Here is a 46,656-nt window from a genome sequence, read left to right as displayed (position 1 = left end):
ATAGGGAGTCCCCCTCACCCCGGCCCTCTCCCCGGAGGGGAGAGGGGGAATTCGCCGCTACCGCCGCCGGCCTCGCCGCCGCGAGGATCGTCGCGATCGCGCCGGCCTCGCGGGAGTCCGCCAGTTCCTCCAGGCTCAGGCCCAGCTTGCGGCGCCAGTTGGGGTATTGGTCCACGGTGCCGGGCAGGTTCACCTGCTCCCGCTCCGCGGTCAGGTCGTCCAACTGGGCGATGGCGATGGTGGAATTCGTGCGGGCAAGGAAGGCGTGCACGGCGTGGCTGAGCGAGTCCTCGTAGGGGCTGTCGGCACCGAAGCTCGCGGGCAGGGGCAGGTTGGCGGCGGTCAGCGCTTCCAACAGGCGGCTGCGCTCCGTCCGGCGGCGGTCGCGTTGGCGGTCCGCCTCGCCCTCGGCGGGGTAGAGGCCCTTCTGCTCCTTCAGTTCGATGTCGTGCCCCTCCCACCAGCCGCGCAGCGTGGCGAGGTCGTGGCTGCCCACGGTGGCGAGCGCCATGTAGGGATAGTCGTCGGGGCCGACGAAGCCGCCGTCGGCGGTCCATTCGAAGAACACCACGCGGTAGCTCAGGACGCCGGCCTCCTCCATGCGTTCGCGGAAGCCTTCGGGCACGGTGCCCAGATCTTCCCCGACGACGAGGCAACGGTTGCGCTGGCTTTCCAGGGCCAGAATCCCGAGGAGGTCGTCCATCGGGTAGGCGACATACGCCCCTTCGGACGGCGGGTGCCCCTCCGGGATCCAGTAGACGTGCTGGAGCGCCATGGCGTGGTCGATGCGCAACGCGCCGGAGTGGCGCATGTTGGCGCGCACCAGCTCGATGAAGCGGGCGTAGCCCTCCTCCCGCAGGGCGTGCGGGTGGAAGGGCGGCAGGCCCCAGTCCTGGCCGGCGGGGTTGAACAGGTCGGGCGGGGCGCCGACATGGGCGGCGGATACGACCACATGGGGCGCCGCCCAGGTCTCCGCCCCCGCGCTGTCCGCTCCGACGGCAAGGTCGCGGTAGAAGCCGACGGCCATGCCGCGCTCCCGCGTGCGTTCCGTCGCGGCCTTCAGCTGCGCGTCGGCCACCCATTGCAGCCAGACGAAGAAGTCGATGCGCTCCCGGTGCTCCTCCGTGAAGCGGCGCACGGCGTCGGAGGCGGGGTCGCGGAACTCCGCAGGCCACCGGCGCCAGTCGGGCTTGCCGACCTCGGCGAAATGCTCGCGGAGCGCCTGGAAGGTGCAGAAGCGCTCCAGCGCTTCCCCCATTTCGACGCGGTAGGCGGAGAAGGCGGTCCAGCGGTCGGCGCCGCTGTGCTCCTGGAACTGGGCGAACAGCCGCTCCAGAATCGGCAGCTTCAGCGCCGCCACCGCCGCGTAATCGACCAGCGGGGCCGCATCGGCCGCCTGCACGGCCTTGGTGAAGTCCTCCGACGCGACCCGCGCGCGGGCCTCCTCGCAGGCCATCAGCTCCGGCACGGCCATCACGTCGATGTAGAGCGGGTTCAGGAACAGCCGGCTGGCGGGGGAGTAGGGGCTGGCCTGCTCCGGCTGGTCGAGGAACAGGGCGTGCAGCGGGTTCAGCCCGACGATGCCCGCCCCGCGCGCCGCCGCCATGTCGGCCACGCTGATCAGGTCGCCGAAGTCGCCGATGCCCCAGTCCCCCGCGCAGCGCAGGGAGAAGAGCTGCACCGACAGCCCCCAGATGCGCTCCCCCATCTGGAGCGGCACCGGCAGATGGCAGCGGTCGGGCGCGGCGATCACCGTCGTCTCCGCCCGCAGCCCGTCGCTTTCCAGCAGCAGCCGGTGGTAACCGGGTGCCGGAGCGTCGCCGAGGCCGAGGCGGCGCACCTCCACGCACCGCCCGTCCAGCATCGCCTTGCGGATCAGCGGCAGGTCGCCGAACAGGGCGGCGTCGGTGCGCACCTCCCCGCTTTCCAGGGCGAGCGTCCAGCGAAGCTCGCCGCTGCCCTCCGGCAGGGTGACGGGCACGGTGAAGGTCGGGCGGTCGATGCGCTGGACCACCACCGGCGGCAGGGGCCGCGACAGCTCCGCCCGGTCGAGGTCGGACAGGGCGCGCGTGGCGGCGTCCTCGTCCGGGGCATCCACCTCCATGACCTTCAGCAGGGCGCGCACGGTGTCCTCCGACGCCCGCACCGTCTCGCCGGCCGCGTTGGTGTAGCTCGTCTCGACGCCCATGCGCTCGGCAAGGCGGTCGAGCGTCGTGGTCTCCTCGATGGACCAGACGACCGACCATGCGCCCAGCGCGCCGTCGCGGATGCCCTCGCCCTCCGTCCACAGGACGCGGCCGGGCGGGTCGCTCATGCCCGGCACATGGGTGTCGGACAGGTTGGCACGCAGGTGCAGGCGGCTGCCGTCGCCGAGGCGCCAGCACACCCGCACCCCGCGCCCGCCGATCACCTCATGGGTGGCGGCGCCGCCCGGCGCGCCCTCCAGCCGAGGCGCGATCTCCGTCCGGCGAAGCGCCAGGATGCGGCGGTACCAGTCCAGCCATTCGGCGTGGCCAGGCTTGTCGCGGTTCTCCCAGTCCAGCTTGGCGGACAGGTAGGTCGCCATGCCCGTGGGGTCGGGGATGCGGTCGCGGACGGCGGGGTCATGGAATTCGGGGAACTTGGCGAACTCCTCCCGGCGGCCGTTGCGGACGGCCTCGGCCAGCTCGTCCCCGAAGTCGCAGAAGAAGGGGAAGGGTTGGTCCGACGCCCATTCCTCGCCCATGAACAGCATCGGGATGCCCGGCCCCAGCAGGGTGAGCGCGGCCGCCGCCCGTACGGCCTTCGGCTTGGCGACGCGCGTGATGCGGTCGCCGAAGGCGCGGTTGCCGATCTGGTCATGGTTCTGGATGAAGTTGACGAAGGCTGTGGTCGGCAGATGCGCCGAAGGCTCCCCGCGTGCCCCGCCGCCCCGGTAGGAGGAGGCGTGGCCCTGGAAGGCGAAGCCCTCCGCCAGGGCGCGGGCCAGCTTCACCGCGTCGCCCGCGTAGTCGGCGTAATAGCCGCTGGCCTCGCCCGACGCCATGCTGTGCAGGCAATGGTGCAGGTCGTCGTTCCACTGCGCGGTGTGCCAGCGCGGGTCGCCCTCCGGGTGGCGGTCCAGCAGGTGGGCCTCGTTCTCGTCATTCTCCAGGACGAGGTGGACCAGCCGCTTGCCGCGCACCAGATCGTGCACCCGCTCGGCCAGCTCCTGAAGGAACAGCCGGTCACTGTCGTCGATGATGGCGTGGACCGCGTCGAAGCGCAGCCCGTCCATGTGGAACTCTTCGATCCAGTAGAGCGTGTTGTGGATGAAGTAGTCGCGCACCGTGGCATTGCGCGGCCCGTCCACGTTGATGGCGTCGCCCCAGGGCGTCTTGTGCCGGTCGGTGAAGAAGGCGCCGGCGTAGGCGTTGAGGTAATTCCCCTCCGGCCCGAAGTGGTTGTAGACCACGTCCAGGAAGACCATCAGCCCCTTGGCGTGGGCGGCGTCGATCAGCGCCTTCAGATCCTCCGGCCGGCCATAGGCGGCGTCGGGCGCGAAGGGCAGCACCCCGTCGTAGCCCCAGTTCCGGTTGCCGGGGAAGTCGGCCACCGGCATCAGCTCGATGGCCGTGACGCCCAGCTCCACCAGATAATCCAGCCGGTCGATGGCGGCCCGGAAGGTGCCGTCGGGGGTGAAGGTGCCCACGTGCAGCTCGTACAGCACCGTCTCGTGCCAGGGGCGCCCGGCCCAGCCCTCGTCCGTCCAGCGGAAGGTGGTGGGGTCGATCACCTCGCTCGGCCCGTGCACGTCCTCCGGCTGGTGGCGGGAGGCGGGGTCGGGCACCTTGGCGCCGTTCTCCAGCTCGAACAGGTAGCGGGTGCCGGGCTGGGCCTGGGCGGTGGTCCATTCGAACCAGCCGTCGCCCCGTCGCCCCATGGGCAGGATCCCCTGCGTGTCCTCCAGCCGCAGGGTGACGTGCTCGGCACTCGGCGCCCACAGGGCGAAGCGGACGGAGCCGTCGGGCAGAACCTGTGCGCCGAAGGGCATGGCGTGGGCGCGCGCGGTCCCGGTGCGGGTGCCGCCAGGGGAAGCCTGTCCGACCGGGCCGGACACTCGGTCGGCCACGTCCGGCCCGGCGTCGGCGCCCAGGATGCCGATGACGCCGGCCAGCGGGATCGCCACCCAGTCCGGCCGGTTCGCCAGCTCGTACCCGATCTCGTAGAAGGCCTTTTCCAGCAGGAAGAGTTTCAAAAGCTGCGAGGCGATGTTCGGATCGCCGGGATAGCCCGGACAATCCCCGATGCCCTCCCGATAGCCGGCGACGAAAGCCGAGGACGCCTCCCCCTCCCACCAGGCGAGCCAGGACTCGCGGGCGGAACGCGCGGTTTCGTCCAAATCGTCCGGCAAGGCGTTGCGCGCGGTCGCGGCGGCGTAGGCGACGGAGCGCAGCATGCCCGCCACGTCGCGCAGGATGCAGTGCTTGGCCCGCCGCTCGGCCAGCGGGCGCATGGGCTCGCCCTCGAAATCGACGATGTAGACGTCGTCCTTGGCGGCCAGAACCTGACCCAGGTGATAGTCGCCGTGCAGGCGCATGGCGCACAGGTCGGCCGACGCCGGGGTCAGCGCCGCAATCTGCTGCATCACCGTTTCCTCGCTGCGGGTCAGCGAGGCGCCGTAGACGGCGATGGCCTCGTCCAGCGTCGGCAGCGCGTCCCGCAACTGGCCCAGCACGCGGCGGGCCAGGGCCCGCACGCCCTCGGCCCAGTCGGACAGGTGGTCGGCGGTCACCGGCTCCGGCGTGAAGGCCGCGTCGTCGCTGGGGGTGGCGAGCGCCCGGTGCAGTTCCGCCGTGCGGCGGCCGAGCCGGCGCATGAAGGCCATCAGCGCGATGTCGTCGGCTTGGTCGTCGAAGCGCCGGACGCGCTCGACCAGTCGGCCGGTGACGTGGCTCCAGGCGTCCTCGCAGTCGGGGATCAGGGCTTGCAGGACGCACAGCGCGGCCGTCTGGCCATCCCCGGACCTTTCCACCCAGCCCAGCAGCGGCGGCGTGTTGCGGAAGTTCGCGACCTCCGTCAGGAAGCGGCTGACCTCCAGTTCCGGATGGATGCCGGGCTCCAGCTTGCGCAGGCCCTTCAGGATGGCCGTGTCGCCGACGCGGATGGAGGTGTTGGACTGCTCCACCCCCGCCCAGCGCAACGGCGCGCCGCTGTCCAGCGCCGTTTCAAAGTCGGCGAAGGCGCGACTGCGGCCGAAGCGCAGGCCGCCGCTCTGGGTGCCGTCCTTTTGGGTGCCGCCCTTGCGGATGCTGTCCAGCAGGGCGCGCACCACCTCCTCGTCGCCGTAGCCATCGCGCAGACTGCCCGCCCAGGGAAGCTCGTCGGGGCCGGCGATGGTGAAGGGGTCGTCCGGGTCGGTCCGCCCACTGCGGTCGAGGACGAGGGGAAGCTGGTAAAGCTGCGGCTCCCGCCCCGGAGGCTCCACCCGCAGCAGGCAGAGCTGGGCGGACCCGGACGCCAGCGGCAGGGGCAGGGCGTCGACGATGCGGACACCGGGGATGCCGGCGTCCTTCGCGGCGTACCAGCGCCGGCCGGCGAGGAAGCCCGGCAGCAGGTCGTCCTGCAGCAGGGACAAGGCCTCGCCCTCGATCGGGCCGGGAAAGGCTTTTTGTTTCGGCGCGGTCGGCAAGACACGTCTCCGGTGTTGAGCGGCTCGGCTTCGCACAACAACGGTGGAGACGCGGTGTTCCTCTCGCCCGTCCTCTTGGGATTAGCCGTCCGACAGGCGCGGGTGGTGCGGTAAACGCCCCAGGCGCCCAATCCGTTCCGCCAACTGCAACGCCTCGACCACATCGTCCAGACGCCCGCACTGCATCAGCGTGTGGGCGTGGGTGTTCAGCGCGGCCACCACCGCGCGCTCGTCGGTCACGCCGTCGGCGGGCTGGCCGTTGCGGTCCAGGATGACGGCGCCCAGCGCGGCCAGAGCCTCCGCCGACAGGTTGACGGCCTCCAGCACGGCGTCGTCATCCTCCTCGGCGGCGTTCAGCACGGGCTCCAGAAGCTCGGCGAGCAGACGGGGATTCATGAGCGTGCTCCTGACGGCGGGCGCGCCTAGTGGCGTCCTTCCTGTGAAACACCCGAGAGGGCTCCGAGTGCCGCTTCGGCCAGACGGGCGTGCGCGGCGGCGGTCGGGTGGACGCTGTCCCAGAACAGGAAGCGGTCCGGGTCGCGGCATCCGTTCGCAAGGCAGGGATCGGTCACGTTCGCGAATCCCGCCGCCGCCGGGTCGGCCAGCACCTCCTGCAACAGTGCCCAGACGTCCAGACGGTGCAGGCGGATGTGCAGGCGCTGCTCCACGTCGTCCAGGCTGCGCGCCAGCACCTGATTGTAGCCGACCGACACCATGGTGGCGATCTGCGCGGCACCGGGGCCGTATTGGCGGATGGCCGGCACGCGGCCGAGATCCGGCAGGTTGGGCACCAGGAACTCCCGCGCGCCGGCCTTGGCGAGGTCGGCGACGATGATGCCCAGCGTGCCCGCCGCCCCGGCCAGCGCCCCCCACGGATCCGGCGCCCCGACCGCCGCGCGCAGGTCGTTGCCGCCGCCGTAGACGACGTAGAGCGCGTCCGGGTCGGCCTTCCGGCGGGTCCGGCTGAGATAGGTGTCCACCTGGTTGCGCAGGCTGGGGGCGCGCAGGCTGGTCGGCCCGGCGCTGCCGACGGTGCGCGCGCCGCCGACGGCATAGTTGGTCCCGCCGGCGGAAGAGGCGGTCAGGCGCGTCCCCAGCCGTTCGGCCAGACGCTCCACCCAGACCGGGCCGTTGGAGAAGCGGCCCATCCCGGCGTTGCCGGTGTCCGACAGGCTGTCGCCGAAGACGACGAGGCCGCTGACCGGCGCTGCTGAAGATGGAGAAGACAAAAACGACATGACGAGCAATCCCGCGATGACGAATCCGGCGCGAACAGTCATGACCGGAACACTTTCTGCGATGCGCGCCCAGTATTCCGCCAACCGGGGATCGGCGGGATTTGCTGGCGCGAGGGCTCTCCAAATAGGAATGCCTCGCAGGGCGGGCAAGCCGCCGCGTCGTCAACTGCACGGGAGGTAGAAGAGAGGGCTTACGCCTCCAGCACGGATTCGACCTCGGACAGGTCGCTCAGGCGGCGGGCCAGCTTGTCCGTGCACTGGATTTCCAGGATGCCGAAGCCCGCGTTGGGGGCGATCGCGTGCAGGTCGCCGGCCATGCCGTTCTGGCTGGCGAAGCGCTTGACGCGCTCGACCATGGCGTCGCGCTCCGGCCGGCCGGGGCGCAGGCCGGGCAGGGGACGGGTGAACAGCAGCTTGTAGCGTTTGAACATGGCGTGCGCCATGGCGGGTCCCGGCGATGATGGACGGTCCGCCCGGATGTGGCACGTCCACCCCGGCGGGCGCAAGCCCTCCCGTGTTCCTTCAAGACATCATGGCAAGCCGCCATGGCAAACCGTCATGGAACTCTTTGCGGCCCTTTGAGTTTCCTGGGTATGCCGCAACGCAGCATGAGCTTTCCGTGATGCGGCATAAGCTGCACGAGGAGAGAGACCATGACCATCGCGCAACTGATCCAGGCGGCGCCGGCCAAGGCGAACGAGCTGTTCGTCAAGCTTGCCGAAACCTCCTCGCGCGCCGTGAAGACGCGCGAGCGGCTGCTGGCCGAGCTTCGGGACGAGATCGACCTTCAGATCCGCCTTGAGCAGGAACGGCTGTTCCCGGCGCTCCGCCGCCACAAGGAATTGAAGGATCTCGTCACCGACGCCGCCGCCGACACCAGGCAGGCCCGCGCCCTGCTGGACGAACTGGAGGCCATGCCCAAGGACGACGATGCCTTTGCCGACAAGGTCGTCGAACTGCGCCGCGTGTTCCAGCAGCACATCCGCGACGAACGCAAGGAACTGCTGCCCGCCATCCGCAAGGTGCTGAGCGACGAGGAAGCCCAAGCCGTGGCCGACCGCATCGACGCCCGCCGGTCGGAGATCGAGGAGGAACGGAACCGGGAGCCCGAGCCGGAACAGCCGCCACAGCAGAAGCCGGCGGCCAAGGCCGAACCCGAAGGCCCCACGACCCGTCAGGCGAGCGCTGCCATCGCCCAGGCGGCCGGCCGCGCGGTCGAACAGGCCCCGCGTGTCGCGGAAAAGGCGACGGAGAGCGCCGCGCAGGTGGCAGCGGCTTTCGCCCGCACTGGTGCCCGGAAGACGGCCGAGACGGCGGTTGAAACCGCGGTCGAAACGGGCAGCCAATCCGCGCGGCAGGCCTTCGGTACGGCCCGTTCGCTGGCGACCCCGCTGGCGACTCCGATGATCGACGGTTTTGAAACGCTGGCCTTGATCCCCGGCGTCGCCGCATCGGCCACGACGGAGGCCAGCCGCGTCTGGGCCGACTGGTTCGACCGGACGGTGCGGCTGGGTCTTCACGGCGCGCAGGATCTTGCCCGGACGCCCACGTTGATCCATGCGGCGGAACTGCACCGCCATCTGATGGGCGAATCGATGCGGGCGTGGTTCGACACCAGTTCCCGCCTGATGACCATCGCCCTGCACGCCTCCCGCGACATGCTGGCCCCCATCGAACGCCAGACGCAACGCATGAAGGACGCGGACCGGTCGCGGTGATGCCGCGCCCTCTCTCCCCCGGTCGTGGGGGAGAGAGGGCCGGGCTCACGCGGCCTTCTGCGGCTGCGCCATCTGCGAGCGGACGTGGTCGCAGGCTTGGTTGACCTCGCGGGTGAAGGTATCGTAATCGACCTGAAGGCCGTTCAGATAGGTGCTCCAGCCCGCGCAGGTCTTGGCGTAGTGAACGGCGGCTTCAATCTCGGCGTCAGTCGCGCCGAACAGCTTGGCGAGCGCCGTGTGATAGAAGGTGCAGTAACGGCACTTCGTCACGGCGGCGATGCCGAGCCCGATCAGCTCCCGGTATTTCTGGGGAACCGGCCCGTCATCGACCTGGATGGTCTTGAACAGGCGCCATTCCGCTTCGATCGTGGTGTCGGGAAGTTCCTTGAAGAAGCTGGGGACGAGCCCGAAAACCTGCTCGATCTCCCGATAGACGCTCTGGCGATCCATGTGTCCCTCCCTCTGGTCGAGGCGAGGGCATGCCAACCCATGCGGGAGGCACGTCCACGTCGATGTTCGCCAGTATGCGCCGTGCCGCCTGCAAAAGAAGCGTGAATTCGTATACTCATCTCTTCGCGTCGGAGTCTTGCCCTCCTTTGGAATAGGACTGGCCGGCGCTGGTCAGGACTGCAACAGGGTCGGCAGAAGGCTGCACGCGCTGAAGAACAGGGCGGCGCTCATGAACTTCCAATAGGCGACGTTGCGATACCAGGCGAGGTCGTCGGGCTGCACGCGGCTCGCGCGCTGGACGGCGGTCACGGCGTTGGCATTCAGGATCCTCATCACGCGATCTCCTTCACAGATCCAAGCGCGAGGTTACCCCTGCAACGATGGGTGCGCCGTGAGCGAGGTCAAAACCCCGCACCGCTCGCCGTGACAAAGTCGGGGCCGGAAATAAGGGAGTAGGGGGCACACGGACGGGGCCCGGCGCAGTTACTGGTTCAGAAGCGATGGAGATGCGCCATGCAGGAACAGCTCCGCACCGCGGGTCCCGTCCCGCACACGCCCCACAAGCCGCTTTACCGGCACCTGTATTTCCAGGTCCTCTGCGCGATCGTCATCGGCATCGCGCTGGGCTACTTCGACCCCGGGCTGGCGCAGCGCATGAAGCCGTTCGGCGACGGATTCGTGAAGCTGATCAAGATGATGATCGCGCCCATCATCTTCTGCACGGTCGTGCACGGCATCGCCAGCATGGACGACATGAAGGCGGTCGGGCGCGTCGGCGTGAAGGCGCTGGTCTATTTCGAGGCGCTGACCACCGCGGCGCTCGTCATCGGGCTGGTCATCGTCAACCTGTGGAAGCCCGGCGTCGGCATGAACGTCGACCCCTCCACGCTCGACACCAAGGCGATCCAGACCTACACCCAGGCGGCGGAGAAGACGGGCGGGGTCGACTACGTCCTGCACATCATCCCGGACACGGTCGTCGGCGCCTTCGCCGAAGGCGAAATCCTCCAGGTGCTGCTGTTCGCCGTGCTGTTCGCCTTCGGCATCCATTTCCTGGGCGAGCGCGGCCGGCCGCTGCTGCATGTGATCGACCTGACCTCGGCGGCGCTGTTCAAGGTCGTGGGCATCATCATGCGGGTGGCGCCGCTGGGCGCCTTCGGCGCGATGGCCTTCACCATCGGCAAGTACGGGCTGGGCACGCTGCTGTCGCTGGGCAAGCTGATGGCCGGCTTCTACGCCACCTGCCTGCTGTTCGTCTTCGTGGTGCTGGGGACCGTCGCGTGGCTGACCGGGTTCAGCATCTTCCGCTTCATCCGCTACATCAAGGAGGAGCTGCTGATCGTGCTCGGCACCTCCTCGTCGGAATCGGTGCTGCCACGGATGATGGCGAAGCTGGAGAATCTCGGCTGCGACAAGTCGGTGGTCGGGCTGGTCATTCCCACCGGCTACTCCTTCAACCTGGACGGCACCTGCATCTACCTGACCATGGCCGCCATCTTCCTGGCGCAGGCGACCAACACGCCGCTGACGCTGGGGCATCAATTGGGGATCATCGCGGTGCTGCTGCTGACCTCCAAGGGGGCGGCGGGCGTGACGGGCAGCGGCTTCATCGTCCTGGCCGCCACGCTGGCGTCCGTCGGCACCATCCCCGTCGCCAGCATCGCACTGATCCTGGGCGTGGACCGCTTCATGTCGGAAGCCCGCGCGCTGACCAATCTGGTGGGCAACGGGGTGGCGACCATCGTCGTGGCGAAGTGGGAAAACGCCCTGGACGTGCAGCGGATGCGCAGCCACCTGGACCATGAGACGGAGGAGGAAGCCGACACCCCCGAAGACGCCATGGCCGAGCGGGAGGCCCGCTGATCCGGTCCTCTTACCCGGCGTTTTTGTCGGGTAAGCCATTCGATCATTGCAAAGCTTACGCTTTTGTCGCCACCGGGATGACGCTGGTAGATTGGAGACTGAACATTCGATAACCAACAAAATCGAGGGGAAGCGCTTCATGAAGCGTCGTTCGTTCCTGACCACCGCCGGCGTCGGCGTGGCCGCCAGCACGCTGGCCGCGCCCGCCATCGCCCAGTCGGCCCCGGAAATCCGGTGGCGCCTGGCCTCCAGCTTCCCCAAGAGCCTGGACACCATCTATGGCGCCGCCGACGTGATCGCCCGGCGCGTGGCCGCGATCACCGACAACAAGTTCCAGATTCGCCCCTTCGCGGCGGGTGAACTCGTCCCCGGCCTGCAGGTGCTGGACGCCGTGCAGAACGGCACCGTGGAGTGCGGCCACACCGCCAGCTACTACTATGTCGGCAAGGATCCGACCTTCACCTTCGACGCGACGGTGCCGTTCGGCCTGAACGCCCGCCAGCAGAACGCCTGGATCTTCCAGGGCGGCGGCATGGAGCTGCTGCGCGACTTCTTCAAGGACTACAACGTCGTCAACTTCCCCGCCGGCAACACCGGCGTGCAGATGGGCGGCTGGTTCCGCAAGGAGATCAAGACCGTCGACGACCTGAAGGGCCTGAAGTTCCGCATCGGCGGCTTCGCCGGGCAGGTGCTGACCAAGCTGGGCGTGGTGCCGCAGCAGATCGCCGGCGGCGACATCTACCCCTCGCTGGAAAAGGGCACCATCGACGCGGCGGAGTGGATCGGCCCCTACGACGACGAGAAGCTGGGCTTCAACAAGGTCGCCAAGTACTACTATTACCCCGGCTGGTGGGAAGGCGGGCTGAACGTCTCGCTCTACGTCAACCAGCAGCAGTGGGACCAGCTGCCCAAGCCCTATCAGGCGGCGCTGGAGGCGGCCTGCCACGAGGCGCTCACCATCATGAACGCCAAGTACGACGCGGAGAACCCGGCGGCCCTGCGCCGTCTGGTGGCGGGCGGCGCCCTGTTGAAGCCCTTCCCGCGCGAGGTGATGGAGGCCTGCTACAAGGCTGCCTACGAGCTGTACGACGAGACGGCGAAGACCAACCCGAAGTTCGCCAAGATGTACGAGCCCTGGAAGAAGTTCCGCGACGACGAATACCTGTGGTTCCGCGTCGGCGAGAACAGCTTCGACAACTTCGCCTTCACCGCCGGGCAGCGGCGCGGCTGACGGTCCGGTGCGGCGCCCCGGCGCCGCACCGTCCTTCTTACATGGTTACGGCGTGGTCGTGCGGGCCTCGGCCGTTACCTTCTGGGACAGGCGCTTCAGTTCCAGCGACGCGCGGTCGGCGATGCGTTGGGCGCTGACCAGCGCGTCGGTCAGGTCGCCGACGTCGGGCGCGATTTCCCCGGCCGCGTCGGACATCTCGTCCAGCGCCTTCACCGCGGTGTCGATCAAGCGGATGACCAGCCCCGCGGGGCCGTCGGCGTTGTCGTACCCAGCCATTCCCACATCTCGATTGCGCAAGCTTCCCGAACGACACCCCGGGAAGTGTCCAGTCCTGCCCGGAAAAGTGCAAGGTGCTTTGTTGCGCCGCACAACAAGAAGGGTGGCCGATGCCTACGCCGGGTCGCCGTCGGTCGGGCCGTCATCGAAGCCGTATTCGACAAGCTCTTCGAAGCTGCGGGGCTGGACGATGTCGGCGATGGTTCCCAGGATGTCCGCCACCTGCGTGTAGAAGAACTGCATCTGTCGCAGCCGGTCGTTGCCACGCTGGCCCAGCACCGCCGCGCCATGCGCGCGGGCGCGGCCGTCCAGATCGTCGTATTCGGTTTTCCAGTGGATGGCCCAATCGGCCCAATCCCTGGGATCCCAGATCTTTGTTTTTTCAAGGGCATAGACGCGCACCCGGTCGAGAAAGGCGTCGCCCTTCATCTGGCTGGTCCGCCAAATCTCGCTGAGTTCGAACATGCAATGGGGCGAGCGCAGATACTTGTCGCTGAGGATGACGAAGACGCGGTCGCCCTCGCCGATCCGCCGCATGAAGCTGGAGATGCTGTCGCCCAGGCCCAGCACCTCCTTGTCACGCAGGATCACATGGCCGCACGCCGCGGCGGCGGCGCAAAGGTCGTCCACGATCTTTTCCCGCTTCCGGCCTTCGGGCGTTTTGTCGCCCCAGGCGTAGGACACGTACCATTCCGGTTCCTTCGGCTTTTCCTGGCCGAAAGTCATGGTTTGAGACTCCTTCATGCTGTGGGCCGTGCTGCTGCGCTCCACCGCCTCGGGCCGCAGGCCGAAGCGGGCTTGCGCGGATTCCACCAGTTTCACCAGCCGGTCCAACTGCTCCGCCGCCTGTCCCCGCTGGGTCCGGATGCGGATCTCGCCCCGCCACGGCCCGCTCATCGTCTGCTCGATCATCACCCGGCTGCCGCTGGTCGTCTCCGACCCGCACAGGCCGCCCTGCCAATAGAGGGCGTCCGCACCGGCCATCTCGCCCACCTCCGCCATGATCGCCCGGATCAGTCCGCCATGCAGCATCGGATAGCGGAACACCGCCGTCTCGCCCGCCCGGTCGTCGTCCCATCGCCCGGCAATCCCGCCGGAGACGGCGGCGCGGTTCGGCAGCAGGTCGGGCGCGATGTATTCCTCCACCCTGTCCGTGCCGTCCTCGAAGGTCCGGTGCCGGAAACAGATGCCGCAGGACCGCATCATGCTGATGAACAGGGTCTGGTCGTCCTGGCTGTAGTCCCGCCAGACCAGCCGCCCGAGCAGCGGGAGGGTGAAGCGGCCGTTCGCGCGGCGGATCTCCGTCAGCGCGCCGCGGTCACGCTCGAACACGGCGTAGATCGCTTCCAGCGCCCAATCCTGGTCGAGCACGATATGGTCGTGGAACAAGCCCGGCCGGTGAAACACCGTGCCCTCGGCGTCCAGATAGGTCAGCAGATGTCGGGGGGAGGACACGCCCCCTTCCTCCGCGCAGATGGCCTCGAACGCGGCCATGGACAGCAGGCGGTGGCGGCGTTGGTCGCGGGGCAGGGCCATGTCGTCCTCCCGCATCTTTTCCAGCCGCTGCTGCACTTTCAGGCGGCCGATGCCGACCAGAGGCTGCCCGATGCGTTCCGGCGCGCGCAGCCACGTCGCGGCGTCCCCCAGCGCTTCCTTCAGCGCCTCCCGCCCTCGGCCGGTCATGGCGCTGACGTTCAGTGGTTTGCAATAGGGCAGATCGTCCAGCAACACGTCCGGGACCGGCGGGCGCCGGGCGTCGTGCTCCGGCCGGTCGCATTTGCTCTGCACGACCAGCACCGGGCTGGCGGGGTGGCCTTGGTGGCGCGCCACGTCGATCCAATAGGCCAGGGGCTGATTGCGGAACTCCAGCCCGCCATAGCTGTGGGTTTCCTGCCGTTCGGTCTCCTCGGCCCAGACCACCGCCAGAATGGCCGGGCTGTTCAGGAAAAGGGCATGGGCGCCGTGGTAAATGTCTTGACCACCAAAATCCCAGATGCGAAGCCGCACCTCCCTCTCGCCCGGCAGGAGCGCCTCGCCGATTTGAATGCCATGGGTGGAATTCCAGACCGGGTCGAATTCTTGCCCGGCCAGCCAGCGCGCGATCTGCGTCTTTCCCGCGCATCCGTTGCCAAGCAGCAGGAGCTTGACGCCCGGCACCACCGCCGCACCCGCCCCGAGATCGGCGAAATGAGCCCGGATCCGGTCCAGGCAGTTGTCGGCAATGTTTGTCGAGAGCACTCCGGTCGGCGGTATTCCGGCCACCGCGCCCAGGTGCAGCACCAGTGTGGTGAGCGAGGGATGGTTCAGCAGATCCGCTGGCAAGGATCGCAACCGACAACCCGAGCAGTCGATGTGCTGGAGTCCAGTGATGCTGGCGAGCGGCGCGAGGTCGCTGACCTGGGTGCCCGAGCAGTCGATGTGCTGGAGCCCAGTGATGCCGGCGAGTGGTGCGAGGTCGCTGACCTGGGTGCGCGAGCAGTCGATGTGCTGGAGCCCAGTGATGCTGGCGAGCGGTGCGAGGTCGCTGACCTGGGTGCGCGAGCAGTCGATGTGCTGGAGCCCAGTGATGCTGGCGAGCGGCGCGAGGTCGCTGACCTGGGTGCCCCAGCAGTCGATGTGCTGGAGCCCAGTGATGCTGGCGAGCGGTGCGAGGTCGTTGACCCGGGTGCCCGAGCAGAAGATGTTCTGGAGCCCAGTGATGCCGGCGAGCGGCGCGAGGTCGCTGACCTGGGTGCCCGAGCAGTCGATGTGCTGGAGCCCAGTGACGCTGGCGAGCGGTGCGAGGTCGCTGACCTGGGTGCCCGAGCAGTCGATGTGCTGGAGCCCAGTGATGCTGGCGAGCGGTGCGAGGTCGTTGACCCGGGTGCCCGAGCAGTTGATGTTCTGGAGCCCAGTGATGCTGGCGAGCGGCGCGAGGTCGCTGACCTGGGTGTGCGAGCAGAAGATGTTCTGGAGCCCAGTGATGCTGGCGAGCGGCGCGAGGTCGTTGACCCGGGTGCCCGAGCAGAAGATGTTCTGGAGCCCAGTGATGCCGGCGAGCGGCGCGAGGTCGCTGACCCGGGTAGCCGAGCAGTTGATGTGCTGGAGCCCAGTGACGCTGGCGAGCGGCGCGAGGTCGTTGACCCGGGTGCCCGAGCAGTAGATGTTCTGGAGCCCAGTGACGCTGGCGAGCGGTGCGAGGTCGCTGACCTGGGTGTGCGAGCAGTCGATGTGCTGGAGCCCAGTGACGCTGGCGAGCGGTGCGAGGTCGCTGACCCGGGTGTGCGAGCAGTCGATGTGCTGGAGCCCAGTGATGCTGGCGAGCGGCGCGAGATCGCTGACCTGGGTGCCCGAGCAGTCGATGTGCTGGAGCCCAGTGATGCTGGCGAGCGGCGCGAGGTCGTTGACCCGGGTGCCCGAGCAGTAGATGTGCTGGAGCCCAGTGACGCTGGCGAGCGGCGCGAGGTCGCTGACCCGGGTGCCCGAGCAGTCGATGTGCTGGAGCCCATTGACGCTGGCGAGCGGTGCGAGGTCGTTGACCTCGGTATCCGAGCAGTCAAGGTGTTGAAGAGATCTCAAGAATTGGATCGGTTCAAGGTTGCTGAGGTCAGTTCCTTTTACCAATAGGGTCTTGAGCAGGGGCAGTGACGCCAACTCCCCACATTGCGCATCGACGCGGCTGGCTCTCCAATAATCTCCCCAATACTCACCCCATCCAAGATTGAGCACCCGGAGGTGCTTCAGGTCGAACAGGGCCTCGGGGATCGTTTCAAGTCCAAGCTCGCTCAGATCGAGCGTGCCTGTGCGCCGTTCGGCCTCCTCGGCAATGCGCTGAAGCGCGATTTCCATAGGAGAAGAGATTCCGGACTGCGCAGCGGCCATTGCGTTCACCAAGGGAAAGGCTGACGCAATCATCTATATGGAGCGGGAAAGGCGATGTAAATCACCGCGCGCATCGCCGGCAGCGTCCTCTTCGAACCGTTGCCGGGCGTCGTGTCGTGGCGGCCGGGCATAGCGGATTCCGGTCTCCGCAAAACCACAGGCGGCAGAATGGCGACGGGTTTGGCCGACGCCATTGCCTCAGATCACGGCCCGCATGTCGAACAGCCACAGTTCAGGCAGGGCCGAGGTGTTCCCGCAGGCGTTGCCGGACCAACGCTTCAGGGGAGCATCCGCTGTTGGGTCTTGGCACGCGGCCGGCCGGTGGGCAGTATGAACCCAACGCGTCCGAAGCAACGAGGCTTACCCACCATGTCGCAACCGTCGCAACCGTTCCATGTGATTGTCGCCGAAGATGACGCGGTCGTGGCGGTGACCGTCGCCGAAGCGCTGGAGGCTCTCGGCTATCGCGTGACGATCGGACGCAACGGGTTCGACGCCATCAAGATCGATCAGGCCGATCCCGCTGATGTCCTCATCACGGACATCCGGATGCCGCATGTGGACGGAACGACCCTGATCAGCCGCATGCGGGAGCTGCGTCCCGAACTGCCGATCCTGGTGACGTCCGGCTGCACCGAGCAGCTGCCCGAGGAAGAGCCGGGACAGCTTGCCGTCGTCCCGAAGCCCTTCACCGAAGACGCGATCATCCGGAACGTGAAGGCCCTGCTGGGAGTCCAGTAGGGCTCGGACGACGCGGTCCCCGTTTCCCCGGACCGCGCCGATCAGCTGTGGATCCCGGGCGCTTCCTGCCCGGTGCGCGCCACATACTCCGTGTAGCCGCCGCCATACTGGTGAATGCCCTCCGGCGTCAGCTCCAGCACCCGGTTGGACAGCTTCGCCAGGAAATGGCGGTCGTGCGACACGAACAGCATGGTGCCCTCGTAGGCGTCCAGCGCCGTGATGAGCATTTGCTTGGTGTCGAGGTCGAGGTGGTTGGTCGGCTCGTCGAGCACCAGGAAGTTCGGCGGGTTGAACAGCATGGTCGCCATCACGAGCCGGGCCTTTTCGCCACCGGACAGGACGCGGCACTTCTTTTCCACGTCGTCGCCGGAGAATCCGAAGCAGCCGGCCAGCGCGCGGAGCGATCCCTGACTGGCATGCGGGAAGGATGCCTCCAGCGATTCGAACACCGTCTTCTCGCCGTCGAGAAGTTCCATCGCGTGCTGGGAGAAATAGCCCATCCGGACGCTGCCTCCGACGGCGACGGTCCCGGCGTCCGGTTCGGCGGCACCGGCCACCAGCTTCAGCAGCGTCGACTTGCCGGCCCCGTTGACGCCCATGACGCACCAGCGCTCTTTCCGGCGGATGGTGAGGTCGAGCCCCTGATAGATGGTCCGGCTGCCATAGCCCTTGTGGACGTTTTTCAGGACCGCCACATCCTCGCCCGAGCGCGGGGCCGGCGGAAAGTCGAACGTCACCAGCTGGCGGCGCTTCGGCGGCTCGAACCGCTCGATCTTGTCCAGCTTCTTCACCCGGCTTTGAACCTGACTGGCGTGCGAGGCCCGGGCCTTGAAGCGCTCGATGAACTTCAGTTCCTTCGCCAGCATGGCCTGCTGGCGTTCGTATTGCGCCTGCTGCTGCTTCTCGTTCAACGCCCGCTGCTGCTCGTAGAAGGCGTAATCGCCGGAGTAGCTGGTCAGCGATCCTCCGTCGATCTCGATGATCTTCGTGACGATGCGGTTCATGAACTCGCGGTCGTGCGAGGTCATCAGAAGGGCGCCCTCAAAGCCCTTCAGGAATCCCTCCAGCCAGATCAGGCTTTCGATGTCCAGATGGTTGCTCGGCTCGTCGAGGAGCATGACGTCGGGCCGCATGAGCAGGATGCGGGCGAGCGCCACGCGCATCTTCCAGCCGCCGGACAGAGCCCCCACGTCCTTGTCCATCATCTCCTGGCTGAAGCTGAGCCCGGCGAGCACTTCCCGCGCCCGCCCCTCCAGCTCGTAGCCGCCCAGCTCCTCGAAGCGGGCCTGCACCTCGCCATAGCGCTCGATGATCGAATCCATGTCGTCGGCGCGGTCGGGATCGGCCATGGCCGCTTCGAGGCTCGCCAACTCCGCCGCCACGGTGCTGACCGGGCCAGCTCCGTTCATGACTTCCGCGACCGCCGATCGGCCGGACATTTCGCCGACGTCCTGGTTGAAATAGCCGATCGAAACCTGCTTCTCGATCGCCACCTGACCAGTGTCCGGCAAATCCTCGCCGGTGATCATCCGGAACAGTGTCGTCTTGCCCGCGCCGTTGGGACCAACGAGACCGATCTTTTCGCCCCTGTTCAGTGCCGCGGAAGCTTCCAGAAAAAGAATTCGGTGGCCATTCTGCTTGCTGACGTTATCGAAGCGAATCATGTGCGACTGGGTTCCCGTGGCGTTGCGGGCTCCTTATGCCACAGGATGGGCGATGTGATGGAGTCCTGATCGACAGGCCGGCGAAAAGCTTTCTCCCGCACCGGATTGCACAGGGCGTTGCGGCTCCCGCGGGCAGGCTCTTGTGGGCAAAAAGCGGTCGGCCGCATCCCGGCCGACCGCTGCCGCAGACACACGGACAAAGACGTGATCGGTTACTGCGGTGCCGGATAAACCGTTGAGGGGTTGGTCAGCGTGTCGGTTCGCGTCCGCGATCCTTTCCCGCTGTTGCCCATATGGTTGATCCCGGCCGAACCTCCCGCTGTGGGCGACTGGTCCAGCCGTGCACCGGAGCTGCCCGACATCCGACGCTGCGACCCGGTGTCCAACGCCGCCAGCGTATCGCGGTCAGGCCGGCCCGTCGCGGTCAAGCCGTGCGCCTGCTGGTACTCCCGCAAAGCGCGCTGGGTGCTCGGCCCCCACTTCCCATCGACCCTGACATCATAACCGGCACTGTTCAGAGCACGTTGGACGTGCTGGACCTCGGTTCGGCTCATCGTTGAGGAGCGGGCGTCGGCCGCGCCCGCCGCCAGCACCATTCCAACAGCCAACATCACGGCCGACACATTCCGCAGTCGCATGTCATCCTCCCAAAAGCTCTTTCAGGGATGACCGCCTTCCCGAAGGACATGACGATCTCCTCTAGTGAGTTATGTGGATGGTCGGATATGGCAGCGGCTCTCCTTCGGCGTACCCTATGTGCGTTGATCACACCACGACGTTGCATCCGCCAAGCCGAGACCTGCTCGTCCGATCGACGGCCATTCCCGCTCAGTCATACGCGGTCCGAAAAATTCGGACCGCTGCGTTCACACGCCACGCAGGCTTCGGCCCTTGCGGGCCGCGGCCACCGTCGTGGCCGATACCATGTTCGAAAGGTCAGAACTTTTCGAACATGGTATCAGCACCCGGCATATGCCGGGCGAGCGCGGCCTCAAGGAGGCGGGGCGTGACCGGCTTCTGGAGAAGCCCAAGGCCGTGTGACGTGGCATCGTTCTGTGGTTCCGGGCCGATTTCGCCGGTCACGATGATTCCGGGAACGTCGCGTCCGCACATCTCACGGACGCGCACGACAACGTCCGTCCCGACCTTTCCCGCACGCAGGCGGTAGTCGACGATCAGGATGTCGGGCCGCAGTCCTGTCTCCTTCAGGTGTTCCAGCGCCCGATCCGCCGACTCCGCAGCCACAACGTCGAAATCCCATTCGCGGAGAATGGTCTCAAGAGCCATCAGCACGATCTTGTCGTCGTCCACCACAACCGCGAGCCTCCGGTGCTGGCCATGGACCGGAGCCGGCTCCGCCGGAGCGGGAGGAAGCGCCCCTGTTTCCGCCGCTACGTCCGCCGGCACCGCGAGTGGCACGGCGATGCTGAACACCGAACCACCGGTCGGACGGGAGTGAACGTCAACGGGGTGATCCAGAAGCTTCGACAGACGCCGCACAATGGCAAGTCCCAGCCCCAGCCCCTGGCTGCGATCCCGCTCGGAGTTTCCGACCTGGTGGAACTCGTCGAAGATGCGGCCGAGTTGGTCCATCGGTATGCCACAGCCGGTGTCCTGGACCTCGATCAGCAGGCGGTCCGCCTGGACGATGCCGTCGATCAAAATCCGGCCGCGCTCCGTGTAGCGGATGGCGTTCTCGACCAGATTGCGCAGCATGCGGCCGAGCAGCACGCGGTCGCTGCAGACCGTCGCGTCGCATGGCGTGACCTGCCATTCCAGCCCTTTGCCGCGCGCGATCGGCGCGTAGGCATCGTCCAGCGGTTCCAGCACCTCCGACGCGCGGAACACTTCGAACTGCGGCGCCACAATGCCAGCGTCGAGTTGGGAGATGTCGAGCAGGCTGTCGAGCAACTCCTTCAGGACATCGAGGCCATGCTGCAAGCTGTCCAGCCGGTCCCGCCCGGTCGTACCCACCAGATGCGGCCGAAGCGCCTCGGCGAACAGGAGAATCGATTGCAGAGGCTGGCGCAGGTCGTGGCTGGCCGCCGCCAGGAAGCGGCTCTTCGACCGGTCAGCCTCTTCCGCCGCCTCCTTGGCGCGGTGAATGTCGTGGATGTCCACCGCACCGCCGAACCAGGCGACGATGTGATCCTCCTGGCGGATGGGGTGGGTGCGGCTGAGGTGCCATCGGTAGGCCCCGTCCGCTCGCCGCAAACGCAACTCGTACTCGTGCGGCTCGCCCGCGGCAATGGCGTGTGCGCGCACTCGCTGGATGCGCGCGACATCGTCCGGATGAAGGTCGTTCATGCGCGTGGCCTCGGTCGTCTCGCGGCCGGTGTAGGTGCGGAAAGCCGCGTTGACGAACTCCAGGGTGCCGTCGGGCCGGTTCACCCACATCTTCTGCGGCGCGCTCTCGACGAGGGCGCGGTACCGGGCCTCGCTGGCCTGGAGCGCGGCGGCGGTGGCCTGTTTGGCGCGCGTCTGGGCGTCGAGATCCTCGGCCATGCGGTCGAATGCCCGACCCAGCAAGCCCAACTCGGAGCCGTCGTCCGGCAGGCGGGCGCGCGCGGAGAGGTCGCCCGCGCGCCAGCGCCGGGTTGCGGCGACCAGCGCCTCCACCGGCCGGTGGACGTAATGTTTGGTGAGCAGGAACACCGCGACCACGCTGAGCAGGAGCGCGGCCAGGGTCGACAGAAGGGAGCGTTGCAGCGCCTCGTCGCTGCCGGCCATGGCGGCTTCGCGGTCGATGCCGATCGCCACGAAGATGTGGCGAACGCCGGCGGCGAGCGGCACATAGGCGAACACCCGCTCGGTCCCGTCGATGCCGGACAGTTCGGCGGTGCCGACCGCGCCCGCGTCGAGCAGTGGGCGAAAGCGGTCGGGGAGCACGGTACCGATCACGCCGGGCATCTCCGGCGCGCGGGCGAGGACGACGCCGTTGCTGTCGGCTACGAGCACTGCGGCATTGGGCGGAAGCGGGTGGTCGGCAAGATAGCTTGCGAGCCATCCCAGATCGATCAGCACGGTGACGACGCCGACCAGCGAACCGTCGTCCTGGCGGATGGGCAGACCGAACGGCATCGCAGGCACGTCGCTCGGCCGTCGCCGGATGAACTCGCCGACGGTGAAGGTGCCGCTCTCCAGCGCCGCCTGGACGTGCGCCCGATCGGCGATCGTCAACCCCGCCAGAGCCGTGTCCGTGGAGCAAAGAATGACGCCGTCCCGGCTTGCGAGATTGATCGTCAGATAGTGCGGGATCCGCCGACGCGTCCGCTCCAGAAGTTCCTGGCATTGGACCGCATCGAGATCCCGTGCGGCCCGTGTCTCGGCCAGCAACGAGAGCATTTGCCGGACACCCTCCACCAGCCGCTGCTGCTCGCCGCCAAGCAGGCCAAGGAGCTGCAAGGCCGTGCCGCGGATTTCCTCCTCGCGGTCGCGGCGGAAGTCGAACTGATTCCAAACCTCCAGGGCGGCGATCGGTGCGAGGGCGAGCAGAACGAGCAGGAGCAGGCGGACCAGAATGCTCATGGACGCCCACCCTTCGCGCCGATGTTCCGGCGCTTGCCACCGTGCCCGCGCTTCGCTGCCCCGTTCCGAGACTGTTGGGCCCGAGGCTGTTGGGCCGCTGCTTTGGCAACCATGTTCTTGTCCCGGATGGATCAAGAACAAGAGCAACACAGACCGTGCTGCATGGTTACGCTTGCGACGACGAGGCAGACCGGAACAGGCGCGGCGGGCTTGTGGATCAGCTTAGGATTTGGGTGCCGGTCGGCGTGGCGAAGGATGGAACGAGCGCGTCGTCATGGATCGTTGCGGCCGTGGGCCACACGAAACCAATGCTCCGCGTGCTGACGGCAATTCTCGGCTTCGATGGAATCGCCGGACCGCTCGGCATCGCTGGCACGGGCAAGCCATTGAGCGTGCTTTTGTTCGGCCGAACCGTTCACCTTCGAGCGCGCTCGCGCCGGAGTCCCCTGCGGGGCTTGCTGTTGGGCCGCTTTGCCGAACCGCGGCTGCCGACGGGCCCGACCGTTCGCCGGGTTGTCAAAAGGCATGGAATATCGTCCTCGGGTGGTCTGCGGGCCACGATCAGGAGAGAGGAATTGCTCTCTGAAGCTTATTCCCGGCGCTCTTGCGTCGCGCCGGAGAAGGCCCGAAAAGCTTCGGCGACATCATTCATGACTTGCGGGAAGAACGCAACACGGCCGACAAGCAGACCGTCGTTGATCGGTGTGGGCTGGGGCAAAACGCGAGGCGTCGGGGGCGATTTGCCGGTATCCCGTTCGTCCGCACGCGGAGGCTCATAGAAATGGAGCGCGAGTTGCCCATCAGGTTCGGCGGCGTAGGGGCGCCCGGGCACGGTCCGGCGCTCCGCACCGGGAAGAACATACTGGTCGCCTTGCGCGGTCCGTTCCATCAGCGGCATCCAAGACACCCCCGTCGCCAATCACAGTCCCGCCCAACCTAACAGATTTCGGCCGATCCGCCGTGGGAATTCTGGTGGGAATTCTGGTGGGAATTCTCTGTCAGCCTTCGAACGAAGGGACCTCCTGCCGTTTCCCGGTGCTCGCGTCTTCCGCCGGGGGCGCCCATAGCGTCCTCCTGAAGGAGTTCTCGCCACAGGTACCGCCCAGGCGGAAGCGACCAACAACCGGCGCGTGGTTTGCCTGAGCCAGCCCTGAATGGCCCAGTCAGCGGTTCATGCGGGCCAGCACACGATCGACCATGACCCCCGACTGCCCCAGGTAATTGGCCGGATCGCAGAGCTTGGCCAATTCGGCGCGGCTGAGACACGCGCTGATTTCCGGCGTCTCCGCCAGGAGGTCGAGCAACGGCCGGTTCTGCCGCACCGCCTCGCGGCAGAGGTCGTAGACGAGGTCGTGGGCATACTCGCGGCCGATGTGGCGGCCAAGCCCCATCATCACCGCCTCGGACGCCACCAGCCCGTTGGTCATCTCCAGGTTGGCGCGCATCCGCTCGGCATCGACCTCCAGGCCGCTCACCACGGATCGCGCCTGCTTCAGGGCGCCAGCCAGCAGGCAGAACGCCTCCGGCAGGACGATCCACTCGATCTCCCACGGACCCGTCGAACGCTCGTGATCGGCCACCATGGCGTCGAGCAGGGCTGCCGTGTGCTGGCGCACCACGGAGATCGCCGCGTGGATGTAGCAGCTGGAGATCGGGTTGCGCTTTTGCGGCATGGTGCTGCTCGACCCGCGGCCGTGCGCGTAGGGCTCGTAGACCTCGCCGACCTCGGTCTGCATCATCAGCTTCACGTCCATCGACAGCTTGCCGAGCGTGCCGCCGATCAGGCCCAGGAAGCAGCCGACCTCGGCGATGGTGTCGCGGATGGTGTGCCAGGCGATCACCGGCTGGGCGAGGCCCAGTTCCTCCATCAGGCCGGCCTGCGTCTCCATGGCGCCGTGCTCCAGGGAGGCCAGCGTGCCGGCCGCGCCGGCGAACTCGCCCATCAGCACGCGTGGGCGGAGCTGCGCCAGCCGCTCGCGATGGCGTTCGACCGCCGACAACAGCCCAGCCATCTTGTAGCCGAAGGTCACCGGCACCGCCTGCTGGAGGTTGCTGCGGCCGATCATCGGCGTGTCCCGGTGGCGCTTGGCCAGATCCGCCAGGGCCGCCGACAGCGCCGCCAAGTCCTCGTCGATGATGTCCAGCGCCTCGCGCATCTGCAGGACCGTCGCCGTGTCGGTGATGTCCTGCGTGGTGGCGCCCCAGTGGCAGTATTCGCCGAGCCGGCCACGGCAGAGCGCGTTGAGCTGCGAGACGACGCCCAGCACGGGGTAGCCGATGCGCTCCGTCTGGGCCTTCAGCGTCGCCATGTCGATCTTGTCGAGGGAGCAGTTGGCGACGATCTCGTCGGCCGCTTCCTGCGGGATGATGCCCAGGCGGCCCTGGACGCGGGCGAGGGCGGCCTCAATGTCCAGGTACTTGCGCGTGCGGTTCTCGTCCGACCAGACCGCGCGCATGGCCTGGGTGCTGAACATGTCGCCGAAAATGGCGGAGTCGATGATCGTGGACGGCATGATTCGGGTCCTCCCAAAATTGGTTCTCGGTTCGGGGCGCGGCTCAGATCGCCTTTTCGCTGCGCAACTGGGCGATGTCGCCGGAGGCATAGCCCAGGTCCGCGAGGATGCGATCCGTGTGCTGGCCGAGCGCCGGCACCGGGTCCATGCGCGCATCCTCATGCGCGCCATTGCCACTCGCCACGCCCGGCGGCAGCAGGGCCGGCACCGGACCGTTCTGGGTCTCCACCGTGCGCCAGCGGTTGCGGGCCGCCAGTTGCGGGTGCTTCCAGACGTCCTGCATGCTGTTGGCCTGGGCGTTGGCGATGTTTGCGGCCTCCAGCCGGGCGACCACCTCCTCGGCGGTCAGGTCGGCGAAAGCCGCGACGATGATCGCGCGCAATTCGTCGCGCGCCGCGTTGCGGCGGGAGTTGCTGGAAAAGCGCTCCTCCCGCGCCAGTTCGGGGCGCTTCAGGACCGTGTCGCAGAAAGCCGCCCATTCGCGCTCATTCTGGAGGCCGAGCAGCACCGTCTTGCCGTCGCCGGCCGGAAACGGGCCGTAGGGGTAGATGGTGGCGTGACTGGCGCCGGTGCGGGCCGGCGGCGGCGCGCCGTCGAAGGCGTAGTAGAGCGGGTAGCTCATCCACTCCACCAGCGATTCCAGCATGGAGACGTCGATGCGGCAGCCCCGGCCGGTCTGCTGGCGTTGCAGGAGCGCCGCCAGGATATTGCTGTAGGCGTACATGCCGGCGGAGATGTCGGCGATGGAGGGGCCGGCCTTGGAGGGTGTTTCCGGCGTGCCGGTCACCGACAGGAAGCCGGACTCGCCCTGGATCAGCAGGTCGTAAGCCTTCTTGTCCCGGTACGGGCCATCGCCGCCGTAGCCGGAAATGTCGCAGACGATGATCCCCGGCTTCTCGGCGGACAGCGCCTCGTAGGACAGGCCGAGGCGGGCGGCGGCACCAGGGGCCAGATTCTGCACAACCACGTCGGCCTGTTCGTGGATCAGGCGCTTGAGGATCGCCTGCGCCTCCGGGTGCTTGACGTCGAGCGTCAAGCTTTCCTTCGAGCGGTTGGTCCACACGAAGTGCGAGGCGACACCGCGCACCCGCTCGTCGTAGCCGCGGGCGAAGTCGCCGACGCCGGGACGTTCCACCTTGATGACGCGGGCGCCGAGGTCGGCGAGCTGGCGCGTCGCGAAGGGGGCAGCGATGGCGTGTTCCAGGGTGACGACGGTGATTCCAGCGAGGGGTTTCATGTTGGTCGGTTTCATAGGGGGCGTCCTCACTTCAGCACCGCGGTGGCGTCCATGGTCAGCCAGCCCTCGTGGTCCTTGGCCCACAGGTGGACCGTCTTGCCGTCCGCTTGCGGCGTGCCGCACACCGAAAAGGGGTTGATGTCGAAGGTCGGCCGCACCGCCTTGAAGCTGTAGGAGGCGACCTCGGCCTCCGGCCGCTGGTGGCGCAGCAGGTCGAGCAGCAGGGTGGCGATCAGCGGGCCGTGCACGATCAGCCCCGGATAGCCTTCTGTCTCCGTCACGTAGCGCCGGTCGTAGTGGATGCGGTGGCCGTTGAACGTCAGCGCGGAGTAGCGGAACAGCAGCACGTCGTCGGGAACCCAGCGCTTCTCCCAGGCCGCGTCCGCCGGCGCCGGCCGGGGCTCCGGCGGCACATCGTCCGGGCTGGCGGCCTCGCGGTAGACGATGTCGTGAAACTCGGTCAGCGCCACCTCGGTCTCGCCGGTGCGGCGGATCTCGTGGCGGACCTTGACGAAGACCAGCGGGCCGGTGCGCCCGGACTTCTCGGTCACGTCATGGATGGTCGAGGTCCGGGTCAGGGCGTCGCCGACGCGCAGGGGGCTGTGGAATTCGAACTGGCTGCCGGCCCACATCCGGCGGGGCAGCGGCACCGGGGGCAGGAAGCCGCCGCGCTTGGCGTGGCCGTCCGGCCCGATTTCCGACTGGCGGTGCAGCGGCAGGAAGTACAGCCAGTGCCACAGCGGCGGGAGCGGGGTGCCGACCGGGGGACGCTCGGCGGGCCGGTCCAGCGTGGCCGACAGCGCGGCGTAGGGGGTGGGGGTGGCGGTGTCGGACACGGTCTCGGTTCGGCCGATCCAGTCCTTGGTGTTCAGGGTGGGGGCGTTCAGGGTGGGGGCGTTCATGGTGGCGTCCTTTCAGTGCGACGGCTGGGCGGGCGTCCGGGTGTTCAGCGGCAGGACGGCGATGTCGCCCTTCTCCTCCAGGCACCGCTCGGTGCGGGCGTAGCTCTGGTTCAGCTCCCGGTGCAGAACCTCGCGGTCGCAGGCGTTCTCCCAGATCGAGACGACGATGCTGGCGACGCAGTTGCTGATGATGCTGGTCAGGGCGCGGGCTTCGGACATGAAGCGGTCGATGCCGACGAGCAGCGCGACGCCCGCCACGGGAAGGTCCGGCATCACCGTCAGCGTGGCGACCAGGGCGACGAAGCCGCTGCCGGTGACCCCTGCCGCACCCTTCGAGGTCAGCAGCATGACGCCGAGCATGGCGACGATCTGGCCGGCCGACAGGTGGATGTCGCAGGCCTGGGCGATGAACAGGGAGGCCAGCGTCAGGTAGATCGCCGTGCCGTCCAGGTTGAAGGAGTAGCCCATGGGCAGCACCAGACCGGAGACGCCCTTCTTGCAGCCCAGCGCCTCCAGCTTCTGCAGCACGCGCGGCAGGACCGGTTCGGAGGACGAGGTGCCGAGCACGATCAGCAGTTCCTCGCGGAAGTAGCGCAGCACCTTCCACAGGCTGAAGCCGTGCAGGCGCGCCAGCGTGCCGATGACGATCACCAGGAAGGCGCCGCAGGCCACGTAGAAGGTGAGGATCAGCAGGCCGAGCGAGCCGATGGAGTCGATGCCGTACTTGCCGACGGTGAAGGCCATCGCGCCGAACGCGCCGATCGGGGCCAGCTTCATGATGAAGCCGAAGGCGGCGAACAGCACATGGGCGAAGGCGTCGATGCCCTGGACGACCGGTTCGCCGGCCTTGCCGACCCGCGTCAGGCCGAAGCCGACCAGGACGGCGATGAGCAGCACCGGCAGCACCTCGCCGTCGGCGAAGGCGCCGAAGAAGGACTGCGGGATGATGTGCAGCAGGAAGGCGGTGAAGCCGACCGGAGCCGCCTGCTTGGCGTAGCGCGCCGCCACCGCCGGATCGAGCGACGCCGGCGACACGTGCATGCCCGCACCGGGCTCGATGATCAGGACCGTCGCCAGCCCGATGAGGAGCGCTGCCGCCGTCAGCGCGTAGAACAGCGCCATCGACTTCACCAGCGTCTTGCCGATCTCGCGGGTATCGTTGAGGCTGGTGATGCCGCTGACGATGGTGCAGAAGACCACCGGCGCGATCATCATCTTGACCAGCTTGACGAACCCGTCGCCAAGCGGCTTCAGGGACGCCCCGAAGTCCGGCCAGAGATGACCGGCCAGGATGCCCAGGGCCAGGCCGACGACGACCTGGAAATACAGGGCTTTGTAAAAAGCCTTGGGCTTGGTTGGGGGCTTGGTCTGCGCCGGGGTTTGGTTTCCCGTTTGTAGGCGCATGGCGTTTCCTCCTCTCTTGTGCTGTGGCGTCAGGCCGCCATGGCGGCCCGCGGCGGGTCCAATGGCCGTGCGAACACGGTCCCCTCGAACAGGCGCCGCGCGGTGCGCAGGATGCTGGCGACGGGGGCGGGTTGGCCGGCCCCCGGTTCAAGGCAGGTCCCCGGTTCAAGACGGACGGTCAGCCGTCCGGCCGGATGCTCGAAGATGACGTTGCCGGGCATGGCCGTTGGTCCGGCCAGGGTGGCGGCCACGGTTCCCGGGATGGTGCAGGCGGTCGCGGTGGCGACGGCGCCGGTGATGGCCATCGCCCGGTGGCAGTCGTGCGGCATGAAATAGCGCACGGCCAGCGTGCCGCCGCGCGTGGGCGGCGCCAGCAGGACGGGCTTGGGGATCACCATGCCGGCGGCGTTAGGGAACCCCATGCGGCGGCCGGCCTCCACGCGCAGCGCTTCCAGCCGGGCCAGGAAGTCCCGATCGAGCCGGTAGCTGTCCGTCGGCTCGTACCCCGTCTTGCCGAGGTCGGTGGCGCGGACCAGCATCACCGGGATGGCGGCGTCGATGCAGGAAACCTCGATTTCGCCGATCCGGTCGATCCGCGCCCCGGTGGGCAGCAGCCGGCCGGTGTTGGCGCCCGCCGCATCGAGGAAGGCCAGATGGATGGCGGCCGCCGTGCCGGGCACGCCGTCGATGGCGGCGTCGCCGTCGTAGGTCACTTGGCCGCCGGGGGTCTGTACGCGCGCCTCGATCAGCTTGCCGGTGTTGACGTTGTGGATGCGCACCACCGTCACCCCGTCCGCGGCCGGGACGAGCCCGGCCTCGATGGCGAAGGGGCCGACCGCCGCGAGCATGTTGCCGCAGTTGGGCGACGTGTCGACCACCCCCTCCTGCACCCGCACCTGGGCGAACAGGTAATCCACATCAGCACCGGCGATGGTGGCGGGACCGACGATGGCGACCTTGCTGGTCAGGGGGTTGCCGCCGCCGATGCCGTCGATCCCCAGGTCGTTCCCCGCCCCCATGACGGAGAGCAGGAGGGCGTCGCGCTCCGCCGGAGCGGCCGGAAGGTCGGACGCCAGGAAGAAGGGCCCGCGGGAGGTCCCGCCGCGCATCATCACGCAGGGAATGCCGATCTGGCGGCCCGCCAAGTGGTTGCTCGTCAGGTGGTTCATGGCGCTTGGTGTCTCTTGTTTTCGCCGTGTCAGCGAAGAAAGCCGATGCGCTGATATTCCGACCACCAACGGTATTTGTGAAATGCAATGATTCGCAGTATTATTCCGTTTCACGCATCAATGCGTGCCGCCGTGCGGAGCCGGGCATGAACTTCGAACTGGTCGATCTGAAAGCGTTCGTGGCGGTGGCCGAGCTGGGCAGCTTCAACCGCGCCGCCGAACTGCTGAACCTCTCGCAGCCGGCGCTCAGCCGCCGCATCCAGAAGCTGGAGGACACGCTGGGCGTGGCCCTGTTCGAGCGCTCGACCCGGCACGTCGCCCTGACCATGGTGGGGCGCGACTTCATGCCCAAGGTCCGGCGTTTCCTGGACGAGTTTGAAACGTCGCTGCTGGGGATCAGCGACCTGGGCGCGCGGAGCGGCGGCCAAGTCACCATCGCCTCCGTTCCGACGGCGGTGTTCTATTTCCTGCCGAACGCGATCAGCCGCTTCAGCATCGCGTTCCCGCGCATCCGCATCCGCATCCTGGACCTGGGTGCCAACGAGGGGCTGGAGGCGGTGGCACGCGGAGAGGCGGATTTCGGCATCAACTTCATCGGCACGTCACACCCGGACATCGAGTTCATGCCGCTGGCCGAGGACCCCTTCGTCGTCGCCTGCCGGCATGATCATCCGCTGGCATCCCGCCAGGAGGTCTGCTGGGACGAGTTGGCGGCACACCGGGTCATCACCGTGGGCCGGACCAGCGGCAACCGGGCGCTGATCGACAACGCCCTGGCGCAGCATGGCCTGAAGCTCAACTGGTCCTACGAGATCACGCACCTCGCAAGCTCGCTCGGGCTGGTGGAAGCGGGGCTCGGTGTCGCGGTGCTTCCCAAGCTCGCCACCCCGGCCTCCGGCCACCCCATCATCCGGACCATCCCGTTGAGCCACCCAAAGATTTCCCGGACGATCGGTGTCGTCCGACGACACGGCGCCATCCTCTCACCGATGGCGGGACGCTTTCTGGAGGTGCTGCTCGGCTCCTGGAAAGCCTGACGCCCATCGCCGGACGAAGCCCCAAACTATTGGCACTTCGAATAGCCGCAGTTCAGGCAGGTGTCGCAGCCTTCCTGGCGGATCAGGCCCGGCTGGCCGCATTTCGCGCATTGCTGGGCGCGCACCGGCTCCATGGCGGGCTCCATGGCGGCTTGCTGGGCGGTGGCCGGGTCGCCCATCGCCTTGCGCGCGGCTTCGGCGACGAGCGTGTCCGGCTCCGGCAGCATGCCGACGGCCTTCATGTGCCGCTCGATCACGTCGCCGATGGCGGCGAGCAGCGACGGCACGTAGCGCCCCTGCATCCAGGCGCCGCCGCGCGGATCGAACACGGCCTTCAACTCCTCCACGACGAAGCTCACGTCGCCGCCGCGCCGGAACACCGCCGAGATCATGCGCGTCAGCGCCACGGTCCAGGCGTAATGCTCCATGTTCTTGGAGTTGATGAACACCTCGAACGGGCGGCGGCGGCCGCCTTCCACGATGTCGTTGATGGTGATGTACATGGCGTGGTCGCTGTCCGGCCAGCGCACCTTGTAGGTCTCGCCCGGAAGCGCTTCCGGCCGGTCGAGCGGCTTGGTCATGTAGACGACCGAGCCCGGCTCCCCGCGCGGGTCCGCGGGTTCCGGAAGGGCGGGGGCGGAAGCGGCCGAGGCGGGCTTCGCCTCCTCCTTCTTCACCGCGAGGACGGAACCGGTGACCGGGTTCGGGCGGTAGGTCGTGCAGCCCTTGCAGCCCAGCTCGTAGGCCTGCCGGTAGACGTCCTTGAAGGCGTCGAAGGGCAAATCCTCCGGGCAGTTGATGGTCTTGGAGATGGAGCTGTCCACATGGCGTTGCGCCGCCGCCTGCATGACGACATGCTCCGCCGGGGTCAGCGTCTGCGCGTCCACGAAATAGTCCGGCAACGGCTGGTCCGGGCCGAACTTGGCGCGGAACAGGCGGTAGGCGTGGTCGCTGACCTCCTCCGTCCGGCGAGCGCCGTCGGGAAGCAGCACCGTGCGCTCGTAGGTGTAGGAAAAGACCGGCTCAATCCCCGACGACACGTTGTCGGCGAACAGCGAGATGGTGCCGGTCGGCGCGATGGAGGTCAGCAGCGCGTTTCGGGTGCCGTGCCGCTCGACCAGCGCCCGCACGTCCGGGTCGAGCGCCCGGACCATGGGGGCGGCCAGATAATGGTCGCGGTCGTAGAGCGGGAAGGCCCCCTTCTCCGCCGCCAGCAGGGCGGAGGCGCGGTAGGCCTCGTTCTGGAGCGTCTTCAGCCAGGACCCGACCAGCGCCACCGCCTGCTCCGTGCCGTAGCGGGTGCGGCACAGGATCAGCGCGTCGGCCAGCCCCGTGACGCCCAGTCCGATGCGCCGCTTGGCCTGCGCCTCCCGCGCCTGCTCCGGCAGCGGGAAGCGGGAGGCGTCCACCACATTGTCCATCATGCGGACGGCCAGCGCCGTCAGTTCCCGCAACCGCTCCAGGTCGAGCCGCGCCGTCTCCTCGAACGGATCGCGCACCAGGGCGGCGAGGTTGATGGAGCCCAGCAGGCAGGCGCCGTAGGGTGGAAGTGGCTGCTCGCCGCACGGGTTGGTGGCGGAAATATTTTCTATATACCGAAGATTGTTGTTCTCGTTGACGCGGTCGATGAAGATGACGCCGGGCTCCGCGTAGGCGTAGGTCGCCTGCATGATACGGTCCCACAGGTCGCGGGCGCGCAGGACGCGGTAGACGCGGTCGTCGAAGACCAGCGGCCAGGGCTTGTCCTCCTTCACGGCGTCCATGAAAGCGTCGGTGACCAGGACCGACAGGTTGAACATGCGCAGCCGGCCGGGTTCGCGCTTGGCGTCGATGAAGTCCTCGATGTCCGGATGGTCGCAGCGCAGCGTCGCCATCATGGCGCCGCGCCGGGCGCCGGCGGACATGATGGTGCGGCACATGCTGTCCCACACATCCATGAAGGACAGCGGGCCGGAGGCGTCCGCCCCCACGCCCTTCACCGGCGCGCCCTTCGGCCGCAGGGTGGAGAAGTCGTAGCCGATGCCGCCGCCCTGCTGCATGGTCAGCGCCGCCTCGCGCAGGTGCGCGAAAATGGCGCCCAGGTCGTCCTCGATCCGGCCCATGACGAAGCAGTTGAACAGGGTCACCGTCCGGCCCGTGCCGGCCCCGGCCAGGATGCGGCCGGCGGGCAGGAACTCGAACCGGGACAGCGCCTCTTCGAAGCGGGGCGCCCAGGCCTGGGGATCGGCCTCGGGTGCCGCGAGTGCGGTGGCGACGCGCGTCCAGGTGTCGGGGATCGTCCGGTCGATGGGCTCGCCCTCGGCCGTCTTGAAGCGGTACTTCATATCCCAGATCCGCTGGGAAATGGCGGCGATGCCCGACATGTGTCCTCCCTCGCGCGCGGCCGGCCGATGGGGTGGCCCGCTCACTTCGCGCACGAAAGAGTAAGGCGCCTCCCGGAAACGGTCAACCGCACCGTTCCGCTTACGTTCCGTGCTTCAATTGCTGATCCGGTCGCGCTGGTCCGGCATCGCTTCCAGTGTTTTCAGAATATGGTCGGTGCCGTCGCCGCGTCCGCACATGCCCAGCGAGGTCTCGCCGAAATCGACAAGGCTGTGGTGTCGCGGAGGTGGCGCCCGCTCCAGCGTCACCAGCCAGGCCGTGTGCCCGCGCTTCTTCAATCCGTCGAAATAGAAGCGCTGGGTGTGGAACGGGATGTTGGTTTCCCGTGGGTCGCCGATAACAAAAATGCGGCGTTCGGGATCGCGCTTGATGCGATCCAATGAGGCGTAGGGGTCGAACCAGTTCTGCGGCTTCGCAAGGGCCGCATGGAGGCCGCGCGCTTCCAGATAGGCGCGAAAAGCGGGTGCCCCGGAGGAGATGATCGCGCAACGGAGATCGTCACGCCGCGCCAGCAGTTCCGCCGTCAGCGTGCCGCCGGCGCTGTGTCCGCCGAGGGCCCACTCCCGCACCCCGTAGCGAGCCTTAAGCGCATCGAGCAGTGCGTTCATCAAGGCCGCCTCGCGCGGCGAATTGCGGGAGGTCCAGAACCGCCCCGAACTGCCGTAGGCGCCGGGTCGGGCCAGGAAGAGGAAGGGGATGCCGAAGCGTTCCGCCAACCCGCGCTCCTGCTCGATCATGGCGGCGACGCCCAGACCCTCCTGGTGAGCCACGGAGGTCGGCTTGGAGCCCATGATGTCGCCGTGCATCCAAGCCGCCGCGATGGGGTTCGGGCCGGGGGCCGGACGCAGTCCGGCGGCGTAGTAGCGCAGGCATTCCCCCTTGCCGTCCACCGTCACCCAGGCGGCGGTTTCCTGTGCTTCCAGTGCGGCGCAGGCCTCGCGGGTGATCGTGATCCCCTCGACCACGGCGGCGTTGGAGAACAACTCACCGCTCGGTTGCGACTGCGAATGGCCCGTCTTGGCCGCCACCAGCACCACGGCGAACAGGAGGGAAGCGGCCATCCGGCGCATGGCGGGTCAGGAAGCCGGGCTTGTCGCGCGGGCGGGCGGCTGGGCGGTTTCCGCCTGGGGACGGACGGTGGCCGGGCCGCCGGCCGCGACGACGATCCGGTCGGTGGCGGCCTCCAGCCGCTCCTCAAGCTCCTGCATGGCCTTGGCGCGGCCGAGGCCGGGCGGGATGGGCGGCAGGAATTCCACGACCACGGTGCCGGGCCGCTTGATGAAGCTGTGCCGCGCCCAATAAAGGCCGGCGTTCAGCGCCATCGGGACGATGGGGATGTCCAACTGCTCGTACAGCACGCCGACGCCGACGCGGTAGGGGCGGTAGGCGCCGGCGGCCACGCGCGTGCCCTGGGGGAAGATGACGATGGGCCGGCCCTCGTCGCGCACCGGCTTGGCGTTCTTGACCAGCGAGGCGATGGCCCGGCCGCGCGCGCCGCGGTCCACCGGGATCATCTTCGCCTTGGCGGCGTACCAGCCCCAGATGGGGATCCACAGCAGTTCCCGCTTCAGGATGATCGCCGGATCCTCGACGAGGAAGTGGAGCTTCATCGTCTCCCACGCCGACTGGTGCTTGGCGGCCAGCAGGAAGGAGCCGGACGCCGGCACATGCTCCCGCCCGCGCACCTCGTAGCGGATGCCGACGAGGGTGCGTTCCAGCCAATAGACGGTGCCCAGGTACCACTTCACGACGCGGATCATCGCCCGCCGGGGCAGCAGGAGCATCCACAGCAGGGCGAAGCACATCAGCGCGGTCCAGACGTGGAACGCGATGTTGAAGGCGAGGGAGCGCAGGACGATCATCGGCGGAACTTGTCAGGATTCGAGGAGCATCTCAAGCTCGTAACGGAGCAGGGCGAGCAGGTACTTGTTGTATTCGGTCACCAGCAGGCTCGCCGTGCCGGGCCACAGCCACCAGTCGTTCAGGTGAACGTTGGGGGAGGCGACGGGGTGCGGCACCACCTCCACCTCCGGGATCACCATGTGGAACTCCAGCAGGCTGCGGCGCATGTGGTAGTTGGCGGTGACCAGCCGGATCGACCGGAATCCCTGCTCGCGCAGCCAGTCGGCCGTCTCGTGGGCATTGCCGATGGTGGTGTCGGCGGAATAGCCCAGCGTGATGCAGCATTCCATCTGGCTGGGCGACTGGCGCGAGCGCTTCAGCAACTCCTGGATGTCCAGCCCTTCGTAGACGCCGGAGATGAACATCTTGCGCGCCCGCCCGGCGGCCAGCAGCTCCATCCCGGTGCCAAGCCGCCCGCTGCCGCCCGTCAGCACGACGATGGCGTCGGTTTCGCGGGTGGCTTCCGGGCTGTCGGGGGCGGGTGGGGTGCGGGGGATGGAGCCGGCGAACCAGACCAGCCCGCCGGTCCAGACCAGCGCCGCCACCAGCGCCGCCAGCACGGACCGGCCGAGCGCCTGCGCCATCATGCCGCGCCGGGAGGAGAAGCGCGCCATGGCCTCAGACCCTTCGGACGGTGGCGGGCGGCGGCGTCACGGCATCGACTCCAGCGTGCGCAGCACCGTCCAGCGCGCGGTCAGCGCGGCCAGCAGGCAGGCCGCCAGCGGCACGATGGCCAGCACGGCCAACTGCCAGGACGCGACGGAAATGCTGGGCAGCAGGGCGGCGCGCAGCCCCTCCGCCGCGCGGCCGATCCCGAGGAGCGTCCCGACGGCGGCCGCAAGCCCGACCAGCCCGCCCCGCAGGGTCAGGCCCAGGACGTGGGATTCGAACTGGCGCGCGACATAGCGGTCGGTGGCGCCCATCAGGTGCAGCAACTCCACCACATGGTGGTGGATCGCCAGCCCGGCACGCACCGCGAAGACCACCGCCATCACGCCCGCCCCGCCGATCAGCGCGACGATGGCCAGCGCGGCCAGATGCAGCGCCCCCGCGACGTTGCGCAGGTCGGCCAGCCACACCGCATGGTCGTCCAGCGTGGCGCCGGGGGCCGCGGACTTCAGGCGCAGTGTCAGGGCGGCGGTGTCCACGGGGCCGTCGGTGACCACGTCGATCAGCCGGGGCATGGGCAGCAGCGGGTCGGCCGCCTCGCGCCCCAGCCAGGGCTCCAGCAGGCGGCCGATGTCGTCGGTGGTCAGCGCGTTGGCGGTCCGGACGCCGGGGGTGGAGCGCAGGACGGTCAGCGCCGCCTCCGTCCGCTCGTTCAGGGAGTTCGGTCCCGTGGCGGGCAGGGGCACGATCTGCACGGTCAGGCCGCCCGCGAGGCCGCTGTCCCAGCGCCGGGCCATGTCCGACACGAGCAGCGCCCCGGCCAGCGCCAGCGCCGCCAGATAGACCATCAGCGCGGTCAGCCAGGTGAGGAAGCGCGACGTCGGGTCCTTGGCGAGCGGCAGGTCGAACCGCTTGCGGGCGAGGGGCAGGGCCATGGCGATCCGGTCCTCCCCCTCAGGCCCAGCGCGCGTTCTGCGCCGGAAGGACGTGCAGGCGCCCGTTCTCCAGATGCAGGCGCGGGTGGTTGAAGCGGCGGATCAGCGCCTCGTTGTGGGTGGCGATGACCACGGTCGTGCCCAGCTTGTGCAGTTCCTCGAACAGGTACAGAAGGCGCATGCCGATGCCGTCGTCCACGTTGCCGGTGGGCTCGTCCGCCAGCAGAAGGCGCGGCCGGTTGATGACCGAGCGGGCGATGGCGACGCGCTGCTGCTGCCCGCCCGACAGGGTGGAGGGCAGGGCGTGCAGGTGGTTGCCCAGCCCCACCCAGCGCAGGATTTCCGTGCAGTGCTCCACCACGTCGGCCTCCGACGCGCCGCTCATGCGCAGAGGCAGCGCAACATTGTCGAGCGCGGAGAGGTGGTTGAGCAGCGCGAAGTCCTGGAACACCACGCCGATCTGGCGGCGCAGTTCCGGCAGGTCCGCCCGCTTCAACCGGGCCACGTCGGAGCCGAACACGGTGATCAGCCCGCGCGAGGGACGGTGCGCGAGGTACATCAGCTTCAGCAGCGACGATTTGCCCGCCCCGCTCGCCCCGGTCATGAAATGGAAGGAGCCGGGCGGCAGGGTGAAGCTGATGTCGCGCAGCACCTCAGGCCCGGTGCCGTATCGCAAGCCCACGTTCTCGAAGCGAATCACAGTCCCACCAAAGCCGCAACAGGGCGCCGCGGCGGTACCCCGCCCGGCGCGCGAAAGGACAATGCACCGGCGACGGGTGGTACGTCCACTGCCGTCGATCCCGCCGGGCCGGACGCCGAAGCCCACACGGAAGCTTGGGCGTTCCTTGCTTCATACCTCATGACTACCTATAACGACATTCTGCAATTTCGGTGACCACGATCGGCCATCAATGATCATCACCTGCCCGACCTGTGCCACACGGTACACCCTGGCCGATTCGGCGGTCGGACCGCAGGGGCGAAAAGTGCGCTGCGCCAAATGCGGCCACACTTGGGTGCAGACCGCGGATGACGAGCCGGATTTTTCCCTCGGCGACGACGTGACGGAGATCCGCCAGACCGCCTCTGCACCGTCGGTGGCGAAGAAGGCGCCGATGGACAAGGTGGCGCGAAAGCGCGCGCTGATCGGCTGGGGTGCGTTCGCGGCGGTGCTGCTGGCGCTGGGGGCGGCCGGTTTCGCGGCGCGCGGCCTGATCGTGCATCTCTGGCCGCCGGCCGCCCTGTTCTACGAGACCATCGGCCTGCCGGTGGACCCGCCCGGCACGGGGTTGCAGATCCAGAACGTCCGCTCCGAACAGAAGACCGACAACGGCACGCCCGTGCTGGTCGTGGACGGGCAGATCATCAACGTGTCCGACGTGATGCGGACGGTGCCGCCGGTGCTCGCCGTGTCGCTGGGCCAGGACCGTAAGCCGGTCAAGAGCTGGACCATCGAAGCCTCGCCCGCCCAGATCCTCCCCGGCGAGATCGCCACCTTCCGCGACATCCAGCGCGACCCCGGCCCGGTCTTCGAGGTGATGATCACCTTCCAGGGCGGGTAAAGTTGGGATCCCCTCGCCCGCTTCCAGCGGAGATGGGCGAGGGGACTGGGCTCAGGTTTCAAAACTGCTTCAGCAGACGCTCGATGTATTCCCGTTCCATTTGCGGGCGGCTGTATTGGCCGGAGCGGCGGCGCAGTTCGTCGAGGATTTCGCGGGCGCGCTGGAGTTCCGCCTCCTCCGGGATCTTCACGTCGTTGCCGTCGTAGGAGCCGTAGCCGGAGGGGCGGCGGCCCAGCGGGTCGCGGTTGCGGCCCTGGCGTTGCTGCTGCTGACCCTGCTGCTGCCCCATCATGGCCGGACCCTGCTGGCCCATCATCTGCTGCATGAGTTGCTCGGCGTAGCTCTGCATGCCCTGCTGAAGCTCGTCCATGGCCTGGGTCTGCGAGGGCACGGCGTTGCCCGGCTGCCCCTGCTGGAGCGCCTGACCCGCGTCGCGCATGGCGCGTTCCGCCCGGCCGAGCGGGCGCGGGATGTCGCCCTGCTGCTCGCCCAGGCGACGCATCAGTTCGCCGAGCTGGCGGCGCAGCGCTTCCTGCTGGGCGGCCTGCTGCTGCATCAGCGGGCTGCCGGATTGCCCTTGCTGGCCCTGTTGCCCCTGCTGCTGGCGTCCCTGGCGGCCGCGCGGACCCTGGTTCGGGTTCTGACCGGCCTGGGGCTGCCCCTGCTGCTGGCCCATCTGGTCCTGCGACTGGCGGAAGGTCTGGTCGAGCAGGTTCTGCTGCTGCTGCGCAAGCTCCTGAAGCTCGCGCATCATCTGCCACGCTTCGTTCTGTCCGCCCTGCTGCATCTGCGCCATGGCGCCGGAGCGCATGTTCTCCATCATCTGCTGGAGCTGCGAGAGCATCTGGCGCGCGGCGTCGCGGGCGCCGGTCTCCGCCATCTGCCGCATCTGGTCGAGCATCTGCTGGAGGTCCTGCCGGTCCATCATGCGGTCGGCCATCTCCGGCGGCACCATGGGGATCTGCTCGCCGCGGGCCAGCGCCTCGCGCATCTGCTGCTCCATGGCCTCCATGAACTTGTCGAGCGCGGCCTGGAGTTCGTCCATCAGCTGCTTCAGTTCCTGGTCGGAGGCGCCCTTCTCCAGCGCCTCGGCCAGCCGGCGTTCGGCGTCGCGCAGGTCGCGTTCGGCCAGCGACAGGCCGCCGTCCTCGATGCGCAGCGCGGTCTCCCACAGGAGCTGCTGCACCGCCGGGATGGATTCCGCCTGCTCGTCCAGCAGCAGCCGCCCGACCGAGGTGCGCAGCGCCAGGAAGGCCACGATGTCGCCGCCGAACTGGCCTGGGCGCGACGACAGCTCGGCCAGCTTGCGGGCGACCTCCACGCGCGCCTCCTTGGGGCGCAGGGTCAGCTTCTTGCGCTCCTCCACGATGCCGCGGGCGACGGGGTTGTTGAACGGGCGCTCCGGCAGGACCATCGCCACGTCTTCCGTGCTGCCGGTCTGGCCGGCGCCGTCGGTGGCGGTCAGGCGGACATTGACGTTCAGCCCCGCCCAGGGATGCGCTGTCAGGTCGTGGAAGCCGGCGTTGTGCGCGTCCTTCGGATGCACGCCGGGCAGGGCCAGCGGCAGTTCCAGGGGCTTGCGGTCCAGCGTCGGGGCCTCGCCCTCCGGCACGGCCAGCCGGATGACGCCCTTCACCTCGGCCAGCCCATAGTCGTCGTGCGCGGTGTAGTCCAGGCGCAGCGCCCCGCGCTCCCCCTTGCTGGGCGGGCTGGCGTAGGCGACGGTCGGCGGCGCGTCCGGAACGATCTGCACCGGCCAGGAACCCAGCGTGCGCGAGCCCTGGCTGACGGCGATGCGGTTGCCTGCCTCGATCGGGTGCTGGACCTGGAAGGTGGAGGAGTCCACCGCCTCGAAGCTGGCGGTCTTGTCGCCGGCCTCCAGTGAGGGCGTGCCGCTGCCGCCGGTGACGCGGGCGAGCACGAGGCTGCCCTTCGGCACCGGCACGGGGTTCGGCAGGTTCGGCGCGTGGGCGGCGTTGGCCGACTTCAGGAAGATGGGCGGCAGGCCGGTGTAGTCCGGCGGCGTGATCCACAGGTCGAGCGCCGCGACGGACACGCCGCCCGTGCCACCGAAGCGCGGGCTGAGGGCGGCGGCGATGCGCGGGCTCCAGTCGCCCCAGGTTGCGCCACCGGCGGCGATCAGCACCAGCACGACCAGCGCGCGCAGCGCGTAGCGGTCATGGGCGGCGATGTCGGACAGGGGCCAGGCGACGCGCAGGGACCGCATGGCGGCGCGCATCCGCTCCTGGTGCAGGCGCCACAGTTCGGCCGCCACCGGGTCGTTGCCCGAAGGCTTGTCGCGCAGGACGTGCAGCGGACGGTGGGGCAGGCCGCTGTCGCGCTCCAGCCGGCGGCGGGCGGCGTCCTCGCCGGGCATGCGGAAGCCGCGCAGGCCGCGCCACAGCGTCCAGCCGAAGGCGGCGGCGATCAGCAGCAGGACGGTGGCGTGCAGCCAGCCGGGCAGAAGCGGCAGCAGGTTCAGGAAAGCGAGCGCGACGAAGGCGCCGGCGATGGCGACGGGTGCCCAGACGGCGGGCCACAGCCGTTCCCACAGCAGCGCGGCGCGCGCCTGCCAGAGGCGGACGCGCGGCTCGGCCGCCGAGCGCGTCTCCGGGGCGGAGTCCTTGCGCAGGGGGAATCGGAAACCGTCGTTGCTGTCGCTCATGCCGCACTCCCGTCCCGCCACAGTCCGGTCCACATGGCACCGGCCGTAAGGGAGCGGCGGCCGGGGCGTTGTCAGGATATAGGCTCGGCCACGCCGTTTTTCGCGGCCTGACCGTCGAGCCATTCACCGAACCACTTGTCCATGACCAAAATATGGCCGCACAGCCACATCTCGACATAGTTCTGGAGGAATTGCACCTCCTCCCGGTCGTGGTCGCCCGTGGTGGACTGCTTGCGCACGAAGGCCGCGAAGGTGTCGTGCTGGACCTTGTGCTTGGCGAGGTCCGGGTATGCGGACGCGCGCATCAGCCCTTCCTCGCGCCTGAAATGATATTCGGAATAGTCCGCCAGCTCGCGCAGGAAGCGGTTCGCCGACTCCCGCGTTTCCCCGGCGGTGATGGCCGCGCTGAACTGGTTGAACAGCTCGAAGAGCCGCTGATGGTCCGCGTCCACCGCGCTCTGCCCGATCGCGTAAGCCGCATCCCAGTCCATGACGGTCTCCACCGGTTGGTTCATAACCGAACCATCATACGCCCGATCCGGGGGATTTGGCAGGTGGGATTGCGCGGGCAAATTGCCGCCACGCTCCCCGCCTGTCGCGGCGGGGAGCGTGGGGGGACGGGCTTCTACGCCTTCAGCCAGTCCGGCACGCGCTCCGCGGCCAGCATCTCCTCCACCGACGGTCGGGGTCGGATGACGGCGAAGTCGGCACCGTTCACCAGCACCTCCGGGATCAGCGGACGGGTGTTGTAGCTGGAGGACATCACGGCGCCATAGGCGCCCGCCGACAGGAAGGCGACCAGATCGTCGGCGGCCATCGGCGGCAGCATGCGCTGCAGGGCGAAGGTGTCGCCGCTCTCGCAGACCGGGCCGACCACGTCGAAGGGCTCCTTCAGGGCGGCGGTGTCGGGCTCCGTCACCGGGACGATGCCGTGATAGGCCTCGTACAGCGCCGGGCGGATCAGGTCGTTCATCGCCGCGTCCACGATGACGAAGCGGCGGTGCAGCCCCTCCTTCACGTAGATCACGCTCGACACCAGGATGCCGGCGTTGCCGACCAGCGAGCGGCCGGGCTCCAGCGTGATGCGGCAGCCGAGGTTGCCGGTGATCGACCGCACCATGGCGGCGTAGTCGGCCAGATCGGGCGGCGTCTCGTTCTTGTAGGTGATGCCCAGCCCGCCGCCGAGGTCGAGCCGCTGGATGTCGTGCCCGTCCTCGCGCAGGACATGCAGCAGCGCCGCGACGCGCTCGTAGGCCGCGCGGAAGGGCGCCAGATCGGTGAGCTGGGAGCCGATGTGCACGGCGATCGACACCGGCTTGATGCCCGGCAGCCGGGCGGCCTGCGCGTAGACCTCCCGCGCATGGTCGTAGTCGATGCCGAACTTGTTCTCTTTCTTGCCGGTCGAGATCTTCGCGTGGGTCTTGGCGTCCACGTCCGGGTTGACGCGGAAGGCGATGGGGGCGACCACGCCGAGGCTGGCGGCCACCTCCGACAGCGCCTCCGCCTCCGGGATGGATTCCACGTTGATCTGGTGGATGCCGGCCTCAAGGGCGGCGCGCATCTCCGCACGGGTCTTGCCGACACCGGAGAAGACGATCCGCCCGGCCGGAATGCCGCCGGCCAGCGCGCGCTGCATCTCACCGCCCGACACCACGTCCGCCCCGGCGCCCAGCCGCGCGAAGGTGTGGATAACGGCGAGGTTGGAGTTGGCCTTCACCGCGTAGCAGACACCGGCGTCCTGGCCCGCGAAGGCCCCGGCGTAGGCGCTGTAGTGCGCCTCCAGCGCCGCCGTGGAATAGCAGTAGAAGGGCGTGCCGACCGACTCCGCGATCCGGGTCAGCGGGACGGATTCGGCGTGCAGCACGCCGTTGCGGTAGGCGAAGGCGCTCATGGAAAACGGACTCCGGAGGAAGACTGGCCCGACGCCGCATTGCCGGGCTTCGGGTCGGTCTTCGAATTCGGGTAGGGACGCGGGAACTTGTCGTTCTCCACCCCCTGGGGCGGATCGACGTAGCCCGGCTTCTTGCCGCAGCCCGCCAGGGTCAGGGCGGTCGCCGCGACGGCGGCCAGGAGGACGAGGCGGCTCACAGGAAACGCTCCCGGGCCGCCTTGACGGCCTCGCGCACGCGGACGGGGGAGGCGCCGCCGAAGCTGCGGCGGCTGTCCAGCGACGCCTCGATGCTCAGCGCCGGGTAGACGGCCTCGGTGATGCGCGGTTCGATGGCCTGAAGCTCGGCCAGCGTCAGGTCGGTCAGGCCGACGCGCCGGTCCTCCGCCGCCTTCACGGCACGGCCGGTGACGTGGTGCGCCTCGCGGAAGGGCATGTTCAGCTCCCGCACCAGCCAGTCGGCGAGATCGGTGGCGTTCAGGAAGCCGCGGTCCGTCGCCTCGCGCAGGGCCGGGACGTTCGGCTGCATGTCGCGGACCATGCCTTCCATGGCGGCGATGCACAGCGCCAGCGTGTCGTCGGCCTCGAAGACCGGCTCCTTGTCCTCCTGCATGTCCTTGGAATAGGCCAGCGGCAGGCCCTTCATGGCGACCAGCAGGCTGTTCAGGCTGCCGATGACGCGCCCGGCCTTGGCGCGCACAAGCTCCGCCGCGTCGGGGTTCTTCTTCTGCGGCATGATGGAGGAGCCGGTGGTGAAGGCGTCCGTCAGCTTGATGAAGCGGAACTGGGCGGAGCACCACAGCACGATCTCTTCCGCGAAGCGGGAGAGGTGCATGGCGCAAATGCTGCCGGCGGCCAGATACTCCAGCGCGAAGTCGCGGTCGGACACGGCGTCCAGCGAATTCGCCGTCGGCCGGTCGAAGCCCAGCGCCTCCGCCGTCATGAAGCGGTCGATGGGGTAGGGCGTGCCGGCCAGCGCGGCGGAGCCCAGCGGGCACTCGTTCAGCCGCGCGCGGGCGTCGCGGAAGCGGCCGCGGTCGCGCCCGAACATCTCCACATAGGCCAGCAGATGGTGCCCGAAGCTGACCGGCTGCGCCGCCTGGAGGTGCGTGAAGCCCGGCATTACCGTGTCGGTGTGCTTCTCCGCGAGGTCGATCAGCGCGGCCTGGAGCGCCTTCAGCCCCTGCTCCGCCCGGTCGAGCGCGTCGCGCACCCACAGCTTGAAGTCGGTCGCCACCTGGTCGTTGCGCGACCGGCCGGTGTGCAGGCGCTTGGCCGGCTCCCCGATCAGCTCGGCCAGCCGGGCTTCCACGTTCATGTGGATGTCTTCCAGTTCCACCTTGAAGGTGAAGGCGCCGGAGTCGATCTCTTGCTTGACGCGGTCGAGCCCGTCGCGGATGGCGTCGGCGTCGGCCTGGGTTATGATGCCCTGGCGGGCCAGCATGGCGGCGTGCGCCTTGGAGCCGGCAATGTCCTGATCGGCCAGACGCTTGTCGAAGCCGATGGAGGCGTTGATCTTCTCCATGATGGCGGCGGGGCCGCGGGCGAAACGGCCGCCCCACATCTGGCTGGCGGCGGGGGTGGCCCCGGGAGTAGCCGTATTCTCGGCGGGCGGCTTGGACTGTTCGGCGCTCATGACGGGCACAATACGGGTGGGAGGACGGGAAGCGTGAGTATGCGGACTTTGGCGGCCACCGCAATCTTTTGTGTGAGCCTTCTGGCGGGCGCCGGCCTGTGGGCCGCGCTGGCCGGACCGTCGGCCCCGCCCGTGACCATGCTGAACCAGCCGGACAAGGCCTCCGGTGGGGGATCTTTGCCGGTCGGCCTCGACAAGTACCGCTCGACGGAGGCGCCGAAGCCGCTGCCGCCCCTGTCCTTCGTGGACGGGGAGGGGCGCCGCGTCGACCTTGCCGAGTTCAAGGACAAGCTGGTGCTGCTGAACCTGTGGGCGACGTGGTGCGCGCCCTGCGTGAAGGAAATGCCGGCGCTGGACCGCCTGCAGGCGCAACTCGGCGGGCCGGGCTTCCAGGTGGTGGCGCTGTCGGTCGACCGGGGCGGCAAGGATCAGGTGGAGCCCTTCTTCCGCAAGATCGGCGTCAAGAACCTCGCCCTCTACCTCGATCCGGGGAGCGCCAGCATGCAGGCGCTGTCCCTGCGCGGCCTGCCGACCACCTTGCTGGTGGACCAGGAGGGGCGGGAGCTTGGCCGCATCGAGGGCGCCGTGGAATGGGACTCGCCGGAGGTCGTGGCCTTCCTGCGCAAGCACATGGGCCGCAACGGCGCCCCGGCGCGCGATCACGGCGGCGTGGTGAAAACGGGTGGGTGATTTCCCCCTCTCCCGCCGGAGGCGGGCGAGGGGGCTGAGAGTCCTACTCCGAACTTCCCGACGTGGCCGGCGGGGCCTGGGTCTGCGGGGGGCCGGGGCGGCGGGACAGTTCGGCGGCGATGGCGCGGGCGTCCTCGAAATGGGCGTGCAGCATGGGAAGCGTGTCGCGGGCGAAATCCGCCGTTTCGCCGTCGCGTTCGGCCTGCGCCTCGAACAGCTTGATGGCGCGGGCGTGGGTTTCCTCCTCCGCGGCGATGTAGCGGCGGTCGAAGGCGCCGTCGGGCGTGTCGCGCAGGCTCGCCATGTGGGAGCGGGCGGTCGTGTTCAGCTCTTGCGGGATGGGAATGTCGTGGCGCTCGGCCATGCCCGCCAGCTGTTGCGCCACCCGCCCGTGGTCGTCCACGGCGCGGCGGGCGAAACCGCGCACGCTGTCGGTTTCCGCCCGGTCCTGGGCAAGCTTGCCGAGCGCCCGCTCCGCCATGCTGTCGGCCAGAGCCTCGATGATGAAGTTGCGCTCCTGCCGGGATAAATCTTGCCGGGAGAGGGGAAGGGGCTGCTGGGCCAGGGCCGACCCGCCCATGGAGGCCAGCACAACCACCGCAACGAAAGCGCGCCGCATCGTCCGTCCCTCCCCGGAACCGCCCAATCCCCAGGGAGACGAACAGAGCGCAAGCACGGCGGTTCCGAAAAAGCACGAGCCCGCCCTGGCTTCCCGGGGCGGGCTCGTGTTTTGCGATCCTTTCGGAACGACCGTTAGCGGGTCGGGACCGGCGGGTTCTTGGAGTAGTCGTAGAAGCCGCGGCCCACCTTGCGGCCGACCCAGCCGGCCTCGACATACTTCACCAGCAGCGGGCAGGGACGGTACTTGCTGTCGGCCAGACCCTCGTAGAGGACCTGCATGACCGCAAGGCAGGTGTCCAGGCCGATGAAGTCGGCCAGTTCCAGCGGACCCATCGGGTGGTTGGCGCCCAGCTTCAGCGCGGTGTCGATGGCGTGAACGCCGCCCACGCCCTCATACAGGGTGTAGACCGCCTCGTTGATCATCGGAAGCAGGATGCGGTTGACGATGAAGGCCGGGAAATCCTCGGCCACGGCCGCGGTCTTGCCGATGTTGGCGGTCAGCTCGGCGATGGCGTTGAAGGTCGCCTCGTCGGTCGCGATGCCGCGGATCAGCTCGACGAGCTGCATCACCGGCACCGGGTTCATGAAGTGCATGCCCATGAACTTCGACGGACGGTCGGTCGACGCGGCCAGACGGGTGATGGAAATCGACGAGGTGTTCGTCGCGACCAGAGCCTCCGGCTTCAGGTTCGGGACGAGCTTCTTGAAGATCTCGCGCTTCAGCGCCTCGTTCTCGGTCGCGGCCTCGATCACGAGGTCGGCGTCGGCGAACACCGACAGGTCGGCGCCGGTCGAGATGCGGGCGATGGCAGCGGCCTTGTCGGCCTCCGCCATTTTCCCCTTCTGGACCTGGCGGTCCATGTTCTTGGAGATGCCAGCGACCGCCTTCTGAAGGATCTCCTCGCTGATGTCGGAGATGATCACCTCATAGCCCGCCTGGGCGCAGACATGGGCGATACCGCTGCCCATCTGGCCGGCACCGATGATGCCAATCTTCTTGATCGTGGACATAAGAACTTTCCCGCGCAAGGTTGGTTGGGGACAGGACCGACTTAACGCGCCTTGTCCAGCTCGGACGTCAGTTCCGGCACCGCCTTGAAGAGGTCGGCGACGAGACCGTAATCCGCGACCTGGAAGATGGGTGCTTCCTCGTCCTTGTTGATCGCGACGATGACCTTGCTGTCCTTCATGCCGGCGAGGTGCTGGATGGCACCGGAGATGCCGACGGCGATGTACAGCTCAGGCGCCACGATCTTGCCGGTTTGCCCGACTTGGTAGTCGTTG

At 68.4% G+C, this 46,656-nt stretch carries 39 protein-coding genes; 7 read left to right on the top strand and 32 right to left on the bottom strand.

Annotation, left to right across the window (positions count from 1 at the left end):
* The 4 genes from treZ to ACSVC7_RS27695 all read right to left on the bottom strand — a co-directional run.
* The coding region (gene treZ / locus ACSVC7_RS27710; protein ID WP_483508905.1) for a malto-oligosyltrehalose trehalohydrolase at window positions 1-5,650 on the bottom strand (5,650 nt) is incomplete at its 3' end.
* Between the two features lie 81 nt (window positions 5,651-5,731).
* A complete protein-coding gene (locus tag ACSVC7_RS27705; protein ID WP_448206340.1) occupies window positions 5,732-6,046 on the bottom strand; it encodes a hypothetical protein in 315 nt (104 codons plus the stop codon).
* A 26-nt stretch (window positions 6,047-6,072) separates the two neighbouring features.
* Window positions 6,073-6,888 carry an SGNH/GDSL hydrolase family protein gene (locus ACSVC7_RS27700; protein WP_448206341.1) on the bottom strand — a complete coding sequence of 272 codons (816 nt, stop codon included), beginning with the start codon at window positions 6,886-6,888 and terminating at the stop codon, window positions 6,073-6,075.
* A 191-nt stretch (window positions 6,889-7,079) separates the two neighbouring features.
* Window positions 7,080-7,331 (bottom strand): hypothetical protein, encoded by a 252-nt coding sequence (locus ACSVC7_RS27695; protein ID WP_448206342.1) that lies wholly within the window; start codon window positions 7,329-7,331, stop codon window positions 7,080-7,082.
* A gap of 210 nt (window positions 7,332-7,541) precedes the next feature.
* On the opposite strand from ACSVC7_RS27695, the gene ACSVC7_RS27690 reads away from it, so the two are divergent.
* Complete coding sequence (locus tag ACSVC7_RS27690; RefSeq protein ID WP_448206343.1) at window positions 7,542-8,606, top strand: hemerythrin domain-containing protein; 1,065 nt, start codon at window positions 7,542-7,544, stop codon at window positions 8,604-8,606.
* Between the two features lie 45 nt (window positions 8,607-8,651).
* On the opposite strand, the gene ACSVC7_RS27685 is transcribed toward ACSVC7_RS27690, so the two are convergent.
* The gene (locus ACSVC7_RS27685; protein ID WP_448206344.1) at window positions 8,652-9,056 is read right to left on the bottom strand and encodes a carboxymuconolactone decarboxylase family protein; all 405 of its coding nucleotides are present in this window, start codon (window positions 9,054-9,056) and stop codon (window positions 8,652-8,654) included.
* Between the two features lie 171 nt (window positions 9,057-9,227).
* A complete protein-coding gene (locus ACSVC7_RS27680) occupies window positions 9,228-9,389 on the bottom strand; it encodes a hypothetical protein (RefSeq protein WP_448206345.1) in 162 nt (53 codons plus the stop codon).
* Between the two features lie 180 nt (window positions 9,390-9,569).
* Between ACSVC7_RS27680 and ACSVC7_RS27675 the strand changes: the two genes are divergently transcribed.
* Entirely contained in the window at window positions 9,570-10,919 is a 1,350-nt protein-coding gene (locus tag ACSVC7_RS27675) for a dicarboxylate/amino acid:cation symporter (RefSeq protein ID WP_448206346.1), read from the top strand.
* A gap of 139 nt (window positions 10,920-11,058) precedes the next feature.
* Window positions 11,059-12,150, top strand: coding sequence for a TRAP transporter substrate-binding protein (locus tag ACSVC7_RS27670; protein WP_448206347.1), 1,092 nt, complete (start codon window positions 11,059-11,061; stop codon window positions 12,148-12,150).
* Between the two features lie 45 nt (window positions 12,151-12,195).
* Here ACSVC7_RS27670 and ACSVC7_RS27665 read toward each other — a convergent pair whose 3' ends face one another.
* Both ACSVC7_RS27665 and ACSVC7_RS27660 read right to left on the bottom strand, forming a co-directional pair.
* Window positions 12,196-12,426, bottom strand: a complete 231-nt coding sequence (locus tag ACSVC7_RS27665; protein ID WP_448206348.1) for a hypothetical protein — start codon at window positions 12,424-12,426, stop codon at window positions 12,196-12,198.
* Window positions 12,427-12,540: 114 nt separating this feature from the next.
* On the bottom strand, window positions 12,541-15,984 hold the full coding sequence (locus ACSVC7_RS27660) for a COR domain-containing protein (protein ID WP_483508902.1): 3,444 nt from the start codon (window positions 15,982-15,984) through the stop codon (window positions 12,541-12,543).
* 672 nt (window positions 15,985-16,656) lie between these two features.
* Between ACSVC7_RS27660 and ACSVC7_RS27655 the strand changes: the two genes are divergently transcribed.
* On the top strand, window positions 16,657-17,028 hold the full coding sequence (locus ACSVC7_RS27655) for a response regulator (protein WP_448206350.1): 372 nt from the start codon (window positions 16,657-16,659) through the stop codon (window positions 17,026-17,028).
* Window positions 17,029-17,069: 41 nt separating this feature from the next.
* On the opposite strand, the gene ACSVC7_RS27650 is transcribed toward ACSVC7_RS27655, so the two are convergent.
* From ACSVC7_RS27650 to ACSVC7_RS27605, 10 genes are all read right to left on the bottom strand, one after another.
* Window positions 17,070-18,692: an ABC-F family ATP-binding cassette domain-containing protein gene (locus ACSVC7_RS27650; protein ID WP_448206351.1), complete on the bottom strand. Its 1,623-nt coding sequence runs from the start codon at window positions 18,690-18,692 to the stop codon at window positions 17,070-17,072.
* A 212-nt stretch (window positions 18,693-18,904) separates the two neighbouring features.
* Window positions 18,905-19,330, bottom strand: coding sequence for a peptidoglycan-binding domain-containing protein (locus ACSVC7_RS27645; protein WP_448206352.1), 426 nt, complete (start codon window positions 19,328-19,330; stop codon window positions 18,905-18,907).
* Between the two features lie 298 nt (window positions 19,331-19,628).
* Window positions 19,629-22,220 (bottom strand): ATP-binding protein, encoded by a 2,592-nt coding sequence (locus ACSVC7_RS27640; protein WP_448206353.1) that lies wholly within the window; start codon window positions 22,218-22,220, stop codon window positions 19,629-19,631.
* 272 nt (window positions 22,221-22,492) lie between these two features.
* Window positions 22,493-22,747, bottom strand: coding sequence for a DUF4167 domain-containing protein (locus ACSVC7_RS27635; protein ID WP_448206354.1), 255 nt, complete (start codon window positions 22,745-22,747; stop codon window positions 22,493-22,495).
* Window positions 22,748-22,809: 62 nt separating this feature from the next.
* The gene (locus tag ACSVC7_RS27630; RefSeq protein WP_448206355.1) at window positions 22,810-23,118 is read right to left on the bottom strand and encodes a hypothetical protein; all 309 of its coding nucleotides are present in this window, start codon (window positions 23,116-23,118) and stop codon (window positions 22,810-22,812) included.
* 265 nt (window positions 23,119-23,383) lie between these two features.
* A complete protein-coding gene (pcaB, locus tag ACSVC7_RS27625) occupies window positions 23,384-24,733 on the bottom strand; it encodes a 3-carboxy-cis,cis-muconate cycloisomerase (protein ID WP_448206356.1) in 1,350 nt (449 codons plus the stop codon).
* Between the two features lie 43 nt (window positions 24,734-24,776).
* Entirely contained in the window at window positions 24,777-25,970 is a 1,194-nt protein-coding gene (locus ACSVC7_RS27620) for a CaiB/BaiF CoA transferase family protein (RefSeq protein ID WP_448206357.1), read from the bottom strand.
* Window positions 25,971-25,996: 26 nt separating this feature from the next.
* Window positions 25,997-26,872, bottom strand: coding sequence for an HTD2 family dehydratase (locus ACSVC7_RS27615; protein ID WP_448206358.1), 876 nt, complete (start codon window positions 26,870-26,872; stop codon window positions 25,997-25,999).
* A gap of 12 nt (window positions 26,873-26,884) precedes the next feature.
* A complete protein-coding gene (gene dctA / locus ACSVC7_RS27610; RefSeq protein ID WP_448206359.1) occupies window positions 26,885-28,276 on the bottom strand; it encodes a C4-dicarboxylate transporter DctA in 1,392 nt (463 codons plus the stop codon).
* 29 nt (window positions 28,277-28,305) lie between these two features.
* Window positions 28,306-29,445 carry a 4-oxalomesaconate tautomerase gene (locus tag ACSVC7_RS27605; RefSeq protein WP_448206360.1) on the bottom strand — a complete coding sequence of 380 codons (1,140 nt, stop codon included), beginning with the start codon at window positions 29,443-29,445 and terminating at the stop codon, window positions 28,306-28,308.
* Between the two features lie 146 nt (window positions 29,446-29,591).
* Between ACSVC7_RS27605 and ACSVC7_RS27600 the strand changes: the two genes are divergently transcribed.
* On the top strand, window positions 29,592-30,482 hold the full coding sequence (locus tag ACSVC7_RS27600) for a LysR family transcriptional regulator (protein WP_448206361.1): 891 nt from the start codon (window positions 29,592-29,594) through the stop codon (window positions 30,480-30,482).
* Between the two features lie 26 nt (window positions 30,483-30,508).
* Here ACSVC7_RS27600 and ACSVC7_RS27595 read toward each other — a convergent pair whose 3' ends face one another.
* From ACSVC7_RS27595 to ftsE, 6 genes are all read right to left on the bottom strand, one after another.
* On the bottom strand, window positions 30,509-32,845 hold the full coding sequence (locus ACSVC7_RS27595; protein WP_448206362.1) for an adenosylcobalamin-dependent ribonucleoside-diphosphate reductase: 2,337 nt from the start codon (window positions 32,843-32,845) through the stop codon (window positions 30,509-30,511).
* A 114-nt stretch (window positions 32,846-32,959) separates the two neighbouring features.
* Window positions 32,960-33,934: an alpha/beta hydrolase family protein gene (locus ACSVC7_RS27590; RefSeq protein WP_448206363.1), complete on the bottom strand. Its 975-nt coding sequence runs from the start codon at window positions 33,932-33,934 to the stop codon at window positions 32,960-32,962.
* Between the two features lie 6 nt (window positions 33,935-33,940).
* Window positions 33,941-34,726 (bottom strand): lysophospholipid acyltransferase family protein, encoded by a 786-nt coding sequence (locus tag ACSVC7_RS27585; protein WP_483508898.1) that lies wholly within the window; start codon window positions 34,724-34,726, stop codon window positions 33,941-33,943.
* 12 nt (window positions 34,727-34,738) lie between these two features.
* Entirely contained in the window at window positions 34,739-35,380 is a 642-nt protein-coding gene (locus tag ACSVC7_RS27580) for a YdcF family protein (RefSeq protein WP_448206365.1), read from the bottom strand.
* Between the two features lie 36 nt (window positions 35,381-35,416).
* A complete protein-coding gene (locus ACSVC7_RS27575; protein ID WP_448206366.1) occupies window positions 35,417-36,310 on the bottom strand; it encodes a cell division protein FtsX in 894 nt (297 codons plus the stop codon).
* A 19-nt stretch (window positions 36,311-36,329) separates the two neighbouring features.
* On the bottom strand, window positions 36,330-37,010 hold the full coding sequence (gene ftsE / locus ACSVC7_RS27570; RefSeq protein WP_448206367.1) for a cell division ATP-binding protein FtsE: 681 nt from the start codon (window positions 37,008-37,010) through the stop codon (window positions 36,330-36,332).
* A gap of 211 nt (window positions 37,011-37,221) precedes the next feature.
* Between ftsE and ACSVC7_RS27565 the strand changes: the two genes are divergently transcribed.
* Window positions 37,222-37,872: a zinc-ribbon domain-containing protein gene (locus tag ACSVC7_RS27565; protein ID WP_448206368.1), complete on the top strand. Its 651-nt coding sequence runs from the start codon at window positions 37,222-37,224 to the stop codon at window positions 37,870-37,872.
* Window positions 37,873-37,930: 58 nt separating this feature from the next.
* Here ACSVC7_RS27565 and ACSVC7_RS27560 read toward each other — a convergent pair whose 3' ends face one another.
* From ACSVC7_RS27560 to argH, 5 genes are all read right to left on the bottom strand, one after another.
* Window positions 37,931-40,537, bottom strand: coding sequence for a TIGR02302 family protein (locus ACSVC7_RS27560; RefSeq protein WP_448206369.1), 2,607 nt, complete (start codon window positions 40,535-40,537; stop codon window positions 37,931-37,933).
* 71 nt (window positions 40,538-40,608) lie between these two features.
* Window positions 40,609-41,052 (bottom strand): bacteriohemerythrin, encoded by a 444-nt coding sequence (locus tag ACSVC7_RS27555; RefSeq protein WP_448206370.1) that lies wholly within the window; start codon window positions 41,050-41,052, stop codon window positions 40,609-40,611.
* Window positions 41,053-41,162: 110 nt separating this feature from the next.
* Entirely contained in the window at window positions 41,163-42,428 is a 1,266-nt protein-coding gene (lysA, locus tag ACSVC7_RS27550; RefSeq protein ID WP_448206371.1) for a diaminopimelate decarboxylase, read from the bottom strand.
* Entirely contained in the window at window positions 42,425-42,625 is a 201-nt protein-coding gene (locus ACSVC7_RS27545; RefSeq protein WP_448206372.1) for a hypothetical protein, read from the bottom strand. Before ACSVC7_RS27545 ends, lysA begins: the two co-directional genes overlap by 4 nt.
* Window positions 42,622-44,061 (bottom strand): argininosuccinate lyase, encoded by a 1,440-nt coding sequence (gene argH, locus ACSVC7_RS27540; protein ID WP_448206373.1) that lies wholly within the window; start codon window positions 44,059-44,061, stop codon window positions 42,622-42,624. The genes ACSVC7_RS27545 and argH overlap by 4 nt, the downstream gene beginning before the upstream one ends.
* Before the next feature lie 72 nt (window positions 44,062-44,133).
* On the opposite strand from argH, the gene ACSVC7_RS27535 reads away from it, so the two are divergent.
* Window positions 44,134-44,751 carry a TlpA family protein disulfide reductase gene (locus ACSVC7_RS27535; RefSeq protein ID WP_448206374.1) on the top strand — a complete coding sequence of 206 codons (618 nt, stop codon included), beginning with the start codon at window positions 44,134-44,136 and terminating at the stop codon, window positions 44,749-44,751.
* Between the two features lie 43 nt (window positions 44,752-44,794).
* On the opposite strand, the gene ACSVC7_RS27530 is transcribed toward ACSVC7_RS27535, so the two are convergent.
* The 3 genes from ACSVC7_RS27530 to ACSVC7_RS27520 all read right to left on the bottom strand — a co-directional run.
* Window positions 44,795-45,370: a DUF4142 domain-containing protein gene (locus tag ACSVC7_RS27530; protein ID WP_448206375.1), complete on the bottom strand. Its 576-nt coding sequence runs from the start codon at window positions 45,368-45,370 to the stop codon at window positions 44,795-44,797.
* 134 nt (window positions 45,371-45,504) lie between these two features.
* Window positions 45,505-46,383: a 3-hydroxybutyryl-CoA dehydrogenase gene (locus tag ACSVC7_RS27525; protein ID WP_448206376.1), complete on the bottom strand. Its 879-nt coding sequence runs from the start codon at window positions 46,381-46,383 to the stop codon at window positions 45,505-45,507.
* A 41-nt stretch (window positions 46,384-46,424) separates the two neighbouring features.
* A partial coding sequence (locus tag ACSVC7_RS27520) for an electron transfer flavoprotein subunit alpha/FixB family protein (protein WP_483508894.1) occupies window positions 46,425-46,656 on the bottom strand: 232 nt, incomplete at its 5' end.

Source organism: Azospirillum mesophilum, from assembly GCF_053470405.2.
This window is presented reverse-complemented; position numbering and strand designations above follow the sequence as displayed.

Bases quoted from the DNA above. Each gene is read 5' to 3' on its own strand.
- ACSVC7_RS27605 (WP_448206360.1), bottom strand. From the start codon at position 29,445: ATGAACCACCTGACGAGCAACCACTTGGCGGGCCGCCAGATCGGCATT.
- ACSVC7_RS27695 (WP_448206342.1), bottom strand. From the start codon at position 7,331: ATGGCGCACGCCATGTTCAAACGCTACAAGCTGCTGTTCACCCGTCCC.
- dctA (WP_448206359.1), bottom strand. From the start codon at position 28,276: ATGCGCCTACAAACGGGAAACCAAACCCCGGCGCAGACCAAGCCCCCA.
- ACSVC7_RS27700 (WP_448206341.1), bottom strand. From the start codon at position 6,888: ATGTCGTTTTTGTCTTCTCCATCTTCAGCAGCGCCGGTCAGCGGCCTC.
- ACSVC7_RS27595 (WP_448206362.1), bottom strand. From the start codon at position 32,845: ATGTCGGGCATCGCCGCCATTTCCCAGCGGATCTGGGATATGAAGTAC.
- argH (WP_448206373.1), bottom strand. From the start codon at position 44,061: ATGAGCGCCGAACAGTCCAAGCCGCCCGCCGAGAATACGGCTACTCCC.
- ACSVC7_RS27620 (WP_448206357.1), bottom strand. From the start codon at position 25,970: ATGAAACCCCTCGCTGGAATCACCGTCGTCACCCTGGAACACGCCATC.
- ACSVC7_RS27680 (WP_448206345.1), bottom strand. From the start codon at position 9,389: ATGAGGATCCTGAATGCCAACGCCGTGACCGCCGTCCAGCGCGCGAGC.
- ACSVC7_RS27670 (WP_448206347.1), top strand. From the start codon at position 11,059: ATGAAGCGTCGTTCGTTCCTGACCACCGCCGGCGTCGGCGTGGCCGCC.
- ACSVC7_RS27675 (WP_448206346.1), top strand. From the start codon at position 9,570: ATGCAGGAACAGCTCCGCACCGCGGGTCCCGTCCCGCACACGCCCCAC.
- ACSVC7_RS27525 (WP_448206376.1), bottom strand. From the start codon at position 46,383: ATGTCCACGATCAAGAAGATTGGCATCATCGGTGCCGGCCAGATGGGC.
- ACSVC7_RS27575 (WP_448206366.1), bottom strand. From the start codon at position 36,310: ATGGCCCTGCCCCTCGCCCGCAAGCGGTTCGACCTGCCGCTCGCCAAG.
- ACSVC7_RS27685 (WP_448206344.1), bottom strand. From the start codon at position 9,056: ATGGATCGCCAGAGCGTCTATCGGGAGATCGAGCAGGTTTTCGGGCTC.
- ACSVC7_RS27630 (WP_448206355.1), bottom strand. From the start codon at position 23,118: ATGCCGCTGATGGAACGGACCGCGCAAGGCGACCAGTATGTTCTTCCC.
- ACSVC7_RS27655 (WP_448206350.1), top strand. From the start codon at position 16,657: ATGTCGCAACCGTCGCAACCGTTCCATGTGATTGTCGCCGAAGATGAC.
- ACSVC7_RS27600 (WP_448206361.1), top strand. From the start codon at position 29,592: ATGAACTTCGAACTGGTCGATCTGAAAGCGTTCGTGGCGGTGGCCGAG.
- ACSVC7_RS27665 (WP_448206348.1), bottom strand. From the start codon at position 12,426: ATGGCTGGGTACGACAACGCCGACGGCCCCGCGGGGCTGGTCATCCGC.
- lysA (WP_448206371.1), bottom strand. From the start codon at position 42,428: ATGAGCGCCTTCGCCTACCGCAACGGCGTGCTGCACGCCGAATCCGTC.
- ACSVC7_RS27560 (WP_448206369.1), bottom strand. From the start codon at position 40,537: ATGAGCGACAGCAACGACGGTTTCCGATTCCCCCTGCGCAAGGACTCC.
- ACSVC7_RS27645 (WP_448206352.1), bottom strand. From the start codon at position 19,330: ATGCGACTGCGGAATGTGTCGGCCGTGATGTTGGCTGTTGGAATGGTG.
- ACSVC7_RS27650 (WP_448206351.1), bottom strand. From the start codon at position 18,692: ATGATTCGCTTCGATAACGTCAGCAAGCAGAATGGCCACCGAATTCTT.
- ACSVC7_RS27635 (WP_448206354.1), bottom strand. From the start codon at position 22,747: ATGCCTTTTGACAACCCGGCGAACGGTCGGGCCCGTCGGCAGCCGCGG.
- ACSVC7_RS27590 (WP_448206363.1), bottom strand. From the start codon at position 33,934: ATGCGCCGGATGGCCGCTTCCCTCCTGTTCGCCGTGGTGCTGGTGGCG.
- ACSVC7_RS27615 (WP_448206358.1), bottom strand. From the start codon at position 26,872: ATGAACGCCCCCACCCTGAACGCCCCCACCCTGAACACCAAGGACTGG.
- ACSVC7_RS27690 (WP_448206343.1), top strand. From the start codon at position 7,542: ATGACCATCGCGCAACTGATCCAGGCGGCGCCGGCCAAGGCGAACGAG.
- pcaB (WP_448206356.1), bottom strand. From the start codon at position 24,733: ATGCCGTCCACGATCATCGACTCCGCCATTTTCGGCGACATGTTCAGC.
- ACSVC7_RS27585 (WP_483508898.1), bottom strand. From the start codon at position 34,726: ATGATCGTCCTGCGCTCCCTCGCCTTCAACATCGCGTTCCACGTCTGG.
- ACSVC7_RS27640 (WP_448206353.1), bottom strand. From the start codon at position 22,220: ATGAGCATTCTGGTCCGCCTGCTCCTGCTCGTTCTGCTCGCCCTCGCA.
- ACSVC7_RS27555 (WP_448206370.1), bottom strand. From the start codon at position 41,052: ATGAACCAACCGGTGGAGACCGTCATGGACTGGGATGCGGCTTACGCG.
- ACSVC7_RS27565 (WP_448206368.1), top strand. From the start codon at position 37,222: ATGATCATCACCTGCCCGACCTGTGCCACACGGTACACCCTGGCCGAT.
- ACSVC7_RS27530 (WP_448206375.1), bottom strand. From the start codon at position 45,370: ATGCGGCGCGCTTTCGTTGCGGTGGTTGTGCTGGCCTCCATGGGCGGG.
- ACSVC7_RS27705 (WP_448206340.1), bottom strand. From the start codon at position 6,046: ATGAATCCCCGTCTGCTCGCCGAGCTTCTGGAGCCCGTGCTGAACGCC.
- ACSVC7_RS27580 (WP_448206365.1), bottom strand. From the start codon at position 35,380: ATGGCGCGCTTCTCCTCCCGGCGCGGCATGATGGCGCAGGCGCTCGGC.